The sequence below is a fragment of the Bacillus sp. FMQ74 genome, assembly GCF_001875785.1.
GTDB classification, from domain to species: domain Bacteria; phylum Bacillota; class Bacilli; order Bacillales; family Bacillaceae; genus Bacillus; species Bacillus stercoris.
This window is the reverse complement of the sequence record NZ_MOEO01000006.1, coordinates 1-57671: the sequence shown is the minus strand read 5'-3', so window position 1 is coordinate 57671 and position 57671 is coordinate 1. Positions and strand designations below refer to the sequence as shown.

At 44.3% G+C, this 57671-nt stretch carries 53 protein-coding genes, 2 tRNA genes, 2 rRNA genes, 3 pseudogenes and 2 riboswitches (1 of these 62 running past the window's edge); of the genes and pseudogenes, 12 read left to right on the top strand and 48 right to left on the bottom strand.

The features are described 5' to 3' along the window. The 21 genes from purH to mneS all read right to left on the bottom strand — a co-directional run. On the bottom strand, positions 1 to 977 hold the 5' portion of the coding sequence (purH, locus tag BLL41_RS13060) for a bifunctional phosphoribosylaminoimidazolecarboxamide formyltransferase/IMP cyclohydrolase (RefSeq protein ID WP_071578157.1). The gene continues 562 nt to the left of window position 1, outside the view; only the first 977 of its 1539 coding nucleotides appear in the window; it begins with the start codon at positions 975 to 977; its stop codon lies off the left edge, out of view. Next, complete coding sequence (gene purN / locus BLL41_RS13055; RefSeq protein WP_071578156.1) at positions 974 to 1561, bottom strand: phosphoribosylglycinamide formyltransferase; 588 nt, start codon at positions 1559 to 1561, stop codon at positions 974 to 976. The genes purH and purN overlap by 4 nt, the downstream gene beginning before the upstream one ends. Continuing rightward, positions 1558 to 2598, bottom strand: coding sequence for a phosphoribosylformylglycinamidine cyclo-ligase (purM, locus tag BLL41_RS13050; protein WP_071578155.1), 1041 nt, complete (start codon positions 2596 to 2598; stop codon positions 1558 to 1560). The genes purN and purM overlap by 4 nt, the downstream gene beginning before the upstream one ends. 100 nt (positions 2599 to 2698) lie before the next feature. Continuing rightward, complete coding sequence (gene purF / locus BLL41_RS13045; RefSeq protein ID WP_003233947.1) at positions 2699 to 4129, bottom strand: amidophosphoribosyltransferase; 1431 nt, start codon at positions 4127 to 4129, stop codon at positions 2699 to 2701. Next, positions 4105 to 6333 (bottom strand): phosphoribosylformylglycinamidine synthase subunit PurL, encoded by a 2229-nt coding sequence (gene purL / locus BLL41_RS13040; RefSeq protein ID WP_071578154.1) that lies wholly within the window; start codon positions 6331 to 6333, stop codon positions 4105 to 4107. Before purL ends, purF begins: the two co-directional genes overlap by 25 nt. Continuing rightward, a complete protein-coding gene (purQ, locus tag BLL41_RS13035; RefSeq protein WP_014663062.1) occupies positions 6317 to 7000 on the bottom strand; it encodes a phosphoribosylformylglycinamidine synthase subunit PurQ in 684 nt (227 codons plus the stop codon). The genes purL and purQ overlap by 17 nt, the downstream gene beginning before the upstream one ends. Next, entirely contained in the window at positions 6997 to 7251 is a 255-nt protein-coding gene (gene purS / locus BLL41_RS13030) for a phosphoribosylformylglycinamidine synthase subunit PurS (RefSeq protein WP_003219409.1), read from the bottom strand. The genes purQ and purS overlap by 4 nt, the downstream gene beginning before the upstream one ends. After that, the gene (purC, locus tag BLL41_RS13025) at positions 7244 to 7969 is read right to left on the bottom strand and encodes a phosphoribosylaminoimidazolesuccinocarboxamide synthase (protein WP_014476029.1); all 726 of its coding nucleotides are present in this window, start codon (positions 7967 to 7969) and stop codon (positions 7244 to 7246) included. The genes purS and purC overlap by 8 nt, the downstream gene beginning before the upstream one ends. A gap of 73 nt (positions 7970 to 8042) precedes the next feature. Continuing rightward, positions 8043 to 9338 carry an adenylosuccinate lyase gene (gene purB / locus BLL41_RS13020; protein ID WP_003233955.1) on the bottom strand — a complete coding sequence of 432 codons (1296 nt, stop codon included), beginning with the start codon at positions 9336 to 9338 and terminating at the stop codon, positions 8043 to 8045. Beyond that, complete coding sequence (purK, locus tag BLL41_RS13015; RefSeq protein WP_071578153.1) at positions 9335 to 10477, bottom strand: 5-(carboxyamino)imidazole ribonucleotide synthase; 1143 nt, start codon at positions 10475 to 10477, stop codon at positions 9335 to 9337. The genes purB and purK overlap by 4 nt, the downstream gene beginning before the upstream one ends. Further along, positions 10470 to 10958 carry a 5-(carboxyamino)imidazole ribonucleotide mutase gene (gene purE / locus BLL41_RS13010; protein ID WP_071578152.1) on the bottom strand — a complete coding sequence of 163 codons (489 nt, stop codon included), beginning with the start codon at positions 10956 to 10958 and terminating at the stop codon, positions 10470 to 10472. The genes purK and purE overlap by 8 nt, the downstream gene beginning before the upstream one ends. A gap of 140 nt (positions 10959 to 11098) precedes the next feature. Continuing rightward, positions 11099 to 11200, bottom strand: a riboswitch (purine riboswitch). Between the two features lie 79 nt (positions 11201 to 11279). Continuing rightward, positions 11280 to 11477 carry an NETI motif-containing protein gene (locus tag BLL41_RS13005; protein WP_003219403.1) on the bottom strand — a complete coding sequence of 66 codons (198 nt, stop codon included), beginning with the start codon at positions 11475 to 11477 and terminating at the stop codon, positions 11280 to 11282. Beyond that, positions 11477 to 12031: a DUF2179 domain-containing protein gene (locus BLL41_RS13000; protein WP_009966729.1), complete on the bottom strand. Its 555-nt coding sequence runs from the start codon at positions 12029 to 12031 to the stop codon at positions 11477 to 11479. The genes BLL41_RS13005 and BLL41_RS13000 overlap by 1 nt, the downstream gene beginning before the upstream one ends. Positions 12032 to 12245: 214 nt before the next feature. Further along, entirely contained in the window at positions 12246 to 12413 is a 168-nt protein-coding gene (locus tag BLL41_RS12995; RefSeq protein ID WP_071578151.1) for a Fur-regulated basic protein FbpA, read from the bottom strand. Between the two features lie 158 nt (positions 12414 to 12571). Next, positions 12572 to 13375, bottom strand: coding sequence for a hypothetical protein (locus BLL41_RS12990; protein ID WP_071578150.1), 804 nt, complete (start codon positions 13373 to 13375; stop codon positions 12572 to 12574). A 210-nt stretch (positions 13376 to 13585) separates the two neighbouring features. Beyond that, on the bottom strand, positions 13586 to 14908 hold the full coding sequence (pbuG, locus tag BLL41_RS12985; RefSeq protein ID WP_071578149.1) for a hypoxanthine/guanine permease PbuG: 1323 nt from the start codon (positions 14906 to 14908) through the stop codon (positions 13586 to 13588). 134 nt (positions 14909 to 15042) lie between these two features. Beyond that, a riboswitch (purine riboswitch) is annotated at positions 15043 to 15144 on the bottom strand. 143 nt (positions 15145 to 15287) lie between these two features. Beyond that, the gene (guaA, locus tag BLL41_RS12980; protein WP_003244399.1) at positions 15288 to 16829 is read right to left on the bottom strand and encodes a glutamine-hydrolyzing GMP synthase; all 1542 of its coding nucleotides are present in this window, start codon (positions 16827 to 16829) and stop codon (positions 15288 to 15290) included. Positions 16830 to 16991: 162 nt separating this feature from the next. Further along, positions 16992 to 19205, bottom strand: a complete 2214-nt coding sequence (locus tag BLL41_RS12975; protein WP_071578148.1) for a transglutaminase TgpA family protein — start codon at positions 19203 to 19205, stop codon at positions 16992 to 16994. 21 nt (positions 19206 to 19226) lie between these two features. Next, the gene (locus tag BLL41_RS12970) at positions 19227 to 20423 is read right to left on the bottom strand and encodes a DUF58 domain-containing protein (protein ID WP_071578147.1); all 1197 of its coding nucleotides are present in this window, start codon (positions 20421 to 20423) and stop codon (positions 19227 to 19229) included. Then, positions 20423 to 21385: an AAA family ATPase gene (locus BLL41_RS12965; RefSeq protein ID WP_071578146.1), complete on the bottom strand. Its 963-nt coding sequence runs from the start codon at positions 21383 to 21385 to the stop codon at positions 20423 to 20425. The genes BLL41_RS12970 and BLL41_RS12965 overlap by 1 nt, the downstream gene beginning before the upstream one ends. A gap of 150 nt (positions 21386 to 21535) precedes the next feature. Beyond that, positions 21536 to 22408: a manganese transporter MneS gene (gene mneS, locus BLL41_RS12960; protein ID WP_071578145.1), complete on the bottom strand. Its 873-nt coding sequence runs from the start codon at positions 22406 to 22408 to the stop codon at positions 21536 to 21538. 396 nt (positions 22409 to 22804) lie between these two features. On the opposite strand from mneS, the gene gabP reads away from it, so the two are divergent. The 6 genes and pseudogenes from gabP to BLL41_RS12925 form a co-directional block, all read left to right on the top strand. Continuing rightward, entirely contained in the window at positions 22805 to 24214 is a 1410-nt protein-coding gene (gene gabP / locus BLL41_RS12950) for a GABA permease (protein WP_071578144.1), read from the top strand. A gap of 124 nt (positions 24215 to 24338) precedes the next feature. Next, positions 24339 to 25880: an outer spore coat copper-dependent laccase CotA gene (gene cotA, locus BLL41_RS12945; protein WP_071578143.1), complete on the top strand. Its 1542-nt coding sequence runs from the start codon at positions 24339 to 24341 to the stop codon at positions 25878 to 25880. Positions 25881 to 26016: 136 nt separating this feature from the next. Continuing rightward, positions 26017 to 26413: pseudogene (locus BLL41_RS12940) on the top strand (DUF4003 family protein); the annotation flags it as partial. A gap of 93 nt (positions 26414 to 26506) precedes the next feature. Beyond that, a complete protein-coding gene (locus BLL41_RS12935; RefSeq protein WP_071578142.1) occupies positions 26507 to 27322 on the top strand; it encodes an alpha/beta fold hydrolase in 816 nt (271 codons plus the stop codon). Between the two features lie 82 nt (positions 27323 to 27404). Further along, a complete protein-coding gene (locus BLL41_RS12930) occupies positions 27405 to 27614 on the top strand; it encodes a cold-shock protein (RefSeq protein WP_003234008.1) in 210 nt (69 codons plus the stop codon). Positions 27615 to 27798: 184 nt separating this feature from the next. Continuing rightward, positions 27799 to 27954: pseudogene (locus BLL41_RS12925) on the top strand (hypothetical protein); the annotation flags it as partial. A gap of 35 nt (positions 27955 to 27989) precedes the next feature. Here the strand turns inward: BLL41_RS12925 and BLL41_RS12920 are convergent. After that, positions 27990 to 29036 carry a PD40 domain-containing protein gene (locus tag BLL41_RS12920; protein WP_071578140.1) on the bottom strand — a complete coding sequence of 349 codons (1047 nt, stop codon included), beginning with the start codon at positions 29034 to 29036 and terminating at the stop codon, positions 27990 to 27992. 65 nt (positions 29037 to 29101) lie between these two features. Then, positions 29102 to 29473, bottom strand: a complete 372-nt coding sequence (gene walM / locus BLL41_RS12915) for a cell wall metabolism protein WalM (RefSeq protein ID WP_003234013.1) — start codon at positions 29471 to 29473, stop codon at positions 29102 to 29104. Positions 29474 to 29910: 437 nt separating this feature from the next. Here walM and bdhA point away from each other — a divergent pair, with 437 nt between their 5' ends. Further along, entirely contained in the window at positions 29911 to 30951 is a 1041-nt protein-coding gene (gene bdhA / locus BLL41_RS12910; protein ID WP_071578139.1) for a (R,R)-butanediol dehydrogenase, read from the top strand. Positions 30952 to 30998: 47 nt separating this feature from the next. Here the strand turns inward: bdhA and iolT are convergent, their stop codons facing one another. After that, complete coding sequence (iolT, locus tag BLL41_RS12905; RefSeq protein WP_071578138.1) at positions 30999 to 32420, bottom strand: myo-inositol transporter IolT; 1422 nt, start codon at positions 32418 to 32420, stop codon at positions 30999 to 31001. Between the two features lie 566 nt (positions 32421 to 32986). Between iolT and BLL41_RS12900 the strand changes: the two genes are divergently transcribed. Beyond that, positions 32987 to 34012 carry a potassium channel family protein gene (locus tag BLL41_RS12900; protein ID WP_071578137.1) on the top strand — a complete coding sequence of 342 codons (1026 nt, stop codon included), beginning with the start codon at positions 32987 to 32989 and terminating at the stop codon, positions 34010 to 34012. A gap of 46 nt (positions 34013 to 34058) precedes the next feature. Here BLL41_RS12900 and BLL41_RS12895 read toward each other — a convergent pair whose 3' ends face one another. The 7 genes from BLL41_RS12895 to gutB all read right to left on the bottom strand — a co-directional run bounded on the left by BLL41_RS12895 (position 34059) and on the right by gutB (position 41378). Beyond that, a complete protein-coding gene (locus BLL41_RS12895; protein ID WP_003234032.1) occupies positions 34059 to 35030 on the bottom strand; it encodes an SPFH domain-containing protein in 972 nt (323 codons plus the stop codon). A gap of 30 nt (positions 35031 to 35060) precedes the next feature. Further along, the gene (locus BLL41_RS12890) at positions 35061 to 35825 is read right to left on the bottom strand and encodes a TPM domain-containing protein (protein WP_071578136.1); all 765 of its coding nucleotides are present in this window, start codon (positions 35823 to 35825) and stop codon (positions 35061 to 35063) included. Continuing rightward, a complete protein-coding gene (locus tag BLL41_RS12885) occupies positions 35825 to 36850 on the bottom strand; it encodes a TFIIB-type zinc ribbon-containing protein (protein WP_071578135.1) in 1026 nt (341 codons plus the stop codon). Before BLL41_RS12885 ends, BLL41_RS12890 begins: the two co-directional genes overlap by 1 nt. A 65-nt stretch (positions 36851 to 36915) precedes the next feature. After that, positions 36916 to 37599: a PspA/IM30 family protein gene (locus BLL41_RS12880; protein WP_071578134.1), complete on the bottom strand. Its 684-nt coding sequence runs from the start codon at positions 37597 to 37599 to the stop codon at positions 36916 to 36918. Between the two features lie 195 nt (positions 37600 to 37794). Next, positions 37795 to 38757, bottom strand: coding sequence for a carbohydrate kinase family protein (locus tag BLL41_RS12875; protein WP_071578133.1), 963 nt, complete (start codon positions 38755 to 38757; stop codon positions 37795 to 37797). A gap of 94 nt (positions 38758 to 38851) precedes the next feature. Then, on the bottom strand, positions 38852 to 40243 hold the full coding sequence (locus tag BLL41_RS12870) for an MFS transporter (RefSeq protein ID WP_071578132.1): 1392 nt from the start codon (positions 40241 to 40243) through the stop codon (positions 38852 to 38854). A 73-nt stretch (positions 40244 to 40316) separates the two neighbouring features. After that, positions 40317 to 41378, bottom strand: coding sequence for a sorbitol dehydrogenase (gutB, locus tag BLL41_RS12865; protein WP_071578305.1), 1062 nt, complete (start codon positions 41376 to 41378; stop codon positions 40317 to 40319). A gap of 203 nt (positions 41379 to 41581) precedes the next feature. Between gutB and BLL41_RS12860 the strand changes: the two genes are divergently transcribed. Next, complete coding sequence (locus BLL41_RS12860) at positions 41582 to 44071, top strand: tetratricopeptide repeat protein (protein WP_071578131.1); 2490 nt, start codon at positions 41582 to 41584, stop codon at positions 44069 to 44071. 88 nt (positions 44072 to 44159) lie between these two features. On the opposite strand, the gene BLL41_RS23325 is transcribed toward BLL41_RS12860, so the two are convergent. The 4 genes and pseudogenes from BLL41_RS23325 to groES form a co-directional block, all read right to left on the bottom strand. After that, complete coding sequence (locus BLL41_RS23325) at positions 44160 to 44783, bottom strand: alpha/beta hydrolase (protein ID WP_371261918.1); 624 nt, start codon at positions 44781 to 44783, stop codon at positions 44160 to 44162. 210 nt (positions 44784 to 44993) lie between these two features. Further along, positions 44994 to 45298 (bottom strand): annotated as a pseudogene (locus tag BLL41_RS23320) (abhydrolase domain-containing 18); the annotation flags it as partial. Positions 45299 to 45812: 514 nt separating this feature from the next. Next, positions 45813 to 47444, bottom strand: coding sequence for a chaperonin GroEL (groL, locus tag BLL41_RS12850; RefSeq protein WP_003234067.1), 1632 nt, complete (start codon positions 47442 to 47444; stop codon positions 45813 to 45815). A gap of 46 nt (positions 47445 to 47490) precedes the next feature. Further along, positions 47491 to 47775, bottom strand: a complete 285-nt coding sequence (groES, locus tag BLL41_RS12845; RefSeq protein WP_003155970.1) for a co-chaperone GroES — start codon at positions 47773 to 47775, stop codon at positions 47491 to 47493. 238 nt (positions 47776 to 48013) lie between these two features. Here groES and BLL41_RS12840 point away from each other — a divergent pair, with 238 nt between their 5' ends. Beyond that, entirely contained in the window at positions 48014 to 48748 is a 735-nt protein-coding gene (locus BLL41_RS12840; protein ID WP_071578129.1) for a CPBP family intramembrane glutamic endopeptidase, read from the top strand. Next, positions 48745 to 48936: a YdiK family protein gene (locus BLL41_RS12835; protein WP_003225680.1), complete on the top strand. Its 192-nt coding sequence runs from the start codon at positions 48745 to 48747 to the stop codon at positions 48934 to 48936. The genes BLL41_RS12840 and BLL41_RS12835 overlap by 4 nt, the downstream gene beginning before the upstream one ends. 36 nt (positions 48937 to 48972) lie before the next feature. Here BLL41_RS12835 and tatC read toward each other — a convergent pair whose 3' ends face one another. From tatC to moaC, 4 genes are read right to left on the bottom strand one after another with little or no spacing between them, the layout of a single operon-like run. Further along, complete coding sequence (tatC, locus tag BLL41_RS12830) at positions 48973 to 49737, bottom strand: twin-arginine translocase subunit TatC (RefSeq protein ID WP_083428006.1); 765 nt, start codon at positions 49735 to 49737, stop codon at positions 48973 to 48975. A 6-nt stretch (positions 49738 to 49743) separates the two neighbouring features. After that, positions 49744 to 49917, bottom strand: coding sequence for a sec-independent protein translocase protein TatAY (tatAY, locus tag BLL41_RS12825; protein WP_003234072.1), 174 nt, complete (start codon positions 49915 to 49917; stop codon positions 49744 to 49746). A gap of 21 nt (positions 49918 to 49938) precedes the next feature. After that, positions 49939 to 50586 (bottom strand): redox-sensing transcriptional repressor Rex, encoded by a 648-nt coding sequence (locus BLL41_RS12820; protein WP_003234073.1) that lies wholly within the window; start codon positions 50584 to 50586, stop codon positions 49939 to 49941. Continuing rightward, complete coding sequence (gene moaC / locus BLL41_RS12815; protein ID WP_071578127.1) at positions 50583 to 51095, bottom strand: cyclic pyranopterin monophosphate synthase MoaC; 513 nt, start codon at positions 51093 to 51095, stop codon at positions 50583 to 50585. Before moaC ends, BLL41_RS12820 begins: the two co-directional genes overlap by 4 nt. Positions 51096 to 51220: 125 nt before the next feature. On the opposite strand from moaC, the gene BLL41_RS12810 reads away from it, so the two are divergent. Next, complete coding sequence (locus BLL41_RS12810) at positions 51221 to 53149, top strand: ABC-F family ATP-binding cassette domain-containing protein (RefSeq protein ID WP_071578126.1); 1929 nt, start codon at positions 51221 to 51223, stop codon at positions 53147 to 53149. A 225-nt stretch (positions 53150 to 53374) separates the two neighbouring features. On the opposite strand, the gene tsaD is transcribed toward BLL41_RS12810, so the two are convergent. The 9 genes from tsaD to BLL41_RS12765 all read right to left on the bottom strand — a co-directional run. Further along, the gene (tsaD, locus tag BLL41_RS12805) at positions 53375 to 54415 is read right to left on the bottom strand and encodes a tRNA (adenosine(37)-N6)-threonylcarbamoyltransferase complex transferase subunit TsaD (protein ID WP_069840093.1); all 1041 of its coding nucleotides are present in this window, start codon (positions 54413 to 54415) and stop codon (positions 53375 to 53377) included. Next, a complete protein-coding gene (gene rimI / locus BLL41_RS12800; protein ID WP_071578125.1) occupies positions 54408 to 54863 on the bottom strand; it encodes a ribosomal protein S18-alanine N-acetyltransferase in 456 nt (151 codons plus the stop codon). The genes tsaD and rimI overlap by 8 nt, the downstream gene beginning before the upstream one ends. 9 nt (positions 54864 to 54872) lie before the next feature. Beyond that, positions 54873 to 55562, bottom strand: a complete 690-nt coding sequence (gene tsaB, locus BLL41_RS12795; RefSeq protein WP_071578124.1) for a tRNA (adenosine(37)-N6)-threonylcarbamoyltransferase complex dimerization subunit type 1 TsaB — start codon at positions 55560 to 55562, stop codon at positions 54873 to 54875. Next, positions 55543 to 56019, bottom strand: coding sequence for a tRNA (adenosine(37)-N6)-threonylcarbamoyltransferase complex ATPase subunit type 1 TsaE (gene tsaE, locus BLL41_RS12790; protein WP_071578123.1), 477 nt, complete (start codon positions 56017 to 56019; stop codon positions 55543 to 55545). The genes tsaB and tsaE overlap by 20 nt, the downstream gene beginning before the upstream one ends. A 14-nt stretch (positions 56020 to 56033) precedes the next feature. Then, positions 56034 to 57011, bottom strand: a complete 978-nt coding sequence (gene thiL / locus BLL41_RS12785) for a thiamine-phosphate kinase (protein ID WP_071578122.1) — start codon at positions 57009 to 57011, stop codon at positions 56034 to 56036. 180 nt (positions 57012 to 57191) lie between these two features. Then, a tRNA-Asp gene (locus BLL41_RS12780) sits at positions 57192 to 57268 on the bottom strand. Positions 57269 to 57279: 11 nt separating this feature from the next. After that, positions 57280 to 57356, bottom strand: a tRNA-Met gene (locus BLL41_RS12775). Positions 57357 to 57378: 22 nt separating this feature from the next. Then, positions 57379 to 57494, bottom strand: a 5S ribosomal RNA gene (gene rrf / locus BLL41_RS12770). Between the two features lie 55 nt (positions 57495 to 57549). Next, positions 57550 to 57671, bottom strand: a 23S ribosomal RNA gene (locus BLL41_RS12765); the annotation flags it as partial.

Sequence of the window (57671 nt, the reverse complement as noted above, 5' to 3'; positions counted from 1 at the left end):
AAGAAAATGTTGTGAAGCGCTTCGGCAGTTGTCTTGTCCACTTCACGGTTCAATGCGATAATGCCGCCGAAGATAGATGTTTTATCCGCTTCAAACGCTCTGTCGAAGGCTTCTGCGATCGTTTTTCCTGTTCCTACGCCGCAAGGATTCATATGCTTTACAGCAACCGCAGCCGGCTCAGTGAATTCACGAACGATTTGAACTGCTGCATCCGCGTCTTTAATGTTGTTGTAAGAAAGCTCTTTTCCGTGGAGCTGTTCTGCTTGCGCAATAGATCCTTTAACAGGAAGAGCTGTTTGATAGAATGTCGCTTCCTGATGCGGGTTTTCTCCGTAGCGAAGCGATTGTTTTTTCTCAAATGTCACAGTAAATTGCTCTGGTTCTTTTTCACCGACAACGTCTGTCAGATAGTCAGCGATCAATGCATCATATGCCGCAGTATGACGGAATACTTTTGCCGCCAGTTCGCGTTTTTTCTGAAGTGATACGCCGCCTTCTTCTTTGATTTGCTTCAGCACTGGGCTGTAATCGGCCGGATCGACGATAACCGTGACATCCTGATGGTTCTTTGATGCCGCACGCAGCATGCCGGGTCCGCCGATGTCGATGTTTTCAATCGCTTCTTCATATGTGACATCTTCTTTAGAAATCGTTTCTTTAAATGGATAGAGGTTGACGACAACGAGGTCAATCGGCTGTATCCCGTGTTCATTGATCTGCGCCATATGCTCTTCATTGCCGCGAACCGCCAGAAGGCCGCCGTGAATATTCGGGTGAAGGGTTTTTAACCGGCCGTCCATAATTTCAGGAAATCCTGTCACTTCAGAAATTCCGATCACATCCACACCGTTTTCTTGAAGAAGCTTTTTCGTTCCCCCTGTTGAGATGACTTCAACGCCAAGCTCTGTCAGTTCTTTTACGAAAGGAACGAGATTTGTTTTATCTGAAACACTGATTAATGCACGTTTAATGGTCATGCCTTTTCACCTCTGTTATTTAATCCTAATAGCTGTTTAATCACACTCGGATACCATTTATGCTCAAGCTTGTGAATCCGCTGTTCGATGGCTTCCAATGTATCATGTTCATCAATTTCGATTGCCTTTTGAGCAATAATCGGACCTGTGTCCATTCCTTCATCGACATAATGCACGGTGATTCCGGCCACCTTCACACCCGCGCGATACGCCTGTCCGACTGCGTCGATCCCAGGAAACGCCGGAAGAAGCGACGGGTGAATGTTAATGATTTTCCCTCCATATGCTTGAAGGAGCGTATCACCAATCAGCCTCATATAGCCGGCAAGAACAATCAATTCAACCTCGTGAAGACGAAGCTGTTCAATGATGGCTTTTTCAAATGCTGCCTTGTTTTCATAAGACTTCGGTTCAAATGCAAAGGATGGAATGTGGAATGCTTCTGCCCGTTCGATGACTTTCGCCTGCGGTTTGTCGCAAATGAGGAGCGCTACTGACGCATCCCAGTTCTCCTCCTTCAAACGCGTGACGATGGCTTCGAAGTTTGAACCGTTTCCTGATGCAAATACCGCAAACTTTTTCATGAAAGTGCCGCACCGCCAAATGTGACGCCTTGGCCTTTTTTCACACGCCCGATCAAATAGGCTTTTTCGCCATGGCTTTCAAGAGTTCCGATCACATCTGTCAAATGCTCTTCTTTGACTGCCAAAACAAAACCGATACCCATATTAAAGACGTTGAACATGTCTTCTTCCTTCAGCTTGCCGTACTCTTGCAAGAAAGAAAAAATTGGCGGGATCGGCCATGACCCGTGATCGATTTCCGCACTTAAGCCTTCTGGAAGCATGCGCGGGATATTTTCGATAAATCCTCCGCCTGTGACGTGTGCCATGCCGTCGATTTTTCCGCTTTTGACTGCGGCAAGCACAGGCTTCACGTAAATTCTTGTCGGTTCAAGCAACTCCTCGCCAAGGGGGCGGTCAAACGGTTCGTATGTTGTATCAAGATCCAGCTCTGCATCATCCAGAAGCACTTTTCTGACAAGGGAAAATCCGTTGCTGTGAAGGCCGCTGGAACTGAGGCCGATCAAAAGATGGCCCTCTTTGATGTTTTCTCCAGTCACGATTTCATCCTTTTCTGCCACTCCGACTGAGAAACCGGCAATATCGTATTCATCAGCTGTATAGAGCCCCGGCATTTCAGCTGTTTCACCGCCGACTAAGGCTGAGCCTGACTGCTCACAGCCGTCTGCCACACCTTGTACGATCTGCTCAATTTTCACAGGGTCCGCTTTGCCGACCGCTAAATAATCGAGGAAAAACAGCGGCTCTGCACCTTGTGCCAGCACATCATTGACACACATTGCAACAGCGTCCACGCCAATCGTGTCATGCTTATCCATGGAAAAAGCGAGCTTTAATTTTGTGCCGACACCGTCCGTTCCCGAAATGAGAACTGGCTTTTGATAAGAAAGCTCAGACAGGTCAAACATGCCGCCAAAACCGCCAAGGCTGCCCATAACGCCAAGCCGTTTCGTGCGCTCCACGTGTTTTTTCATTCGTTTTACAGCTTCATATCCGGCTTCGATGTCAACTCCTGCGTTTTTATATGCTTCAGACATCCTATTCACTCCTTTAAGGCGCTTTTCAAAATATCTCCCCTAAAGAGGGCAGAAAGAGAAAGGCAGCCGAACTGCGCTGCCTTTATGTCATTTTCAAGTTTTATTTGGTTAATACTGCTTCTTTTACATGAGGAAGCACTGTATCCTGGTAAATTTCAGTCGGATATTTTCCTGTAAAGCAAGCGAGACACTGTCCGCAATTCGAGTCATCGTATTTTCTGCCGATGCCTTTCAGCAGCCCTTCCACACTCAAAAATGAGAGGGTATCGGCTCCGATTTCCTGACGGATTTCTTCAACAGAATGCGAAGACGCGATCAGTTCTTCATGTGTGGAAGTGTCAATGCCATAAAAGCACGGATGGGCGATCGGCGGTGAACTGATTTTTACATGCACCTCTGTCGCACCCGCTTCTCTCAGCATCGTGACAATCCGGCGGCTAGTTGTCCCGCGTACGATCGAATCATCCACCATAACGACGCGTTTGCCTTCTACAACCCCGCGCACCGCAGACAGCTTCATTCTAACGCCTTGCTCACGCAGAGCCTGAGACGGCTGAATAAACGTTCTGCCGACATAGCGGTTTTTGATTAAGCCGAGCTCATACGGAATGCCTGTTGCCTCTGCATAGCCGATTGCCGCTGAAATACTGGAATCCGGAACCCCGGTTACGACGTCAGCTTCAACTGCGGATTCCTGAGCCAGCATTTTTCCAAGGTTTTTACGGGCACTGTGCACATTAATACCGTCAATATTGCTGTCTGGCCTTGAGAAATAAATGTACTCCATGCTGCAAATGGAACGGTTAATATTCATGGAAAAACGTTCTGATTTCATGCCTTCATCATTGATGATCAGCATTTCGCCCGGTTCTACCTCACGAAGGTACGTTGCGCCGACGACGTCAAATGCGCATGTTTCTGATGCGACCACATAAGCGTCGCCCATCATACCGATGGACAGCGGTCTCAGCCCGTTCGGGTCAAGCGCGACAATCATTTCGGTTTCGGTCATGATCAGGAACGCGTAGGCGCCTTTCAGCATGGAAAGCGAGTTTTTAATTTGGTCCTTCAGCGTGAAGTGTCCGCTTCTTTTGATCAGGTGAGCCAAAACCTCTGTATCCGAAGAGGTTTGAAAGATGCTCCCTTGATTTTCGAGCTGCTGCTTCAGCTGAGTAGCGTTAACAAGGTTCCCGTTATGAGCAAGCGCCAGGCTGCCGTTGTTTTGGGAACGGAAGAGGAGCGGCTGAACATTTTCGTAGCCGCCGCCTCCAGCCGTTGCGTACCGAACGTGCCCGATAGCGCCTTTTCCCTTTACTTTGCTGAGCTCGCCATTTTGAAATACTTCAGTGATCAGCCCTTGGCCTTTGTGCGCTGTCAGTTTTTCACCATCAGTCGCTACGATGCCCGCACCCTCCTGTCCTCGGTGCTGAAGGCTATGGAGACCGTAATACGTGATCTGCGGGGCTTCTTCATGTCCCCAAATCCCAAATACGCCGCATTCTTCATTTAAGCCTTTGATTTCAGCAAGCATGGGATAGCTCCTTTCCATGCGCGTTCAAGCTCTTTCGTTTGCGCATGAATCATTTGTTGTCCGTCTTGGTTTTGAATCGCCAGAATTCCGTCAGCCGTTACCTCACCAATATGAACCGCATCTTTCACAGCTGCTTCAAACGCTGCTTGATGTTCTTTTTTCACTGAGACGACGAAACGGGATTGAGATTCAGAGAATAATAATGCCGCTTCCCCTTCTACAGTCACGTTGGCGCCAAGGTTTTCCGTCGTCATGACACTTTCCGCAATCGCTACGCCTAAGCCGCCTTCAGACACATCATGCGCAGATTGAACGAGGCCTTTTTTAATCGCGTCAAGCAGTGCTCTTTGGCGTGACAGCTCTACATCAAGATCGATTTGCGGCGCTTTGCCGTAAATGCGGCCTTCTGTCATTTTTTGCAGCTCGCTTCCGGCAAACTCTGGTTTTGTTTCGCCGATCACGTACACAAGATCGCCCGCTTGTTTGAAATGCTGTGTTGTAATGTGTGCTGTATCTTCAATTAAGCCGACCATGCCGATAACAGGTGTCGGATAGATCGCCGTGCCGTTTGATTCGTTATAAAGCGATACGTTACCGCCGATAACCGGTGTGCTGAGAACATTGCACGCCTCACTGATGCCGTCTGCCGCTTTTTCGATCTGCCAGAAGATTTCCGGCTTCTCCGGATTTCCGAAGTTAAGGTTATCCGTGACTGCAAGCGGCTCTGCACCTGAGCAGATGATATTTCGTGCCGCTTCAGCAACAGCAATTTTCCCGCCGACTTCAGGATCAAGATAGAGATAACGCGCGTTACAGTCTGTCGTCATCGCCAGCGCCTTTTTCGTTCCGCGGATTCTGAGAACACCGGCATCAGACCCAGGAGCGACAACTGTATTCGTGCGCACCATGTAGTCATACTGGTCGTAAACCCACTCTTTGCTCGCAATCGTCGGCTGCTGAAGAAGCGCCTTCAGCGTTTCATTCGCATTTTCAATTTGCGGGGCAGGAACGTCCGTTTCCAAAAACTCGCGATAGTAAGCAGGCTCTTGAGAAGGCTTATGGTAAACCGGTGCTTCTTCTGCCAAGGCATCAACAGGCAGCTCGCACACAACCTCTCCTTTGTGTGTCAGGCGAAGCATTTTATCATCTGTCACACGTCCGACAGAAACCGCTTCAAGATCGTACTTGTCAAAAATATCTATGATTTCCTGCTCACGTCCGCGCTCAATAACCAAAAGCATCCGTTCCTGTGATTCAGAAAGCATCATTTCATACGCGCTCATGCCTGTTTCGCGCTGAGGAATCAGGTCAAGGTTCATTTCAATACCAGAACCGGCTTTACTTGCCATTTCTGCACTTGAGCTTGTTAAACCGGCAGCTCCCATATCCTGAATGCCGACTAAGGCGTCGCATTGGATGACTTCCAGACATGCTTCAAGCAAAAGCTTCTCCATAAACGGGTCGCCGACTTGGACAGCAGAACGCTTTTCTTCAGATGAGTCTGACATCTCTTCAGAAGCAAACGTAGCGCCGTGGATTCCGTCACGCCCTGTTTTCGCTCCTACGTACATTACGGTATTACCGACACCCTTCGCCTGGCCTTTTTTGATGTCTTCATGATTGATTAAACCGACGCACATGGCGTTGACAAGCGGATTTCCTTCATAGCTGCTGTCAAACTGCACCTCTCCGCCGACTGTCGGGATGCCGATACAGTTGCCGTATCCGGCGATACCCGCTACTACTTCTTCAAACAAGTACTTCACGCGGGGTGAAGTCAGTTCACCAAATCGAAGAGAGTTCAATACAGCGATTGGACGGGCACCCATTGAGAATACGTCACGGATAATTCCGCCTACGCCAGTCGCAGCGCCTTGGTAAGGCTCGAGAGCTGATGGGTGGTTATGTGATTCAATTTTGAAGACAACCGCTTGGTTATCACCGATATCAACGATTCCGGCGCCTTCCCCCGGCCCCTGCAGCACACGCTCGCCGATTGTCGGGAATTTACGCAAAATCGGCTTTGAGTTTTTATAGCTGCAATGCTCAGACCACATGACAGAAAAAATTCCGATTTCTGTGTAGTTCGGCAATCTTCCAAGAATGGATTCTATCAATGCAAACTCATCATCACTGACACCCATTTGCTGATACAGTTTCTCTTCTTTTATTTGTTCTTTACTTGGTTCAAGCAGTAGTGACATGAGTTTCCCTCCAATTTTTCACGATAGACTGGAACAATTTAAGACCGTCGGCGCTTCCAAGCAGTTCATCGACCGCGCGCTCAGGGTGAGGCATCATGCCTAATACATTGCCTTTCTCATTCACGACACCGGCAATGTCGCTGACACTTCCATTAATATTAGAGCCGTATGTGAAAGCAATTTGATTGTTTTCCTTTAATGAAGCAAGCGTCTCGTCATCACAGTAGAAATTCCCTTCACCATGGGCAACCGGGATTGTAATCGATTGTCCCTTTTCGTAGGAAGCTGTGAATAATGTTTCGTCGTTCTGCACAATCAATTCAACCGGACGGCAAATGAACTTCAAATCTTTGTTGCGTCTCATTGCGCCTGGCAGAAGCCCAAGCTCCTGTAAAATCTGGAATCCGTTGCAGACGCCAAGAACAGGTTTTCCTTCAGCCGCCGCCTGTTTAACAGCTGGCATAATATTCGCAAATCGGGCGATAGCACCGCATCTTAAGTAATCGCCGTAAGAAAATCCTCCCGGAATTAACACGCCGTCGAAGCCGTCAAGACTTGTTTCCTCATGCCAGACGTATTCCACTTCATGGCCGAGCTCATCCTTTACAGCATGATACATATCGATATCACAGTTGGAGCCGGGTAACACAATCACCGCAAATTTCACTGTGCGACTACCTCCTCAACCTCGTATCTGTAATCTTCAATCACTGTGTTCGCAAGAAGTTTTTCGCACATTTCTTTCACTAGAACATCAAGATCCCGGTCAGATTTTTCAATGGTAAGCTCCATGTATTTCCCGATGCGCACATCTTGAACTTCGTTGTAAGTCATACTGTGCAAGGCATGCTGGACAGCGCTCCCTTGTGGATCTAGTACACTTTCTTTTAAGCTGACATAAACTTTTACTTTATACATGATGAATGCCTCCCAGTCTTTTGAAAATCTCTTCGTATGCGTCGGTTAAGCTTCCCAGATTGCGTCTGAATAAATCTTTGTCCAGCTTTTCGTTCGTTTCTTTATCCCACAAGCGGCATGTGTCAGGAGAAATTTCATCCGCCAAAAGCACTTGCCCTTCTGCATCTAAACCGAATTCAAGCTTGAAATCTATTAATCTGACATGACAATCGTCGAAAATGCTTTGAAGCTCTTCATTTACTGTTTTTGTAATGGACTTAATGGTCTCTACCTGCTCAGGAGTCGCCGCCTTCAAAAGCCAAATATGATCTTCTGTGATGAGCGGATCACCCAGCGCGTCATCCTTGTAGTAAAACTCGATAATCGGCTGTTCAAGTTCCGTGCCTTCTGGAATGCCGAGACGTTTGGACATGCTTCCTGCCACAACATTTCTGACGACGACTTCAAGCGGCACAATCGTTACCTTTTGAATGAGCTGCTCCGTTTCCGAAATGCGCTCGATAAAGTGATTGTTAATGCCCTTTGCATGAAGATGTTTGAAAATCAAGCTTGAAATCTCGTTATTTAAGCGCCCTTTCCCGCTGATTTCTGCTTTTTTCTCGCCGTTAAAGGCAGTGGCGGAGTCTTTATACACGACATACAGCGTGTTTTCGTCATCGGTTTTGTAGATCTTTTTTGCTTTTCCTTCATATAAAAGTTCATTCTTCACAATATTCACGGAAGGCCTCCTAACCCGAATGTTGGGAATTTTCAAACTTCAGCGGCTTAGAAGAAGCCGCTAAAAGCTTCTTCTATGCTAAACCTAAACGTTCAAAGATCAGATCAACATTTTTCAGATGGTAGTTGTAATCAAAGCAGTCAGCAATTTTTTCCGGAGAAAGACGTGACGTGATTTTCTCTTCCGCTTCCACAAGCTCACGGAACGGCACTTGTTTTTCCCACGCTTCCATTGCTTTTGGCTGAACAGTATCATAGGCTTCTTCACGTGTAAGGCCTGTGTCAATCAAAGCAAGCAGCACACGCTGAGAATAGATAAGGCCTAGAGTGCGGTCCATGTTGCGCTTCATGTTTTCCGGGAAGACCGTTAAGTTTTTCACGATATTGGAGAAGCGGTTCAGCATATAGTTCAGCGCAATTGTCGCATCCGGAAGAATAATCCGTTCTGCTGAAGAATGAGAAATATCGCGCTCATGCCATAATGGAACATTTTCGTAAGCTGTCATCATGTAGCCGCGGATCACGCGCGCCATGCCTGTCATGTTTTCAGAACCGATCGGATTTCGTTTATGCGGCATTGCAGATGAACCCTTTTGCCCTTTCGCGAAAAATTCCTCAACTTCACGTGTTTCACTCTTTTGCAATCCGCGGATTTCCACAGCGAATTTCTCGATGCTTGTCGCGATCAAAGCGAGTGTTGCCATATAGTCAGCATGACGGTCACGCTGAAGGGTTTGAGTTGAAATTGGTGCTGCTTTCAATCCGAGCTTCTCACAGACATATTGCTCAACAAATGGATCAATGTTCGCATATGTGCCGACAGCGCCGGAAATCTTTCCAACCTCGATGCCTGCTTTCGCTTGTTTGAAACGCTCAAGATTACGTTTCATTTCTTCATGCCAAAGCGCAAGTTTTAAGCCGAATGTTGTAGGCTCAGCGTGTACGCCGTGTGTGCGCCCCATCATAACTGTGTATTTATGTTCTTTTGCTTTTTCTTTAATAATGTCAACAAATCTCTCAAGATCCTTGAGCAGAATATCGTTTGCCTGTTTTAATAAGTAGGAAAGAGCCGTATCAACAACATCAGTTGACGTTAAGCCGTAGTGCACCCATTTTCTTTCTTCACCCAGTGATTCGGAAACGGCGCGTGTAAAAGCGACAACGTCATGGCGCGTGTCCTTTTCGATTTCTAAAATACGGTTGATGTCAAATGACGCGTTCTCGCGCATAACTTTTACATCTTCTTTCGGAATGACACCAAGCTCCGCCCACGCTTCACAGGCAAGAATCTCTACCTCCAGCCATGCTTGAAATCTGTTTTCATCCGTCCAAATCGCAGACATTTCAGGTCTTGAATAACGTTCGATCATTCTGCTTGTCCTCCGTCTCTATTCATCCATTTATTTGTGATCTCCTGAATCCATTCGTCTTCAGGCTGCTTCATAAATGTAATATGCCCCATTTTGCGGCCTTTTTTAATTTCATGTTTTCCGTATATATATAGCTTTGCCTCTTTTAAAAGCTCCGGGTCTTCCTCAACAAGCTTTACTTCATCGCCGAGAAGATTCACCATCATGCCCGGCTTCAGCAAATCTGTCTTCCCAAGCGGAAGCCCGCATACCGCTCTGATATGCTGTTCAAACTGGCTCGTCTCGCAAAGATCCAGTGTATAATGCCCAGAATTGTGCGGTCTTGGCGCCAGTTCATTGACCAAAAGCTCTCCGTCCTCTGTCAGGAACATCTCAACAGCAAGCGGCCCGACAAGGTTAAGCTCATCTGCAAGCTTAACGGCCAGCTCAGCAGCCTTCTGCTGAATCCCTTCCCCGACCCGTGCAGGCACGATGCTTTGGAAAAGAATATTGTTGTGGTGAATGTTTTCAGCTGCCGGAAATGTTGAAACTTCTCCGTTTACTGATCTGACGACAATCACCGACATTTCCATTTTAAAAGAAACCCAGCTTTCAAGAATGCAGGTTCCGTGTGCTAACAGAGCGGCTGCCTGCTCCATTTGCGCCTCTTCTTTTATCACAAATTGGCCTTTGCCGTCGTACCCGCCGCGGCATGTTTTCAGCACTGCCGGAAGCCCAAGCTCCTGTACCGCCTTTTTCAATTCATTCTTTGTTTTGACGATGCTGTACGGTGCGACTTCACAGCCCGCGGCTTGAATTGCTTTTTTCTCTGTTTCACGGTTTTGGGTAATGAGCAGCAGCTCACTTCCTTGCGGGAGATACGCATGGTCTTTCAGCCAATGCAGCGCATCATAGTCGATGTTTTCAAACTCATATGTGATGATATCGCTGATTTCAGCCAATTTTCGAATCGCTTCACGGTCATTATAATGAGCGGTAATTTCGACATCCGCAACCTGCCCGCACGGCGAATCTTTCACAGGATCAACGACCGCGACTTTATACCCCATTTGTTTGGCGGACACAGCCATCATTTTCCCAAGCTGGCCGCCGCCGATTATGCCGATTACAGCTCCCGGGTAGATGATTTGTTTAGACAAGCTGATCACTGCTTTCTAACACCGTCTGTTTTGTATTTTCTCTTCTCTCATCCAGCTTACGGGCAAGACCTTCGTCAAAAGCTGACAAAATTTGCGCCGCTAACAGGCCTGCGTTCACAGCGCCCGCTTTGCCTATGGCTGTCGTCGCAACAGGCACGCCTCCAGGCATTTGGACGATGGATAGAAGTGAATCCATCCCGTTCAGCGCCTTGGACTGGACCGGCACTCCAATGACCGGAAGTGTTGTTTTCGCCGCCGTCATCCCCGGCAGATGCGCCGCTCCACCGGCACCGGCGATGATCACCTTGATGCCTCTTTCTCTGGCGGTTTCAGCGTATTCAAACATGAAATCAGGCGTCCGGTGAGCGGAAACGACCTTTTTTTCGTACGGAACATTAAGTTCGTCAAGTATGTCGCATGCGTGTTTCATTGTCTCCCAATCGGAAGTGCTTCCCATGATGATTCCTACTAGCGGCTGCATTCTGTTTCCACCTTCTCATGCTTTAGTTTTCAGAAAATAAAAAATACCCGCTCTGCATTGCACTTATGAGGAAGCAATACAAACCGGGCATGGTACATGTATCGTCAGTCGTTCGCTTCTGCGATATATCCATGTCAGTTTTATCGATCACTTTCCTGCATAGTCCGGCAATTTACGGTTGCCGGGTAGAAACTTATGGGCCATATTCCCAAGATTATATGAGGTCGTGTTTTGATTTCATGTTTATCTTAACAACGGTCATGGATAATGTCAACGATATTATCGAACGATACAAAAATTCATTCTACTAATGTTCGTGTTTTAGATCAATTTCCCTTCAAATACGATTTTTTTCCCGCACGGAACGATCTGAATTGACCCATTTTCCTTTTTTTCCATAAAAATAGGCTCTTCCATTCGCCTTACAGGCAGATATCCTTCTTCTTTCATTTGCTGAAGCACCGCATCAATCGTTTGCTGCTCTGTCACTTCAAACTTTTTCTTCTTCGGCTTTGCCATTATTCTTTAATTCTCCTCTTCTTCACCGCTTTGACCCAGAAGCCCCCGTGGATTGTTTTTGGTTCGTACGCAATAATAAAGGCCTTTGAATCAAGTGTTTTAATCGTATCATATAGCTGGAGTTCATATCTTCTCGGCGTCAGAATCTGAAGGGCTGTACGGTCACCTTCAAGTCCGCCCGCCACCCAGTTTGTCACGCCGTAGCCTTTTTCACGGAGCTGCTTCGGAAGATCAAGATCAAGCTCCTTCGTAATGACATTGACCATAATATAGCCAAGCGCCAATTTTTCTTCTATTTTCATGCCGACAATCACGCCAAGACCGTAACCGAGTGCGTATGCGATCACGTTTTGAATCTGGTCTAGGTTGTCAAGCACAAGACTCAGCCCTGTCACATAAACCAGTATTTCAATCGTGCTGATGCCGGCAGCTAAATAACGCTGTCCTTTCAGCGTTAATATCATTCTTATCGTAAAAAATGACACATAGACAATATTAATAATGAGAATTATGAGAACCATGGCTATCCCATTTGATAAGATGGTTTGCATCATTTTATTTCATCCCCCTACTCTTCAGCTTGCATAAAGCATTCATATTCTACTAGAGAAATGAGTCGTTTACAATGAGCCGAGGCCCAAAGCCTAAGGAAAATATTTCGACACGCTTTATGAGGTTAAACAGTAGTAGTTTACCCTCTTTCTCGCCTTTTCAAAATCAAAACAAAAAAGCCCGCTTTTCAGCAGACTCACCTCTTTATATCTATTGTCAGATCTCTTTTTTCATTTTCTGAAGGGACTTGTATTCTTTCTCAAGCTCACTTAGCGTGTAGTGAGCCAGCTGTTCCCCTCTTCCCTGATAAAATTCCGAGAGCAGTAATTTGGTTTTTAAAAATTGCTTCTTTTGATTAATTGCGCGGCGAAGTACATCAGCCATGTCCATCATCCTCCTTCAATATAAAGGTTTTTGCGCTGGACGTTTACAGCATTTTCCCCATCATACACGGGTTATTCCTACAAATCAACTATGTTTTTTAGATATATTTGTAAAAAGTGTGACATGAAAAAACCGGCTGCTTTGAGCCGGTTTTTTTATTAAAGCGGAATCAGCGATGCCGTAAAATATTCAGAAATAAACGGCCAAGTCACTGCCGTAAACAGCAGCGCTACCGCCACCACAGCCAATACACAATAGATATAATCAATCGGTGCATCTTCTGCCGCCTGGTACACCCGCTGCACATACAGCGCGATGATAAAAAAGATTGAAAACAAGATCAGCACTGTAAACAGAACTGTCAGCATCGGAATATTCACGATCGCAAAGATCAGCCAAATGATTGAAACAGCAATCACCGGTACAAGTAATGAACCCAATACGGCAGCCGCTTCTCTGAACGTCACCTTCTGCTTCATCATGTAGCGGGAGACAGCCCATATAGCAAAGACCATTACCGCGAAAAAGATCAGCAAATACACAAGAACAACTAAAAACCCGTCATAGAAAGCATGATGGCGTTCTCCGAAACCGAGCGGCCGATTCCAGCTTGCCTTTAACTGAAACCAATTCCCAATTGAAAAAATGATACTGAATATAAGCATTGAAATCAGACCGTACTTATAATGAGAAAAACCATCCGTTACGACAGTTTTCGCCGGTGATTTTAAAATCGAGAACGCAAAACCGCAATATCTGTTGATGGCTGCCCAAACAGACGCAAGCTTGTCTCTAACAGTTGATTCACCGCGTTCCTGGCGCGGTTTCTGCTTTTGTTTTTGCTTCTGCTTGCTTTGCCGGCTCGCCTTTCTGGACATTCTCGATAGCGGTTCTTCGTCTGCATCTATTCTTTCACTCTGGTTAACTTCTTCTTCAAACGTTTCTTTTCTTTCTTCCGTCATGTCAGCAACTCCTATCAAAAAAATACGGCGGAATACCATTCAGTAAGAAAATAAAACACTTATATAAGGTACCGAAGCCTTCCTGAACAGTCAAGTCATTTCAATTTAAGTAAAGCATGGCGGCACATCTACATGACGGTATATCGTATGAAATGGTTTTATCTTTTGCAACAAAAAAACCAGCTGCCGGTGCAGCTGGTTTTTCATTCCTTATTTTAAGAAGATAAAGTACAGAATAAATACGACAAACAGCCCGTACATGATTGGATGAACCTCTTTGGCTTTTCCTTTGCACACCATTGTAATCGGATAGAAAATAAATCCGATGGCAATACCAGTCGCAATGCTGTACGTTAACGGCATCATGATCATGGTAAGGAAAGCAGGAACGGCCACCTCGAACTTATCCCAAGCAATTTTGCCAAGCGGCGCCACCATCAATGCACCAACAATAATAAGCGCCGGCGCTGTTACATTTGACGTAACGACTGATAAGAGCGGCGAGAAAAACGTAGCCAGTAAAAAGAGAAGCCCTGTTACAATTGCGGCAAATCCTGAACGGGCACCCGCAGCGACACCTGAGCTTGATTCCACGTAAGAAGTTGTGGTAGACGTACCAAGCACGGCACCGATCACAATCGAAGATGAATCAGCTAAAAGCGCACGGCCCGCACGCGGCAATTTGTTTTCCTTCATTAAACCAGCTTGTGTTGCCACAGCAACAAGTGTACCAGCTGTATCAAAAAATCCGACAAACAAGAATGTTAAAATAACGATCAGCATTTGTACGGAGAAAATATCCGGGAGGTGAATCCACGCTTGTCCGAAAGTCGGCGCAAGGCTCGGTACACTGCCGATAATCTGAGTCGGAACCGGAACCAAACCGAAAATCATGCCGGCAACCGCTGTTAATAACATCCCGATAAACACGCCTGCGTTGACGCGAAGCACCATTAAAATAACCGTGACAATCACACCGAAAATTGTTAACAGCACAGGACCGCTGTGAATGTTTCCGATCGTGACGAGCGTAGAAGGATTTGCAGTAATGATTCCTGATCCTTGTAAGCCAACGAATGTAATAAACAGGCCGATCCCCGCACCGACTGCCAATTTCAGCTCAGGCGGAATGGCGTTGATGATTTTTTCACGAAAACCTGTTAAAGAAAGAGCAACGAAAATAAGACCTGAAATGAAAACACCTGACAAAGCTGCCTGCCATGAAATACCCATACCAAGGACAACAGAAAACGCAAAAAACGCGTTCAGCCCCATACCCGGCGCGATGGCAATCGGATATCTCGCTATTAATCCCATTAAGATACAGCCTGCTGCAGACGCCAGTGCTGTCGCCGTAAAGACCGCACCCTGGTCAATTCTCAGCGCCTCCGGAAAATCTTTCACGCTGTCCAAAGCAAGCGTAATCGGATTGACGAACAAAATATATGCCATAGACAAAAAAGTCGTTAATCCGCCAATGATTTCATTGCGATAGCTGGTGCCCAGCTCATCAAACTGAAAATACCTTTTCAAGCTATTTGACTCCCTTCAGTCTTTGCTATTTATCCTGCCCTGAAATCGCCAAATAAAAAACGCCCCAATCATTTTGGGACGCTTGACTACAGACGGATTTCAGTTCGAATAAATAAACGTGTTTTATTTATATCAAACGAAAGAAATGTTTACGTAGTCAAGCCATTTACGGTAGCTTGGTAGAGACTTGCGAGCCATATTCCCGCGATTATACGAATTCATCTTATTTGATTTCTGTGTCTATTGTACCAACTTCATTTTGAAAAAACAATACAAAAAGCGAACAATAGTCACACAAAATCCAATTTTGTTCGTAATAAACAAATAAAACCATCTTCCCGGCAAAATTGCCAAAAAGATGGTTTCCATTCATTGTTTCTTATTCCCACTCAATCGTCGCAGGCGGCTTACTTGTAATATCGTACACCACGCGGTTAATGTGCTTCACTTCATTCACGATACGTGTCGAAATGACTTCAAGCACATCCCACGGGATACGCGCCCAGTCAGATGTCATGCCGTCGATTGATGTAACGGCGCGGATTCCGATTGTGTAATCATATGTTCTTGCGTCACCCATAACACCAACGCTGCGGATGTCAGGAAGAACAGTGAAGTATTGCCAGATATCACGCTCTAAGCCGTGATTTGCAATTTCTTCACGCAAGATTGCATCTGATTCACGAACGATTTCTAGTTTTTCTTCTGTTACTTCGCCAAGAACACGGATTCCGAGTCCCGGTCCTGGGAACGGCTGGCGCCATACGATTTCATCCGGAATGCCGAGCTCTGTGCCAAGCGCGCGCACTTCGTCTTTGAAGAGCGTGTTTAACGGCTCGATCAGCTCAAACTGCATGTCTTCAGGAAGCCCGCCGACATTGTGGTGAGATTTGATCGTTTGCGCCGTTGCAGTACCGCTCTCGATGATATCTGTGTAAAGCGTACCTTGTGCAAGGTAGTCGATGCCTTTGAGCTTGTCCGCTTCATCATCGAATACGTAAATGAATTCATTACCGATGATTTTGCGTTTTTGCTCAGGATCAGAAACGCCTTTTAGTTTATTTAAGAATCGATCTTTTGCGTCTACTTTAATCACGTTCATGTTAAAGCCTTCGCTGAATGTTTTCATAACACCTTCAGCTTCGCCTTTACGGAGAAGACCATGGTCTACAAAGATACAAGTCAGCTGGTCGCCGATGGCTTTATGAATCAAAACAGCAACAACAGAGGAATCAACGCCGCCGCTTAGCGCGCAAAGAACCTGTTTGTCTCCGACCGTTTCACGGATTTTTTGCATTTCGATTTCGATAAAGTTCTCCATTGACCATTCGCCTTCGCATTCGCAAACACCGAATACAAAGTTTTTCAGAAGATCATTGCCGTATTCAGAGTGGCGCACTTCCGGGTGGAACTGAACGCCGTACCATTTTTTGTCCGCTTTGCTCATTGCTGAGTTCGGGCAGTGATGGCTTGTCGCGTCAACAGTGAAGCCTTCAGGAACTTCTACAACCAAATCGCCGTGGCTCATCCAAACCACTTGTTCATTCGGAAGATCTCTGAACAAATCAGGTGTGCCTTCGATACGGATGTTTGCTTTTCCGTATTCACGCTGGCTTGCCGCTTCAACTTTACCGCCAAGGTAATGAGTCATCAGCTGCATGCCGTAGCAAATTCCCAAAACAGGAATATCAAGCTCAAAGATTTTCTCGTCACAGCGGAAAGAGTTTTCATCATACACACTGTTTGGACCGCCGGATAAAATAATTCCTTTCGGATTCATTTTTTTAATTTCTTCAGCCGTCAATGTATGTGGATGCAGCTCGCTGTATACACCGAATTCACGGATACGGCGTGTAATCAGCTGGTTATACTGACTGCCGAAATCAAGGACAAGAATCATTTCATTCACTAACTTTGTCATGGTTGTCACCTAATCTCCTCTAAGTTTTTTGACACAGAAAAAAACGAGGACAGATATGAAGCTCGTTCCGCCCTCTTTGGCAAGGCCGTTTGCCGGAGTCAGGCCAACTCGCTCCCAGACTCCGATAATATTCACTAATTCTAACAACACGTTGATAAGTGGTCAAGACCATCTTCTTTTAATTAAATTTTCCCATAACTCTCTCGAATCATTCCATAGCGCCGAAGAATCTTCATTTCTGTAAAGCGCCCTTTCATAGCTTAATGTCAGCTTTGACATGTCTTCTATGTCGTATTTTTCATCGATTCGTTTTGCATAATCACGCAGCGTTTCACTGTCTCGTTTCGGCAGTCCTTTTCTCTTCAGTTGTTTCAGCAGCGCGCCATATGCCTCAAAAAACGCGTGCTGATCGCTGCGCCGCTTCAATTTCCTCACTGCGAAAACAGGAATCCATAACGAACGGAAAGCATACAGCAATACCGCTGCCACCAGGAGGGCTGCAAGAGCCACAAGCGCTGCATACCAGCCTGCACCGGCATTTGTATGCGAAGCGGACGGCTTTTTAGAAACAGCTGGCTCCCGCTTTTCCTTTTGTTTTGCCTCTTTTTGCGGCTGTTTTTTCTCTTCTTTCTGTTTCTCTTTTGCTTTCTTCGGCGAGCTGCTGTTAGCGCTGCCGGAGTCCTTTGTTTCAGAAGAAGTAAATTGAGCCGGATTTGTAAACCCTTTAGTCGGCTCAAATGTAACCCAGCCCTGTTCCGGGAAATACACCTCTACCCAGGAATGGGCATTGTTATTTGTCACTTCGTAGATGCTGCCATTTTTGTTTCCTGCTTCTTTGTATTCGCCGGACGTATAACCCTTTACCCAGCGGGCCGGAATGCCGGCCGAGCGCAAGAGCACCACCATGGCGGAAGAAAAGTTATCACAATAACCCATTTTCGTTTCAAACAGAAATTGATCGACATAATCCTCATCATTCTTAGGAATGGTCACGTTTTCTGTTTCATATGTGAACGCATTTGATCCTAAATAGTCCTCAACCGCTTTCACCTTATCAAACATATTGTCGTGATCCTGAGTCAGTTTGATCGCAAGGGTTCTCACCCGCTCCGGCAGTGAATCTGGAAGCTGCATGTAGCGATCGCTGAATGTGTACTCCTCACTGTTTTTTCTCACTTTTACCTTTCTCAGTTCATCCAGCTTATAGACCGGGGAATTGTACGCTACTGTATAATTCCCCATATTTCTGATTTCACCGGCTTGTTCACTGATCGGAGAAATTTGCTCCGTATTGCCGTTCATTTCAAGTGAGACAGCCTGCTTTGGCTGAATGGTTTCCGCACCAATCGGATACATCACATGGTTGTACCCATAGTGCTTATCAACTTTTACACGGACTGTGCGGCGCTCTGTTGCAACTTTATGGTCAAACCACAGATTTTCCACTTTTCCTCCGCTAAGCTGATATGACATGCCTGTGTCTGTTTCAATCCAGCCTTTCCCGGTATACGTATCCTTCGTTTCCACACGGAAATACGTCCGCTCTTTTCCCTGCCATGTAAAAACAGGAGTAGCATCCTGCTGGAACGGGCCGCCGAGTGATTCATCATGATTCCCGTATCCAATTTTGCTTTCCCCTGCAGACACGCGGTCTTGATGAGTGATTTTTTTAAGAAAAGGCACCGGATCAGGCCAGGCTGGATCTGATTTGGGAGCGGCGAGTCCGAAGCCCACTGCAGCCAAAACCAATACAGATAAAGGAAGAAACCATTTCAGGACAGATGTTTTTGGCAGTGTGATTCTTTCCATCAGCTTAATGCGTTCTAAGTACAAAAGGCCCAGCATAAAGAAGCCGATCAGCACGATACGGATGACGGCAAATGTGGCATCATATGGCGTAAAGGTATCAAGAATCGTAATATACGCTACTGTCATCATAAAGAAAAACAATATTCTTCTCTGGTAAATCACCCAATAATGCAGGAGATAGACCAGCAGCCACAGCAGCACAAAAAACAGCAGGGTCCGAAAAGAAGGAATCATGTCATTCCATTGCCCTGATTGAATCAGCGTGATATTCAGATAGACATCCTGCAAAAAAGAGCTGATCCAGCTCAAGTCGAATATAGATCCTTGATAAAACAGGATGTGTATCGAGAGCAATGTAAATAAGATACAAAAAGGAACGGTGACAAACCACCTCATCCGGAAAAAAGTCAGCAGAAACGTCAAGCCGATAAAGACAATAAAAAACCCCGTATGTTTCGTTTCAGTAAAACTGTCAAGCGGCCTGAGCCACTCCCACAGCAATAAAAAAGCCAGAAAATAAAATAACAGCAAGCTCAAACGGCTTCCCTTCTGATCATCGTGCGGCATGTGAACCCGTCACCTCTCTTTCTAAACAACACGCGAAACTCGTCCGCCCCTCATGACCTGAACTCTGATTTGGCGTTTCATCATGCGTTCAATCACGATATTTTCAGCTTGAGAAAGCTCAGCATCTTTCTCTTTTGCCAGTATCACCGTAACCCGGCCGCCTCCGGTTTCTGCGAGGTGCAGCAGATCTTCCGTTAACTGTCCCGTGACGACCACTTGATCAGCCTGGCGAACAGATGGCTTTCCCAGCTCCTCCCGTACATATCGGCTTATCGGGTCAGCCGCATCACAATGAACCACTGCTAAATGCCGAAGCATGTGCTTAAAATGCTGATCCCCTTCCTGAATAGGGAAAATGTTTTTTTCCTTTCCGACGGAAGCCAATCCCGCGCCCGCTCCGTTTTTTAAAACAGAATAAAGGATCGAAGCAGTCGCTGCAACGACCTCTTCGAATGCTTCAGAGGGAAAACGGTCCATCAGAAGAAACAGATTTTTGCTTCGGGACGGTTCAAATTCCTTCGTCATCAGCTGGCTCCGCCGTGCAGAAGTCTTCCAATCTAATGCAGCAAACCGGTCTCCCGGCTGATAATTCCGCACACTTGCTGCAACTGAGGAATGGTGCTGATGAATAGGAGAAGAACCGCTTACACCGTCTTCCTGATGCCTTTCATTCACCTGATAGGAAAAACGCTGAAAGGATGGATAAACAAACAGGATATCTTCCAGCTCAAAAAATGCTGTTTTTTCAATCAATCCAAGAACATCTCCGGTTCGCACCCTGACAGCATGGAAGTGATGCTCTCCGCGCGGTACCCGAGCTAATTCATACGACATCGTCATACTCCGTTTAAACCAAGGAAAAACGAGCCGTTTGGCCGCAGCTTCGTCTCGCTTCAATGACTCAATTCCTTCTGGCAGGCAATCTTCAATCACCATATACATCAGGGGAAACGGCAGCTTCCGTCTCAGCGTAACCGTCACGCCCAGCCTGTCCCCCGCATGCAATTGTGTTTTATCCATTTGCCGTGAAGCCTGAAATGAGCGGAGCGGATACAATGCCAGCAGCCCGGCATACAAGACAAAAGGGAGTAACGCGTAAAACAAAAACCAGCTGACAAAGCCGCCCTGAAACATCGCATAAGAAAAAACAGCAGCCGTCAATAAAGTTAATATCATCAGCTTCCAACCATATACAAGCCATTGCCATTTCTTATTCATCAGCGGACCGACGACCTTTGAACAGGCACCTTCACAGCTGACATGATCTCCCCTACGATCGCTTCTGCCTGAATCCCTTCAAATTTCGCCTCAGGATGAAGCATCATCCGGTGCGGCAGCGTGAAAGGAGCTAAATATTGAATATCATCCGGGATGACATAGTCGCGATGATGCAGCAGTGCGTATGCCTGTGCCCCTTTCATAAGAGCGATTGAGCCGCGCGGACTGACGCCTAATTGAACAGAGGGATGCTGTCTCGTTTTCTGCACGATTTCAACGATATATTCTTTAATACTGTCATCAGCACGGACATTTTGCACTTCCCGCTGCAAACGGATAAAATCTTCTCTAGTAATAACCGGCTCAAGCGTCTCAATCGGATGGCTTTTTTCCTGAAGAGATAAGACGTCAAGCTCTTCATTAAAAGACGGATAACCCATCCGAAGTTTGAATAAAAAACGGTCAAGCTGGGCTTCCGGCAAAGGATAGGTCCCTTCATATTCGACCGGGTTTTGCGTTGCCATCACAAAAAACGGAGCGGCAAGCGGCATCGTATGGCCATCTACCGTTACGCTTCCCTCTTCCATCGCTTCAAGCAAAGCTGACTGTGTCTTCGGAGAGGTACGGTTGATTTCATCGGCCAGCACGATATTTCCCATAATGGGACCGGGACGATATTCAAATTCCATCGTTTTCGCATTATAGATAGATACCCCTGTTACATCAGATGGCAGCAAATCCGGAGTGAATTGGATTCTTTTAAAATCGGCGCTGATTGACTTCGCCAGCGCGCGGACCATCATCGTTTTTCCGACTCCGGGTACATCCTCAAGCAGCACATGCCCTTTGGCAAGAAGGGCTGCTAAGCTGAGTATGGCGATGTCTCGTTTTCCAACCATTACTCTATTAATATGTTCGACTGCTTTCCCCAGCAAAGGATGCAGGTCTTCTTGATATGCCATTCTTTTCCTCCTATTTATCTGCAAAATTCATCGTATCGTAACCTAACTTTACCACAAAAAGAGATTTGTATAAAAAAACGATTCTAGCAAATTGTTTCCAACCAAGCAGGATAAATCACACAAAAAAGCTTCCTGTGACAGGAAGCTCCATTATTTTTGTTCCAAAGGCTCCATATGAACATGTGAATAGTCAATCGCATGCTCCTCCTTCATCCTCCGCTCAATTTCATTAGCTATATCGTGGCTTTCCGTAATATTTAAATCTGCCGATACCTCAACCACCACATCAACATGAACCGTACTGCCCAAGTATCTTGCTTTTATGTCTTTTAAACGGCTCACACCGGAGATTTTTTCGATCGTCTGTTTATAAGCTGAAATGTCCTTTGTGTCGAATCCATCTGTCAAAGAGTGAGATGACTCTTTAAAAATATCCCATGCGGTCTTGCAAATGAGAACACCGATCACAAACGCAGTGACCGTATCAATCCAAGCAAGATGGAATTGAGCAGCCACAATGCCGATAAAAGTGCCGATACTGACGAACGCATCTGATTTATTATCAGCAGCCGCAGCAAGGAGCGCCTGGCTCTTTACCTTTTTGGCCAGCCTTTTATTGTACTGGTAAACGATCAGCATCAGTGCTGCCCCGCCTGCTGCCGTCCAAGCCGCGATCATATCCGGCGTCTCTTGCTTAGCAGAAAAAATAGATTCGCCAGCGCTGAACAGCACTTGCAGGCCGACAACCATCATAATAAAGGATGCGATAAGCGATGCTATCGTTTCCGCCCGAAAGTGGCCGTATGGATGATCTTCGTCAGGAGGTTTTTGAGAGATGCGCAGGCCGATCAGAACAGCGACAGAAGCAATAATGTCAGTTGTGTTATTTAACCCGTCTGCCGTAAGTGCTTCCGAGTGAAAAAAATAACCGATGATCAGTTTAATCGCGGAAAGGACAAGATACGCGCCAATGCTGACCAGCGCCCCAGATTCGCCTTTTTTCAATTCATCATATCTCTCCATACAAAACCTCCTCTCCGCTCACGTTTTCCTATGATTATCATACAAAGCTGAACCGCAGTGGGTCTACAGAAACATGATTCACCCGCCACAGAAAAATAGTGATGGTGGAACACTTTTTCTCTAATCCAATTTATTTTCACTCTAAAAAGGCCTTTAATCCCAATGAAATCAACTCATTAGCGTTCTTTAGAATTGGAAATATCAAACAAACCCGTAAAAGTGAATAATAAACGAAATATTCTTTTCTATATTTTATGAAAGCGCAAACAAAACACTGCAAATTCGAAATAAAACGTTATATTTTCTCACATGAATTTTCGACAAACTGTATATTTATGATAGAGTTTCAATTATCATAATATTCAGTAATGATTTCATTCTTAAAGGAGGTAACTTATGAACCAGTCTCAACCAGAATTAAAAAAAGAATTAAAGACCCGCCATATGACAATGATTTCGATCGCCGGCGTAATCGGAGCCGGGCTATTTGTAGGCAGCGGTTCAGTGATTCACTCGACCGGTCCCGGTGCGATTGTTTCTTACGCGTTGGCCGGATTATTGGTGATTTTTATTATGAGAATGCTCGGTGAGATGTCTGCCGTAAACCCGACAAGCGGATCGTTTTCTCAATACGCTCACGACTCCATCGGACCGTGGGCAGGATTTACAATCGGCTGGCTGTATTGGTTTTTCTGGGTGATCGTTATCGCGATCGAAGCCATTGCCGGTGCTGGCATTATTCAATACTGGTTCCATGATATTCCGCTCTGGCTGACAAGTTTGATTTTGACGATTGTGCTCACCCTGACAAACGTCTACTCCGTTAAGTCTTTCGGTGAGTTTGAATATTGGTTCTCCCTCATTAAAGTTGTGACCATCATTGCTTTTCTAATCGTTGGTTTTGCCTTTATTTTTGGCTTTGCCCCGGGCAGTGAGCCAGTCGGTTTTGCGAATATTACAGGCAAAGGCGGATTTTTCCCGGAAGGCATCAGCTCTGTATTGCTCGGCATTGTCGTTGTCATCTTCTCTTTTATGGGAACTGAAATCGTTGCCATTGCAGCAGGAGAAACATCCAACCCGATCGAATCTGTGACAAAAGCAACCAGATCCGTTGTATGGCGCATCATCGTCTTTTACGTGGGCTCTATCGCCGTTGTCGTGGCGCTCTTGCCATGGAATTCAGCAAATATTTTAGAAAGCCCTTTCGTCGCTGTACTTGAGCATATAGGAGTGCCGGCAGCCGCACAGATCATGAACTTTATCGTCCTCACAGCCGTGCTCTCTTGCCTGAATTCAGGTTTGTACACCACATCCAGAATGCTATATTCACTTGCAGAAAGAAATGAGGCGCCGCGCCGTTTTATGAAATTGAGCAAAAAAGGCGTTCCCGTACAAGCTATTGTAGCCGGAACATTTTTCTCTTATATCGCGGTCGTAATGAACTATTTTTCACCGGATACTGTCTTTCTATTCTTAGTCAACTCATCAGGCGCAATCGCTTTACTCGTCTACCTTGTCATCGCTGTTTCCCAGCTGAGAATGCGGAAAAAACTCGAAAAAACAAACCCGGAAGCTTTGAAGATCAAAATGTGGCTTTTCCCTTTCCTAACTTACTTGACCATCATCGCTATCTGCGGAATTTTAGTGTCCATGGCGTTTATTGATTCCATGCGAGATGAGCTGCTGCTGACAGGTGTCATCACGGGAATCGTTCTGATTTCTTACCTTGTGTTCAGAAAACGCAAGGTGGGCGAGAAAGCAGCTGCAAAGCCAGTCACACATCAGCAGCCCGATATCCTGCCTTAATGCTGATCAAATCCTAAACGGCCTGCCGTTTAGGATTTTGTTATTAGATTTTTTGTAACCATCACGTCCTTATTGTCATTAACTATAGTACCAATTTGGAAAATTTAAATAAGGACAGATGAAAATGACACTTGAAAAATTTGTGGATGCTCTCCCAATCCCAGATACACTAAAGCCAGTGCAGCAATCAAAAGAAAAAACATACTACGAAGTCACCATGGAGGAATGCACTCATCAGCTTCACCGCGATCTCCCTCCGACCCGCCTGTGGGGTTACAACGGCTTATTCCCGGGGCCTACCATTGAGGTTAAAAGAAATGAAAACGTATATGTGAAATGGATGAATAACCTTCCTTCCACGCATTTCCTTCCGGTTGATCACACTATTCATCACAGTGACAGCCAGCATGAGGAACCCGAAGTAAAGACTGTTGTTCATTTACACGGCGGCGTCACGCCAGATGATAGTGACGGATATCCGGAGGCTTGGTTTTCCAAAGACTTTGAACAAACAGGACCTTATTTCAAAAGAGAGGTTTATCATTACCCTAATCAGCAGCGCGGGGCTATATTGTGGTATCACGATCACGCCATGGCGCTCACCAGGCTAAATGTCTATGCCGGACTTGTCGGCGCTTATATCATTCATGATCCAAAGGAAAAACGCTTAAAACTGCCTTCAGGCGAATACGATGTGCCGCTTCTTATCACAGACCGCACAATCAATGAGGACGGTTCTTTGTTTTATCCGAGCGCACCGGAAAACCCTTCTCCGTCACTGCCTAATCCTTCAATCGTTCCGGCTTTTTGCGGAGAAACCATACTCGTCAACGGGAAGGTATGGCCATACTTGGAAGTCGAGCCGAGGAAATACCGATTCCGCGTCATCAACGCCTCCAACACAAGAACCTATAATCTGTCACTCGATAATGGCGGAGAGTTTATTCAGGTCGGTTCAGATGGAGGACTCCTGCCGCGATCTGTTAAACTGAATTCTTTCAGCCTTGCGCCTGCTGAACGTTACGATATCATCATTGACTTCACAGCGCATGAAGGAGAATCGATCATTTTGGCAAACAGCGCGGGCTGCGGCGGTGACGTCAATCCTGAAACAGATGCGAATATCATGCAATTCAGAGTCACAAAACCATTGGCGCAAAAAGACGAAAGCAGAAAGCCGAAGTACCTCGCCTCATACCCTTCAGTACAGCATGAAAGAATACAAAACATCAGAACACTAAAACTGGCAGGAACCCAAGACGAATACGGCAGACCCGTCCTTCTGCTTAATAACAAACGCTGGCACGATCCTGTCACAGAAGCACCAAAAGCCGGCACAACTGAAATATGGTCCATTATCAACCCGACACGCGGAACACATCCGATTCACCTGCATCTGGTCTCCTTCCGTGTATTAGACCGGCGTCCGTTTGATATCGCCCGTTATCAAGAAAGCGGGGAATTGTCCTATACGGGTCCGGCTATCCCGCCGCCGCCAAGTGAAAAGGGATGGAAAGACACCATTCAAGCGCATGCAGGTGAAGTCCTGAGAATCGCGGCGACATTCGGACCGTACAGCGGACGATACGTATGGCACTGCCATATTCTTGAACATGAAGACTATGACATGATGAGACCGATGGATATAACTGATCCCAACAAATAACCCGACAAACTTGCCTTCTAGCAGGCAAGTTTTTCTTTATGAAACCTTTACCCTTTTTTTCCGTATTACGTAAAAACAGCGAAAAGGAGATGCTTTTTATGCTGACACCGATCTACATGAAAAAACAAAGCAATACATTTCTCTTTATGCTGAATGAAAATCAAAATTAAAATGAAAAGTTTCACACGATCAGATATTAATACTCATTTCTTCTGCATATATTGTGAATAAAAGAGAGTTTGATTTTCAGCGCTTTTATGATTTGAGCAGCGATATTAAATCAAACATCGGCAGCTTCTCAACACTCAATTCACACCACCGCTTTACTGTTGCTTCTATTCTGGACATTCATTTTCAGCATGAGGCAAAACAAACATGTCATACTTTCATTGATGTATACAATGAAATGGTGAGCTAGGATATAAACGGGATATGTTTACATACCTTTCTGCTCTGATCTTGCTCACCGGCACATCTGAAACGGCAAACCAAAAAGAACAGCTGAAAAAATGGGGCCAGCTGTTTATCAGCGATGAAGAAAAATCTGCTGATGGGAATCAGGACTATACACCGCTACCGCAACAGCAGCCAGTCATACTCATGACGGAAACTAAGGGAGGAGAAATATGCCATACATCACATTAGAAGATCAGACACGCCTTTACTATGAAACACATGGGAGCGGGACACCGATCCTGTTTATACATGGGGTGCTGATGAGCGGACAATTTTTCCACAAACAATTTTCGGCGCTTTCTGCCAATTATCAATGTATTCGACTTGATCTTAGAGGGCACGGCGAATCTGACAAAGTGCTTCACGGGCACACCATTTCCCAATACGCCCGTGACGTAAGGGAATTTCTAAACGCAATGGAGCTTGATCATGTCGTTCTTGCCGGCTGGTCAATGGGAGCCTTTGTCGTATGGGATTATCTCAATCAATTTGGGAATGATAACATACAAGCTGCTGTAATTATCGATCAATCTGCTTCCGACTATCAATGGGAGGGCTGGGAACACGGTCCGTTTGATTTTGACGGTTTAAAAACAGCGATGCACGCCATTCAGGCTGACCCGCTGCCATTCTACGAAAGCTTCATCCAGAATATGTTCGCAGAACCGCCTGCCGAAACAGAAACAGAATGGATGCTGGCAGAAATCCTCAAACAGCCTGCCGCCATTTCAAGCACGATTTTATTTAACCAAACGGCTGCTGATTACCGCGGCACTCTTCAAAATATTAGTGTGCCGACATTGCTGTGCTTCGGGGAAGACCGGAAATTTTTCTCTACCGCAGCTGGGGAACACTTGCGCAGCAACATTCCAAACTCGACACTCGTCACCTTTTCTAATAGCAGCCATTGCCCGTTTTTAGAAGAGCCAGATGCTTTTAACAGCACACTCCTCTCCTTTTTAGATGGGCTGACTGGAAAGTCATAAAGAAAAAGGAATTAGGAGATTAGGGAAAAGTATGAGACAATAAGAAATGTGCAGTAAAATACATGAGGGAAGAAGTGACTTTATGTCTTACTATAACAAACGTAATCAAGAACCGCTGCCAAAAGAAGATGTGAGTACTTGGGAATGCACAAAAGAAGACTGTAACGGCTGGACCAGAAAGAACTTTGCCAGCAGTGATACGCCATTGTGCCCTTTGTGCGGAAGTAAAATGGTCGACGGCATCCGTTCATTAGTGAACCTCCAAAACAACAGCCAAACGAAAACAAGCTAGTTCTTCCCTATAACAAACGCAGTCTCCTTCAAGCAAACAAACCCCGAACGGAGACAAAATTCTATATTTCAGAATAAAGCCTCTCATTGCAAGAGGCCAAAAGGAAAGAAGCCCAAAACTCTAAACGTTTAGGGCTTTTTTGTTTGTTTCGATGGTATAATATGGATACAAAAGGAGTGATAACGTGATCTCAAACCAGCAGCAAAAAGACCTGCAAAAAAGAGCCGCGTTCAAAAAGCTGAACCTTGCAATGAACTCTTATGTTGAACTTCTGTTTTTGTCGATACCTCTAATCCATTTTTTAAAATGGCTCGGATCATTAGCCCTGCACCTCGTCAATTTAAAAACCACTCAGCCTAAGCCGAGTGGTTTTCATTAGTTGATCACAGAAAAGCTGTTGATGATGCCGTTCGGATTTTCCCATACTTTTTTGAAGGTCTTATTTTCAAGGTTATAGGAATAAATCGTCCGCACCTTAGCTTCACGCCCTGTTTCGTCCTTCAGCTTTTTAGCCCCCTTGGCTTCAGCAAGAAAATAAATGTTCTTTCCATCCTTAGAGAACTGGGGCTGCGCGTCAATTAACAGCTTAAATGATTTTTGATTTGAGATGATGCTTTCATACTTTTTCGTATCCGCATTGAGCATCTGAATAGCAGCGGTTTGCTCCGTCCCTTTTTGTGTATATGATGTAAATAAAATACGTTTATCATCATCAGAAACAGCAATATCGCTGATAAATTGGTTCAGGCTTTTCAGCTCATTAAATTTATTTTGACGGCCTTCCGCAAAATGAATCGTTGTCGGTTCAGGGTCGATGCCCTTTTCGTTTGCTTCATCTGTTTTCTTGTAGTCTTCTTCTACAGAATAATGAAGCAATGAAAATGAATCGTTTTTTTGGTTATAAAAGAAGCTGCTGACGGTGTCATCCTGGTCATTAGCGGCAGGATAAAGATTTTTGTACTTTTTCGTTTTCAGATCAAAAGCGGCGATCCGAAAATTGCTTTCGTCCGCTTTCCCTAAGCGGAAATAGATGGTTGAACGGTCCTTTGATAAAAACAAACTGTCCGCACTCTCCGCGCCTTTATAAAGCATCGTCTTTTTATTAGACTTTAGATCCAGTTTAAAAAGCCTCATTTCATTCTGTTCATTATTGCCCGTATAATAGAGCACCTGCTGTTTTTGATCCAAGGCAAATGCCGGATAGCTGGTCAGCTTCTCCTCATGGATCACCTTGTCATTTTCATAATACTTTGTCAGCAGATCCGTATCTGTAATTGAAACCAGCAGCTCATCACCGCTTTCGGTATTGACTGAAACATCAGCAGCCTTCTCATGGCCTTTATCCTTTGTAACATAAAACGCAATCCCCACGGCAACTGCCGCTATTATCACTGCTAACAATAATATGATTCTTTTTTTCATCTTTTATCTCCACCAATAGAAAAAGCAAGAATGTGACTTCTTGCTTTCCAGATTATATATGTACATTAATAGCTGTAATGCCCCGCTACTTTACCTTTGCTTAATGGATATCCAAGCGCTTTAAACGCTTTAGGGCTAACATCCAGCACTGCATTAGGCATTCTGCCAACATCATTTTTATAAACCGTAATCACCTTTTTAGGCTTCGCTTTTGCATAAGCTCTGATTTTTGTCCCGTTTCTAGGAACATCAAATCCGATTTTGGTCGCACAATCCCAATGTCCAAGTTTCTTACCTGAAGAGCCTTTTTTCCCGACTCCATTATACCAAGTAATATTTCCGTTCACATGTTTCGCACTGGCATCTGATGAAAAACTAAAAGCTCCCAAAGTACTTCCTACTAAGATAAAAGCGGCTAAAATGACTTTCTTCAACATTTCGTCCCCCTGTTTGTTAACATCTAGGAAGATTATACACGATCAACCAGCTATTTTTCATTTCAATATCCTTACAGTAATGTTACAAAGTCAAAAACGTTGCCTCTGCTAAAATAAACCATGGAAGATTATCCTATTATAATAGCGGTATTAGCGTTATAATTATTGATAGAGTAGTTGTCGCATTCAATATGAACGAACCATTACCGTATTGTTCAAACCAAATTCATAGCTATGTAAACGATTGATACTCTCATATAAAGAAAAAAAAGTGTGCGAGACTCTTTTTTCTTCAAAGTTTCTTTTTTCAAAAAAACGTAGATTATATTATATAAAAATTTCATTTCTTTTTTGGTTTTAAAAATGGCGATTTTGTGAACAGTTCATATTGACCGGTGCGGAATTACTCACATCAAAAGTTATAGGAGTGGTAATCCATGAAGGCAGCAAGATGGCATAACCAAAAGGATATCCGTATTGAACATATTGAAGAGCCGAAAACGGAGCCGGGAAAAGTAAAGATCAAAGTCAAATGGTGCGGCATCTGCGGGAGTGATTTACACGAATATCTGGGCGGCCCGATCTTTATTCCGGTTGACAAACCGCACCCGTTAACAAATGAAACAGCACCTGTCACAATGGGGCATGAATTCTCCGGTGAAGTTGTCGAAGTCGGAGAAGGCGTTGAAAATTATAAAGTTGGAGACCGCGTCGTAGTAGAACCGATTTTTGCTACACACGGTCACCAAGGCGCTTACAACCTTGATGAACAAATGGGATTCCTCGGCTTAGCCGGCGGAGGCGGCGGTTTCTCTGAATACGTCTCTGTAGATGAAGAGCTTTTGTTCAAACTCCCTGATGAATTATCATACGAACAAGGTGCGCTCGTTGAACCTTCAGCAGTCGCTCTATATGCTGTCCGCTCAAGCAAACTCAAAGCCGGCGACAAAGCGGCTGTATTCGGCTGCGGCCCGATCGGACTTCTGGTGATTGAAGCGCTGAAGGCTGCCGGTGCTACTGATATTTATGCTGTTGAGCTTTCACCTGAACGCCAGCAAAAGGCTGAGGAGCTTGGCGCGATCATCGTTGATCCGTCTAAAACAGACGATGTAGTCGCTGAGATTGCAGAACGTACAGGAGGCGGAGTTGACGTAGCATTTGAAGTCACTGGTGTTCCAGTGGTGTTACGACAAGCCATCCAGTCCACTACAATTGCCGGTGAAACAGTCATCGTCAGCATTTGGGAAAAAGGTGCTGAAATCCATCCGAACGATATCGTCATCAAAGAACGAACAGTAAAAGGAATTATCGGATACCGCGACATCTTCCCGGCTGTATTGTCATTAATGAAAGAAGGCTATTTCTCAGCCGAAAAACTCGTAACGAAAAAAATCGTGCTAGATGATTTGATCGAGGAAGGCTTCGGGGCTCTTATTAAAGAGAAAAACCAAGTCAAAATCCTTGTCAGACCTAACTAATAGGTTATAAAAAAGAATCCGCGCTCGTATGCGGATTCTTTTTTATTTTATCCAATCACTTCAGCGCCAGAATCTTTCTTGGCCCCGCCGTGATCATAAGCGCGGAAGTTTTCCTCCAGCTGCTCAAGCGAAAGTCCTTTCGTTTCCGGTAAAAACTTCTTCACAAACAGGACAGAGCAAATTCCTAATCCAACGAAGATAAAGAACGTTGTGGACAGCCCAATGGCGGCCAGCAATATCGGAAACGTGAAACTGACTGCAAAATTCACCATCCACAGACAGAATACCGTGACACCCATTCCCAGTCCGCGAAGACGAAGCGGGAAAATCTCAGAAAGCATCAGCCACGTCACTGGTGAAATGGCCCCTTGCTGAAAAGCAAGGAATGTAACCGTTAGTGACAGAACCACATATGGAAGTGCCGGTGATCCTTGAAGTACAAGCGAAAAAATCCCAATCAGCAATAATGCTGTTGTCGTACCGATCAAGCCCGTCATCAGCATCGGCCGGCGCCCCACTCTTCCCAGCAGCCAGATTCCGACGAATGTTGCCAATACTGAAATCACGCCATTCGCAATGTTTCCGATTAAAGCGGCTTCCGTTTGGAAACCAGAATTTCTTAGAATTTCAGTCCCATAATACATAATCGAATTAACACCTGTAATTTGCTGTACAATCGCAATCCCTAATCCAATAAACACAATACGGCGCACCCATGGGACTGAAAGATCTTTAAACGTTGCTTTTTCAAGCTGATCTTCTTTTTTGAAAGCGAATTCAATTTCTTGCAGCTCAGCTGCTGCCCGCTTTTCATCCCTGATTTTTTTCAATACACGCAAAGCATCTTCTTTTCTGCCTTTCGAAACAAGCCAGCGGGGACTCTCGGGCATTCTGATCATTCCGAAAAACAGGAACACGGCTGGAAGTGACGCAATGACCAGCATGAACCTCCACACATGGGAGTTGTCTCCCATTGTTGTTCCAAGGATTGCATTAAAAACAAAGGCCAAAAGCTGCCCTGATACAATCATTAATTCATTCTGTGTCACCATCCGTCCCCTGCTTTCCACAGGAGACATCTCTGCTAAATAGGCAGGCACCGTTACTGATGCACCCCCTACCGCAATACCAAGCACAAAACGGGAAATGATCATGACCGTAACATTCGGAGCAAACGTACACCCGATCGTAGAAATAAAAAATATAACAGCGAGGAATAAAATATTTTTGCGGCGGCCGTTAAAATCAGACATCCTGCCGCCAAACACAGCACCCAGCGCGGCTCCAAAAAGAAGTGAACTGGTGACAAGGCCCTCTGTGAAGGCATTGAGATTAAGCTGATCCGGCTCTCCCATATAAGGCAAAGCTCCATTGAGCACACCGGTATCATAGCCAAAAAGAAGCCCGCCGAAAGTAGAGACTAAAATAATCGTGCGTAAAAATGACATTTGATTGCCTTGTTTATTCATACTGTTTCCCCCAGTCTTTTTCAAAATCGATCAATGTGTATTTCAAAAAACTTATTCCAGGGCTGCTGCCTTCCTCACATTTCGTCATCAGGCTGCAGAAAAAAGTTCTTCATGTTTTTATCCAATAGCCTTATAACCTACCCTTCTTCTTAGCATGCTGTCTCCTTGGAAGCGATTTCATTTAGATGGTCATTTCTTGAACATAACCTTGTTCATTTGGTAATTTGTAGTCACCTCATAGTTCTATTGTAGTGATATGATAGTGACATTTTTGTTATATCTGATATTATCATAATTATAAAAACGCTTTCAGTCAATATAAATTTCTGAAAATTTTTTACTCTATAAAAGGAAAATTACCAATTCAAGGGGAAAATGAGCGTTTTTCTTTATGAAAATGTGTGAATCAAGTCAAAATTCCTGTGATTTTCTGTTCATATCGATAAATGGGTAAGTTTTGGTTAACTTCATCTAAAATCAAACATTCGTTCAATTGTTTCAGAACTCAGGATAAAAGGAAATAGAGAAGAAAATAAAAGAAGGCTGACTTAAGGGAGGCAATTAAAATGAATGAGGGTTATATCATTGCAGGCCTTTTATTATTGACAGCGGGGATGATTGATTTTCTATGGACCACGTTATGGTTAGAAAGCGGTGCCGGCCCGATCACAAGATGCCTATCTGCCTGGCTGTGGAAGGGCTGCCGCAAAATCAGCGGTGACCACGCAAAGGTTCTGAGTATGGCAGGTCCACTGCTGTTATGCCTGACGTTAGTGATATGGATCAGCCTGTTTTGGAGCGGATGGGTGCTGATTTTCTCGAGCGACCCTCATTCACTTGTGGAAGTTCAATCGAAAGAACCGGCTTCCTGGCCAGACCGAATTTATTTTTCCGGCTATGTCATGTTTACATTAGGAAATGGCGATCTCGCACCAAACGGAGGCCTATGGAAGCTTGTCACAGTTATTGAAACAGCGCAAGGACTGCTTACTATCACTTTTTCCGTCACGTATTTGATTTCCGTCTTGAGTGCGGTGAATCAAAAGCGTTCCTTTGCCCAAAGTGTATTAAGTCTAGGGCATGACGGAACAGAAATCGTCCATAATGCATGGAATGGCAAAGACTTTCACGACATTGATTTTCTTCTTGTCGCCGCCTCATCAGAGCTGGGAAAGCTGACCGCTCAGCATAACGCCTTCCCCATCCTTCATTTTTACCACAGCACGCAGCATCAGGAATCCTCCATTATAGCTGTTGCTGTATTGGATGAGGCTCTAACCATTTTCAAATACGGTATTCCTGAACAATATCAGCCAAATCAGCTTCACATTAAAGAAGCACGCTCGAGTATCAAAAACTACCTGGATACCGTTCATACTGCCTATATCCATCCTGCAGAACAAGCGCCGCCGGAACCAGACATCTCAAAGCTTCAACAATCAGGCATACCGGCTTTATCAAAGCAAACATTTCAAATTGCGGTCAATTCAATAAAGGAACGTCGTCAATTGCTGCTGGGAATTGTCCAAGCGGGTGCTCGAAAGTGGCCTGTTCAGGAGCAAGCAATAGGTAACGCTTATTCTCCTAAATAAAAAAGTCCCGAGCGCTGATCACTCCGGACTTTTCGCTGTATGATTCTTATACAAGCTTCTGGCCGCAATTCGGACAAAAATTGGCTTCGCCCGTTTTTGTTCCGCAGTTTGGACAGAAATTCGGTTTGCTTCCGCTGCCAGTTGACTGTGGGCCTGATGACTGTGCCTGCTGATTCTGATTCATTTGGTTCATCATCTGATTGGCCATATTCATTCCCATCATCATTCCAGCCATATCCGAAGCCGCTCCGCCTCCGCTCATCTTTCCGGATGCCATTCCATCCGTCATTGATATTTGCTGGTATCTGTTCACATCCCCAACCATACCGTAGGAAGCGTTCTTTGTAATCATATCTTGAACCTCTTGAGGATAATTAAAGCTCATGATTTGAAAACCAGTGACCGTCATTCCGTCGCTTATTAATTGCATATCTAAGTCCTCTTGAATTCCCTTGGCAATATCAAAAGCGTTTGCTTGAAGATTAAACATATCTTTCCCTTCTCTTGTGATCCACTTCATGAGAAGCTGATCCAGAATAGAAATGATACGGGTTTTAATATCCTCTACAAAATATTGATCTTTCACGCCAGCGATTTTATCAATCAGGCTGATATAGTCCTGCACCTTGAAATTAAATGTGCCGTTTGCGCGAATGGGCATCCCGCCTGGCATTCCCGCTGCCGGAATATTTATCGCCTGTTTTGTTCCCCATCTTACGGTAAATTCCTTCGTATTGACAAACAGCACCTCAGCTCGCATGCCGCTGTTAAAGCCAAACTTAAAGCCCTTTAACGTTGAAAGGAATGGAATAATTTCTGATTCAATATCATAATCGCCATCATCTTGAAAGACTCCTTCAACCCGCCCATTGTTCAAAAAGACAGCATCCTGTCCGGGACGAATGATTAAACGGCTCCCTTTTTTGATTTCACGATTGTTCCATTTATAAAAAATCATATCATCTCTAAATTCTTCCCACTCTACTACATTCGCTAATTGATTTCTGAAAAACGACATTATGCCTCTCCCTTTCTCTATTTCTTACTTTTAAAAACTGCCCCGGCTCCCACTGTATGACGTGCCGCCTTTCGTAACACCGCCATCACTGCCGCTGTCTTTATCTGATGGTTTTCTTTCTCTTGTTACAGTCGTTCTAATATAAGTGTCGTATTGATCAATCACATCAGACGTACGCTGATCCATATATGTATTTCCATTAACCGTTACTTTGCCGCCTGCATGATAAAGCATGATTGAAACCGCAATTCCCCCGACTGCGATGGCAGCAATCAGCTGAAACCACCATGTAAAGAATATGTTGTCAGGGTTTACTCCCGGTTTTATGCCCATATCTTTATAGGAAAGCTGAATATATGTCTCAAAAGCTTTAAAATAATTTTCATTAGATAAATCAGATGAAATCGTATTTCTGATGCTATTGAGCCTGCTGTTGTCCAAATACTGTTCGGCTTTTTTGAAGCCTGCGATAAACACTTCTCTGTTTGTCATATCAATCGTCAGAATGGCTGTACTGCCTTTTCCGTAACGATCATAAAAATCGCCGGTATAGTCTGCAATATCTTCACCGTTTGTGCTTTTGGTCGTAATAATGATGAAATCAGTGTCCCTCTTTGCACCCAGCTCTGCCGAGAGAGATTCAAGTTTTCCGATCTCCACTTTTGACAATAGATGAGCACGATCGTACACATGCTGCTGCGATTCAGAGGCTCTTGCCGCTTCGATACCCAGCAAAGGCATCATGATGAAGACAGCCAGCACACCAAAGATCGCTTTCCCTAAAAATCCCCGCATCAAAATCCGCCTCCCATCATCAATGAGACGAGCTTCAACGCAAGAAATGTCCCGCCTGCTATTCCGCTAAACCATGCCGCCACTTTTCCTCGACTGATCGGCGGCTTTCCAACAACCTTTCCTGTTTGCCCGTTCATCGCAAAGATATGCTCCGCTCTTTCATAATCGTAACTGACCATCCAAACGGGAAGCAAAACGTAAAAGCTGTTCACGTTTTGCGTGTGAATATGTTTGTCCCTCACATTGACTGACGTATATCCGGAAAAAGTAGAATGGATGTATGAATCTATATAACTGCTTATTTTCTCTTTTGCCCTTGGAAAAAGCTCCTCATCGGTATAATTGTACTTTTCGGCAATATAACCGGCCAAATATGCCGTTTGAAAGTCCTTCAGCTCTTCGTATGAATAAGGCTCCAATTTGTCCATTAATTCGTCTTTCATTTTTTCAGAGGCATCGACAGGGATTTTCACATAATCGAGATTGATATCACGAAACGCTTCAAAGTGCTCTGTTTCCGTGCAAATATAATCCCCTTCTTCATACCGGTGAACCCTGGTACAGTCTGCTCTCACCTGTACTTTACTATTTAAATCAAACATCCAAAATGGAATATACATGCCTGTGATGCTTTTAATGCGATCGGCAGACATGAAACCTCTTGGTGTCAGAAGGCCTTTTTTGCACCACTTTCGAAATGCCTGCTCGGCTTCTTGCTTGCTGATTGTAAATGGGATGACTTTCGCCGGTGCCAAATGACCTGATAATCGATCGGCAAGTATTGCAGCACCCCCGCAGAAGCTGCACGTCGTTGCTGTCGTTTCAGCTTCCGTGATCAAAACGGCGCCGCAGTTTTCACATTGATATTCTTTTGCCTCGTCTTCAGAAAACCGCGCCGCAATGTTTTCTTTCGGAAGGCTTTCAATATTGTCCTGTCTTCCGCAGTTGCCGCAGGATAACGAGCCGGTTTCACTGTCAAATGCCATATCACTGCCGCAGTTCGGACACTTATAAGATATTATCATTACCGTTCCCTCTCACATCTTATGATAAAATGGCGCCGCAGCCGAAAGCTGCGGCCTCCTATGTATTACTTATCGAGCATCATTTTCGCTTTTAACGCCGCAAGTTCATCATCAACCTGGCTTGAACCGCCAGTGTCATACTTTGCAGTCAGATCAGCCATATCATCCTGCGGAGCGCTGTTCAGTTCAGCCATTGCATTGGCCTGATCAAGTGCCTTATTTACTTTGTCCTCCATACGGCCGAATGCAGACATTGATTGGCTTGTACTTGAAACAGAAGCGCCCAGTTTGTTCATTCTTTCTTGCGTTTTCGCTACTGCCCACTTCGCCTTGATCATATTTTTGCGTGCTTCCAGCTCTCCAATGTCAGATACCAATTTGTCATGCATCTTTCTCATCTGTGCGGCATTGGTTGCAGCAATTTGATTCGCCGCCTGCAGCTCAGAAAGCTTTGACTCCAAAGATGTTTTTCTTTCAAGAAATTTTCTCGCATCGCTCTCATTCCCGGCTTGCAGCGCCTTCATTGCATAGCTTTCCATCTTTTCCATATCCGCCTGGCATTCGTGACATTCTCTTTTCGCCCTCTGCTCCTCAGCCATAACAGCTGCTGTTTCTGCCTTAACCTTAGACAAATCGCTATTCATGTTTCTCAAATATTGATCTACCATTTTCTCCGGATTTTCAGCCTTGTCCAATAAAGCATTGATATTTGCAGACATAATATCTTTAAATCTTCCAATTATACTCATTATATCGTTCCTCCTAAAGCTATTCGGTAACCCTCGTTACACATATACTATTTATTATCGTTAAAAGTTTCACTTTTTTAATAAAAAATGACATTTCAAACGAAAAATATACAACTTTTTACCCGAACAAAAATGTAAACAATAAAAAAAGATGCCCCAAAAGTCCAAAGACTTTCAAGAAACATCTTCAATGATTTACAAAGAAACTTCAATCTCATCCATGCTTGGCAGTGCATCAATCGCTCCAATTTTAGTGCACACAAGAGCTCCGACCTTATTGGCAAACGCCACAATCTCACGCAGTTTCACAAAATCAGCATCTACAGATTGAATCTGATCCGTGTTTGCCAATTGATATAAAGCCGCACCGACAAAAGCATCTCCCGCTCCTGTTGAGTCGATTGATGTCACCGGAATGCTTGGAATGATTTCACGGTCTTTTCCATTGGAAAGAAGCGTTCCGCTTTTCCCAAGTGTCACAGCGACAATCTTGGATCCAATCTCATGAAGGATCGCAACTCCCTTTTCATGATCCTTCACACCGCTTATAATCTCAAGCTCCTCGTCACTGACTTTCACAAAATCACTTACAGCGATCGCTTTTTTCGCAACACTTACAAACTCTGAGACTCTTCCCCTCCATAAATCTTCACGGTAGTTAGGGTCAAACGAAATAAACTGTCCATTGTCTTTCGCAATCGACATCAGCCGTAAATAGGCTGAGCAAAACGGATCCGATAACAGTGCCGTCGCAGAACCGAAATGAAGAATTTTCGCTTCGTTTAGTTTTTCCTGGTCAATATCCTCCAGCGTAAACAAAGCGTCCGCGCCTCTATTAAAAACAAAGTCGCGCTCTCCATTTTGTTTTAATGAAACAAAAGCAAGCGTTGTAGGCGCTTTCTCATCCATGACCAGCATAGAGGTATCGACATGTACAGCGTCCAATGTTTGCTTCAGAAAATACCCAAACGGATCCTTTCCTACTTTTCCGCTGAAAACGGCGTCTCCGCCCAGCTTGGCAATCGCTGCTGACACATTCGCCGGTGCTCCGCCGGCACTTTTCAGGAATTGGCGCCCTTCCATTAAATTAACATCAACATCGGTACAAAAGAAATCAATTAACAATTCTCCAATACAAACTACAGAATGACTACGCATATTATCACACTCATTTATAAAGTCTAGATTACAGTCTCAGTATATTACTTTCTGCCATAAATACAACATTGAATATTAAAAATTTTACATATATTTATCTCGCAGACCTTTGCTCCAGCTCAGAGATGATGTGTTTATATCTTTTTTCCGTTAAAGGATAGAAGGCGATAAGAATAATAGAAAGCAAAATGAAAAATCCCGGAATCAAAGCATTCATATTTTTAATCGCATTCAATGACGTAACTGTCTGGTCTGCATTCGCCACATACCCGGCGATTCCTAAATAAATGGCCGAAAATGACCCGGCTAACGCCACACCCAGCTTATTAATAAAACTCATGCTGGAAATCACAACACCATCTGCGCGAATTCCGGTTTTCCATTCCGCATAATCGACACAATCCGCAACCATTCCCCAAGCAAGCGTATTTAAAGGCGTTGTGAAAAATCCCGAAGCGAAAAGCCAAATGAAGATGAGTGTAATAGAAGAATACGGCGTAAAATGCAGGCCGGCATAAGAAATAAGCGATAGAGCCGCCGTGATGATCATGACTTGTTTTCTGCCCCACTTCTCAGAAAAGTAAGGGATAAACAGATTGCTGATCAGAGCTGCTCCGAAAAATAAAACGGTTCCCATAAACACAAATTCTTTATGGTTTACGTTATATGTAAAATAATACACCATCGTGCTGAGCTTAATATTAAACCCGATCGCAAAAGCTAAAAATGATGAAATTAGCATAAGCAAAGGTCTGTTTCGGAATAAAACGGATAACGTCTTTTTGATCCCTTGTTTTTTTCTCTTTTTAGGCTGAATCCGCTCCCGCACAGTAAAGAAACTAAATAGATTCAAAACAATGCTGACCGCCGCATAGATGAGCGCAGTCATTTGAAATCCAAACGCCTGATCCTCCCCTCCGATAGCAGTTGCAAGCGGTGTCGCACAGGAAATGGATAAAAGAATTCCGATATACACCAAAATCATCCGGGTTGTGGTCAGAACCGTCCGTTCCTCCACAGAATTCGTCATCCGCCCCGTTAAGCTGTTCACCGGGATTGTTTGCATACTAAAGGACATCCCAAGCAGAATATAGGTGACGTATGCATATACCATATTCCCCGTCTCACCGAAATGAGGCGTTGTGAAACATAAGAATGTAAATAACGCAAAAGGAAATGCCACCCACAGCAAATATGGTCTTGCTTTTCCCCACCTTGTATTCGTTTTATCTAAAATCAATCCCATGATCGGGTCAAAAATAGCATCCAGCACACGCACAACAAGAAACAAAGTTGCGATTACCGCAGGCTGAATGCCGCCGACGTCTGTATAATAAAATAATAAGTATGCGTTTACAAACTGAAAGATAATATTATACGACATATCGCCGAATCCATAGCCGATTCGTTCAAACCAGGACAGTCCGGTGCTGGATTTTGACTGATGCTTCACTTTCATTGCCGTTACTTTTTCTGTTTCAATCATCATTTCCCACCCCAAGAATCCGTTTTCATTCCCAGTAAATAAGAGGGAGAATACGAAGATCCTCCCTGTTCACTCAGCGATTTGGATACACCATCACTTTTAAACATTCATTCTTAAATTGAAGCGCCCGTTCCATCGCCTCTTGTGTCTGCTCCAGTGAATATTGGTCCGTTATAAGATGCTTCGTGTCCACAATGCCGGAAGCGAGAAATTCGATTCCCTTCGGATACGTATTGGCATAACGGAAGATCCCGTAAATATCAATCTCGTTATCCGCAATAAACGGGACATTGAGCGGAATCTCGTTTTGTGAAGGCAAACCGACAATCGCTAATTTTCCGCCGCGGCGCACAGAAGCCAGTGCGGTTTGCAGTGCCGCTGGATTCCCTGCTGTTTCCCAAGCAACATCAACGCCTCTTTCATTCGTGATCGTTTTAATCTCTTCAAGCACATCCTGTTCACGAATATTAATGACATGAGTCGCTCCCATTTTTTTCGCAGCCTCTAACCGCAGCGGCTCTAAGTCAGTGACGATAATTGTGCCTGCCCCAAATGCCTTAGCTGCGGCAACTGCCATTAACCCAACAGGGCCCATCCCCATAATCGTAATTGTTGATCCAGGCTGAAGCTTCGTTCTCGCCGCCGCATGAATGCCGACAGAAAACGGCTCGATCAAAGCAGCATCTTCATAGGAAAGTGAGTCTGGAATCAAAAAAACAAAGTCCTGACGCATTTTGATATATTGGACAAACGCGCCGTCTACCGGCGGTGTAGCCAAAAACTGTACATCTGGGCAAAGATTATAGCGCCCTTCCTTGCACGCCTCACAGCGTCCGCACGTAACACCCGGCTCTATTGCGACGCGGTCTCCCACTTTAAATTGATCGACAGCTGATCCGACAGCGGCAATTTCTCCCGCACATTCATGGCCAAGGATAAATGGTTTTTCCACAATATAGTTGCCGATTCGGCCATTTGTATAGTAATGCAGATCTGATCCGCAAATTCCGACAGCCATCACCTTGATCAACACTTCATCATGATTGATGTCAGGCACAGGCACTGTTTCGATTTTGATTTCTCTTGTGTTGTGCATAACAGCCGCTTTCATGTTCTGAGGTACTGTGTGAGTCATTTGGCAAATTCCTTTCTTCAGAAAATAAAATGTAAGTGCATACATTTTTGTTTTCTCTGTTACTGCCCCTATTTTATCTGCTTTTCAACACGTTCAACAGCCTTTCCTGCTGTATAAAAGGACAGCCGCACTGTACTTTACTATTTTCTCATATACAAAAAACGCTGAATTGATAAAATAGTACTAATAGGAGGTGCAGGCTTATGGCTGAACTTGAAAACCGAAAACAATTTGCACAACTGCTGGCACCTGGCGTCAAAACGCTAAAACTTCATCCTGATTATAAAGTAAGAAGGAAAAAGAACGAAAAAACAGGACAGTCTTATATAGATAAAATCGCGCTCCAGCTGGGGGTTTCCTCTAACACGATCAAAAGCTGGATCGGACAGATGGGGGTAAACTATATTCCCGGGAGAATTGAAGACGGAAAACTGTTCGGGATGATCTGGATCATTCTCGAAAAGACCGACTTCGATATCGAGTGGTTGACCAACCTGTTGGAAACCACCACCATCCCAGTCATCAAACCCGCATTGCCTGTATGGGCAGCATCTTGTTTGAAAAAAGCAAAAACGCTGCGAAAGGACGGGTCATTCGGGGCTCCGAGTGAAGATGAAATTGGAAGTGTAGTAAAACGGCTGTTTTATGATATACCCGTCCAAGAAACGAATGCGCTTACAGAACAGCCTATCACGCATAACCTACCGTCACGCTGGTCAGGACACTTTATCGGGCGCAGCTTTGATATGGAAGCGATACGGCAATGGATGCTTTCTCCGTCACCAGTCTGTTTAATCACCGGCTGGGCCGGTATGGGTAAAACCACAATCGCTCTTGAAGCCGCCTATTCCTGTGTCGACGATACTTCAGATTGGCCCGCATTCAACAGCATCATCTGGGTCAGCGCTGATTGGAAAGGATTGAGCTTTAGCGATTTTTTAAATACGATCGCCTATCAGCTCGGACGCACAGAACAAATCGATAAATCAATCAATGAAAAACGATTCGTCGTCCGCAATGCGTTAGCCAATTACACTAGAGAAAAACCGATCCTGCTGATCGTTGACAGCATCGATACCGCAGAACGAGATATTCACGAATTTATCACAAGCCTTCCGCAAGGCGTAAAAGTTCTCCTCACTGCACGGGAAAACGTAAAGCAAACCTATCGGGAAAGCTTCGGAGAAATGACAGCTATTCAGCTGAGCGGCCTTGATCGAATAGATGCCTTGAATTTTTTCCAGCAAGAAGTGCACCGCTGCTTACAAACATGCAACCTCCCTCATAAACGGGAAAAGCTGGAGCAGCTGTTACATCTATCGTCTGGTCTGAAAAACGAATTCATTTCAGCGACTGCCGGAAACCCGAAAGCCATGGCACTCAGCATCGCCTATATGTCAGACGATGACATACCAGCTCAGCAGCTGATTCATGAGCTTGGAAAAGCGGGCTACTCACTGCTGGAATTGTTTGAATTCCTCTTTGGCCGCACATGGGACAGATGCAACGAAGATACACGAAAGCTATGGCAGGCGCTTTGCTTTTTCAGCAAGCCGCCGGATGAAAAAAGCCTGGCGGCAGCAGCCGGATTAGACACCCGCCGTTTTCATTACGCGATTGAACAAATGCGATCTTTTGCTCTGATTCAGCCGGAACGAAGCGAAGGAAGGACACAGTACTTAGCGCATCAAACCGTTGTCGCTTACGGAGAACAGCACTTGTCCGACAATCATGAATATGAAAAAGAAGCCCGCAGCCGCTGGGCGCACTATTATGTTGATTATGCCGAAACCCATTTAAAGCGGGAACAGCCCAACTCTATCTATTGGAGCTATCTGCTGGGACGGAACTTAGATCAAATGAAACAAGAATGGCCAAACATCTTAAAGGTCATCCAATGGGCAAGCGACACCGATCAAAAAGAAATCCTAATCGAACTCATCACCCGCATCAGCCATTTTCTAAGCAGAATCAACCTGCCCTTGCGAATCGAATACGGGCGCAAAGCCGCCGACGCCGCCCATCACTTAGGCCAACACACACGAGAAGCGTACTTCCGAATCGACACAGCAGGCTGGGCACTGATGGAAGTCAATGATTTAGACGGAGCGCTTCAGCAAATAGAAGCCGGACTGAAGATTCTGGAACAATCAGACGCTCACGATGCCCACGATCTAAAGGTTTGGGGACACGCACTTAAAGCAAGGCTGTTTTTAAAAACCGGGCAACAGGAAAAAGCAGAGACCATTTTAAACAAAATCGAAGATCAACCGATTTCCCCTACGATTCAACATAGAGTTCTGCTGGTTCGCGGTGACTTAAGCTTTGCGAGAGGTCATGAGGAAGAAGCCATTCAATTATACGAAGCGGCAAATGAAATCAGCTCCACGTACGGCGGCGAAAAAACGATAGAAGCCTATTTCAATCTGGGTGTCGCTTACGTGAAATGTGGTCAATTTGAGAAAGCGGAAGAAGTCTTTGTGCAAATGCTCTATGACAAACATCACGCTAATCAGGTAGAGTTGATCTATTATTTTTACGGGATGGCGCAGCTGTTGTACCGTAAAGGAAAGAAAACGAAAGCGATAGAATCTAATCAAAAGGCGATTCGTTTGATTGATTCTTGGGAGCCTGCAATTGGGATTCGGGGAGAGGTGGAAGAACTGGCAATGGTGATTAAAGAAAACGACTAGTACGCATAGTAGTTCTGTCAGCAATCTCACTCAATAAATAGGAAAGGCCAACTGAAGTCGCAGTTGGCCTTTCGTTTCTTATTAAGGTCTACAAATGTACAAAACCAGTTTTTCCTGTATGTATTCTTTCTCGTATAAAGGAAAGCGTATCATTTGCCAGCTTTTTGCGGCAAAGAACAATGCCGGAATGACCACAATTGTAGACATATCTTGCGGGTCTCCCCCAACTTTCCCATAAGTAATCTGCATCTTTTAAGTCAATATATTGATCATGTTTAGCTGAGATCAGCAGAATGTTATCTTTATTAACTTTCGGCAAGGCTTGACTAGGATCTGTGATATTCCAATATTTTGTTAAATCTTCATAGGTCACACCATTTTGTTCTAATTCTTCTCTTATAAATTTACCTGGGATCGTGTTCCATATTGAATAAGAAAGGCGATTGGCATAAAAGATTGATACCACTACATCAATTTGAGATTCTAGGGTAGCAATTAGATTAGTAACCCATCCCCCTAAGCTGACTCCCACTATGATAACAGGACCTTTTTTATTTGCTTTTATCCAATGAATTAACGCTCGTAAATCTACAACCGCCTGCCTTGTCGACTCAATTGTACGATCAATATTTGCACTAATCATCAACTTGCCACTATACAATGAATTTTCCGGTTCTCTTTCAAAATGGTACGGAAGAGAATAATAATACATGTTCCATCCTAAATCGTTCATTATGCGATTATGAAATATTTTTTTGATCCTATTGTACGAATTCATGCGCCAGCCGTGTACAAAGATGACATTGGGTGGCTCTAGATCATTTTCATTTAAAAAAACCTCCCCTTTTAAAGTATCATTAACAGGATTCCCAGTTTGAATTAAGGATTCATAACGAAATGTTCCAACCCTATAATTTTTTTTAGATTCATTCAAGTCAATTGAAACATCAGCTATATTTGCACTGTAAAATTCCTCTCTATCATCGATATCGGCTGTAATAGCAGCAGAAAAATGTTTATCTTTGCTTCTTTTTCTGTGTAAATCATATAAAGCCAAACGATCTATCATTTCTGAAAAATGCACTATGAAGTCCTCCTTGGTAATCATAAAAAACTAATATTAGATTTAATAATTGGAATGTCGGTCTCCATAGAGTAGGGATGAATATTATCAAGATGTTGGTGGAAGAACCTAACTACATCGCCAGTGAATTTTTGAGAATCAGATTATTCTGCCGTTCTATATATTTAACATACATCGTCTTAGTAGCTAAAAGCAGCACAAATAGACTTTTTAAAAGGATTTCTCTTTGACAGTGTTTTCCTTGGGTAAACGTCTAAGAGTGTTGGTGACACTATTTATTTAGATAACTGGGGCTTTTTTGTCTTATGAGAGGATACCATCTCCTGTCTGCAATAGGGAGAGAAGTAACAGAGGTTTGAACGAATAATTTTTAAACCCTTTTTATAATCATAACAGAAATGCAGTTTACTGAAGTTACAGTAAGCCTTTTGTCAAAGAAGACGTAAACAGGAATCTAAGCCGGTAGATCAAAACTATTGAAAATCGATATAGAACAGTGGTGAAAAAATCAAACTACGAAAAACAGAAAAAAAGAAGCTTCTCACAAGTTCGGTGAACTCATGAGAAGCCTCGAAAATTCATAAATGGAACAATAGGGCATCAAAAATGACGTCCGTTGCCGACAACCCCTTGTAAATCAAGGGTTTTTTGTCGGTTTTACATCATGCCGCCCATACCGCCCATGCCGCCCATGTCAGGCATTCCGCCGCCAGCGTTTTCTTCTGGCTTGTCAGCGACAACGGCTTCAGTTGTTAAGAACATTGCAGCTACAGACGCAGCGTTTTGAAGAGCTGAGCGTGTAACTTTTGTTGGGTCAACGATACCTTTTTCGATCATGTTTACCCATTCGCCAGTTGCAGCGTTGAAGCCTACGCCGATTTCTTCGTTTTTGAGGCGTTCAACGATGACGGATCCTTCAAGTCCAGCGTTGTGTGCGATTTGACGGATTGGCTCTTCAAGCGCGCGAAGCACGATGTTGATACCTGTTTGAGCATCGCCTTCAGCTTCAACTGCAGCGACTTTGTTATATACGTTGACAAGCGCTGTACCACCACCGGATACGATGCCTTCTTCAACAGCTGCGCGAGTTGAGTTCAGGGCGTCTTCGATGCGAAGTTTACGCTCTTTCAGCTCAGTTTCAGTCGCAGCGCCGACTTTGATGACAGCTACGCCGCCAGCAAGCTTCGCAAGACGCTCTTGTAATTTTTCTCTGTCGAACTCAGAAGTTGTTTCTTCCACTTGAGCGCGGATTTGAGTCACGCGGGCAGAAATTTTGTCTGTTTCGCCAGCGCCTTCAACGATTGTTGTGTTTTCTTTAGTAACGACAACTTTAGAAGCGCGTCCCAATTGAGCGATTTGAGTAGATTTCAGGTCAAGGCCAAGATCTTCTGTGATGACTTCTCCGCCAGTAAGGACAGCGATGTCTTCAAGCATTGCTTTACGGCGGTCACCGAAGCCAGGAGCTTTAACAGCAACTGCGTTGAATGTGCCGCGAAGTTTGTTCACAACAAGTGTTGCAAGCGCTTCGCCTTCAACATCCTCAGCGATCAGAAGCAATGGTTTGCCTTGCTGAACAACCTGCTCAAGCACAGGAAGGATTTCTTGGATGTTTGTGATTTTTTTGTCTGTGATTAAGATGTAAGGATTGTCAAGAACCGCTTCCATCTTATCAGAGTCAGTTACCATGTAAGGAGACGCATATCCGCGGTCGAATTGCATACCTTCAACAACTTCAAGCTCAGTTGTGAAGCCTTTAGACTCTTCGATTGTGATAACGCCGTCGTTTCCTACGCGCTCCATTGCTTCAGCGATAAGGCTTCCGACTTCTTCATCAGCAGCAGAGATCGCAGCAACCTGAGCGATAGACTCTTTGCCTTCGATTGGCTTAGAAATTTCTTTTAAGTTTTCGATCGCAACCGCTACAGCTTGTTCCATACCTTTACGCACGCCTACAGGGTTAGCGCCTGCTGTTACGTTTTTAAGGCCTTCACGGATCATTGCTTGTGCAAGAACTGTTGCAGTTGTTGTACCGTCACCGGCAACGTCGTTTGTTTTGCTGGCTACTTCAGCAACAAGCTTCGCACCCATGTTTTCAAACGCATCTTCAAGCTCGATTTCTTTAGCGATTGTTACACCGTCATTTGTGATTAACGGAGAACCGAATTTTTTCTCTAGAACCACGTTGCGTCCTTTTGGTCCTAAAGTTACTTTAACAGCATCAGCAAGTGCATCGACACCGCGAAGCATTGCGCGGCGAGCTTCTTCACTAAACTTAATTTCTTTTGCCATGTTTACAAGACCTCCTCAAATGTTTTAAATATTGTTTATTTAAGAATTAGCCGATAACAGCTAAAATGTCGCTTTCACGTAAGATTAAGTATTCAGTACCTTCGTATTTCACTTCAGTACCTGCGTATTTTGAGAAGATAATGCGGTCGCCCTCTTTTACTTCTAAAGCAACGCGCTCTCCGCTTTCTAACACGCGACCTGAACCAGCTGCCACGATTTTGCCTTCTTGCGGTTTTTCTTTTGCAGAATCCGGCAACACAATTCCGCTGGCAGTTTTTTCTTCAGATTCTACGAGTTCAATGACAACGCGATCACCTAATGGCTTTAACAATGTAATAACCTCCTCAATAGTATGAATATGTAATTTTAGCACTCAGCACTAAAGAGTGCTAACACAATTCTTATAATAAAGAATCTCCCTTCCAATTTCAAGTGATAAGATAAAAAATTTTTCACGCTTACATCATTCTTTTCCGCTCCCTTTTCCGTTAGCTTTTTCACCCCCGTACCGATTATGTTACAATAGCTGTAGATGAACGAAACCCACTTAACAAAGGAGTACATACCATTTGAGAAAACAGTATTGGTTTATTATTTTGACATATATCATCATGCAGTTTTCCGCATTAATCGCGATTCCCTTGTTATTTAAATTCGGTTATGCCGGAGGACAGCCTACAAATGAAAATATGCTGCATGCACAAGGATTATGGTCCGTCATCAGCTTTATCGCCTGTCTCGTTGTTGTTCTGCTGATTCTGAGAACCGTTCCGAAAGAAACGCTGCGAAACGGACAGAAGGACTCAATCGGACTTTCTATCCTTTGGGCGATAGCCGGTTTTTTCATTGCCCTTTTCTCTCAAGGAATAGCAGGCTCTATTGAATATTATGTTTTTGGCATCGGAAGAGAATCAGAAAATACACAAGCGATTCTGGATGTCATTCAGGCAGTCCCGCTCATGATTATCGTTTCTTCCATCGTCGGGCCTATATTAGAAGAAATCATCTTCAGAAAAATCATTTTTGGGACGCTGTACGAAAAAACGAATTTCTTTTTCGCAGGACTGATCAGCTCGGTTATTTTCGGTATTGTTCACGCTGATTTGAAGCATCTTCTTCTATATACAGCAATGGGCTTTACCTTTGCATTTTTATATGCGAGAACAAAACGGATATGGGTGCCGATTTTCGCCCATTTAATGATGAATACATTCGTCGTCATCATGCAGCTTGAGCCTGTTCGGAATTACCTTGAACAGCAGAGCACACAAATGCAACTGATTATTGGAGGATTATTTTTATGAGAAACCCGGTAGTTTGGGGAATGATCTACTTTGCCGTAGGGTGCATCTTTACTTATCTTGCCGCAAGCTCGCCAGGCAGCATGTGGTCATTTTACTCCATCCTGCTGATGGTGTTCGCCGCTTACAACATCAGCATTTCTTTTAAGATGTTCGCCTTTTCATTTAAAATCAAAAAGAACCAGAAATAAAAAAGTCCATTTCTCACATGAGAAATGGATTTTTTATTATTGACCGGAAGACACATCCTGATCGGCTGCACTGCTTTTCTGTGCTTTCCGATAAGCGGCCTTTGATATAAGGATACTGATTTCATATAAAACCAAAAGCGGGACCGTCACCATCATATGAGACAGTAGCTCAGGCGGTGTAATCAGGGCAGCGATCACCAGCAGCGTAAAATACGCATACTTTCTGATTTTTGCTAAGAACATCGGGGTCACAATTCCAAGCCTGGTCAAAAACATGAGGATGACCGGCATTTGGAACAGCAGTCCAAACGGAATCGTCAGCTGCAGAAGAAAATGAAAATATTCATTAATTCCGATCACCTGATTGACATTCAAGTCCTGAGAGATCCGCTTCATAAAATCAACAACAAAAGGAAATAAAATATAATATGAAAAAGATAAGCCCGCTAAAAACAGCAAAATAGAGATCGGAATGTAGCTGAGCGTTACTTTGCGCTCTTTCTCATAGAGGCCCGGGCTCACAAAAGCCCAAAGCTGATAAAGAATAACCGGCGAGGTCAGGACAATGCCGATGATAAACGCAAATTGCATAAACACATAAAGCGGGTCTGTCAGGTTAAACGCGTTAAGCGTAAGCTGCTTTGCTTCATCTGTTTCTTGCAGATACACAATAATCGGCTTCGCTAAAAAAAATCCCGCGATAAAGAAAACGACAAACGCCAGCGCTACAATCAGCAACCGTTTTCGAAGCTCAGCAATATGCTCCAGCAGCGACATTTGATTCACTTTCATTCGTGTCATCCTAACTTACTGATCTTCTTTCTTTTTTTCCTCTTCATCACTCGTTAATCCTTTTGTAGCGTTTTTGAATTCACGAAGTGTGTCTCCCGCTGCTTTGCCCAATTCAGGCAGCTTTTTGGGACCGAAGATAATCAGAGCAACGATTGCAATAACAGCAAGGCTTCCAGGACCGATCGGCATATTTGGGCTCCTCCTTTCCCTCTATTCGATTTCCTCTAAAACTGAATAATGCTTCAAGAAATAAACTAGTGACTGAAGCTCAACTGCTAAATCTATATGATGAATTCGAATGTGTTCCGGCACATTCAAACGGGCCGGCGTAAAATTAAGGATTCCCTTGATTCCTAACGCAACCAATCTGTCTGTAATGGATTGAGCGGCAACTGCTGGCACTGTAAGAATGGCAACTGATTCATCTTTTACGTGTTGTTCAAGGTCATCAAGGTTATAGACGGGCACGCCGCCTACCTCAGTTCCTATTTTACTCTCATTTATATCAAAAGCCATAGAAATTTTTGTGTTATTATTTTTTGTGAAATTATAGTGAAGAAATGCCGTTCCCAAGTTCCCGACACCAATCAAAATGACATCAGTCATCTCATCCTGATCAAGCGTTTTTCGGAAAAAAGACAGCAAATAATCCACATTATATCCGTATCCTTTTTTGCCAAGAGCTCCAAAATAGGAAAAATCCCTCCGAATCGTGGCAGAATCAACCTTTACGGCATCACTAAGTTCAGCGGATGATACACGCTGTTTTCCTGACGCATGCAGATTCTTTAAAAAGCGATAGTAAAGCGGCAGCCGTTTCGCCGTCGCCTGCGGAATTTTTGATTGATCCTTATTCATTTTTGGTCCTCCAAATTATACTCGGATAGTTCTCTTTTAAAGTCACCGTTTTTCCCGCCTGTCTTCTCCAGCAAGAAAGTAGGGCCGATGACCATTCCCTTATCAAGGGCCTTGCACATATCGTAAACGGTAAGAGCGCACACCGATGCAGAAGTGAGCGCTTCCATTTCCACACCTGTACTCCCTTTCGTTTTGACCTGTGCTTTTATATGAAGTATAACTTCTGCTTCTTTTATTTTCCAGTCAAATGATATATCTACCCCGCTCAGTGAAAGCGGATGGCACATCGGAATGATATTCGACGTTTGCTTTGCGGCCATAATGCCTGCCACCTGTGCGACAGCCAGTACATCTCCTTTGCCGATATCGTGACTCTGTATTTTATCGTACACCTCATTCTTCATGTGTACGCTTGAAACAGCCGCCGCAGTACGGACAGTCGAAGATTTTTCGCTGATATCCACCATCTGGGCTCTGCCTTGTTCATTAAAATGAGAAAATCCATTCATATTAAAACGCTCCTTAAACAGATCATACACTATTTTCATCTCTATGTCTTATATGGCCAATGTATTGTTTGCTGACTTCTGGTTCATAAGCTACACTTAACTTATTATAGCAGAGGTGAAATAATATGATGATCTTACAAGTTAATCAGCTGTCCAAATCGTTTGGTGCTGATACTATTTTAAACAATATAAAGCTGGAAGTCAGAAATCGTGATCGCATCGCCATTGTAGGAAGAAATGGCGCCGGAAAATCCACGCTCCTTAAAATTATCGCAGGTCAGCTTTCGTATGAAAAGGGCGAAATTATTAAACCGAAAGATATTACAATGGGATATCTCGCCCAGCATACTGGCTTGGATTCTAAGCTTACCATAAAAGAAGAGCTGCTGACTGTTTTTGACCACTTAAAAGCAATGGAAAAGGAAATGCGGGCTATGGAAGAAAAAATGGCGGCAGCTGATCCGGGTGAATTAGAAAGCATCATGAAAACCTACGACCGCCTTCAGCAGGAATTCAAAGATAAAGGCGGCTATCAATATGAAGCGGATGTCAGATCTGTGCTGCATGGCCTCGGCTTCAGCCATTTTGACGATTCTACACAGGTTCAAAGCCTCAGCGGAGGCCAAAAAACAAGACTGGCTTTAGGTAAGCTTCTGTTAACACAGCCTGATTTGCTCATTCTCGATGAGCCGACAAACCATCTGGATATTGATACGCTTACCTGGCTTGAGCATTATTTACAAGGCTATTCAGGCGCCATTCTCATCGTTTCGCATGACCGCTACTTTTTGGACAAAGTGGTAAACCAGGTATACGAGGTATCAAGAGCCGAAAGCAAAAAGTATCACGGCAACTACAGCGCTTATCTCGACCAAAAAGCCGCGCAGTATGAAAAAGATCTTAAAATGTATGAAAAGCAGCAGGACGAAATCGCAAAGCTGCAAGACTTCGTAGACCGGAATCTGGCGAGAGCCTCTACCACCAAAAGGGCGCAAAGCCGCAGAAAGCAGCTTGAGCGAATGGAAGTCATGTCAAAACCGCTTGGCGATGAAAAATCCGCAAACTTTCATTTTGATATTACAAAACAGAGCGGAAATGAAGTCCTCCGTGTTCAGGATCTCACAATCAGCTATGAAAACCAGCCGCCGCTTTTAACAGAAGTGTCATTCATGCTGACAAGAGGAGAAAGCGCCGCGCTTGTCGGTCCTAACGGAATTGGTAAATCGACACTGCTGAAAACATTAATAGACACCCTAAAACCAGATCAAGGAACGATCTCATTCGGCTCAAATGTCAGTGTCGGCTATTATGATCAGGAACAGGCTGAACTGACTTCCTCTAAACGTGTCCTTGATGAGCTGTGGGACGAGTACCCCGGGCTCCCAGAAAAAGAAATCAGAACGTGTCTCGGAAATTTCTTATTCTCCGGAGATGACGTGCTGAAACCCGTCCATTCACTGAGCGGGGGCGAAAAAGCAAGATTGGCTCTAGCTAAGCTGATGCTTCAAAAAGCCAACTTTCTCATCCTTGATGAACCGACGAACCATCTGGACTTAGACAGCAAAGAAGTTCTCGAAAACGCGCTGATTGATTATCCAGGCACACTGTTATTTGTCTCACATGACAGATATTTTATTAACAGAATTGCCACGAGAGTGTTAGAGCTTTCTTCAAGCCATATAGAGGAGTATCTGGGAGATTACGATTATTATACAGAGAAAAAAACAGAGCAGCTTGAATTGGAGAAAATGAATCAGCAAGAGGAAACTGAAACAACGCCAGCTACAGTGAAGTCTGACTCCAAACGTTCCTACGAGGAAGAAAAAGAATGGAAAAAGAAAGAGCGCCAACGGCTTCGTCGGATTGAAGAAATTGAAGCCACTGTTCAGACCATTGAAGAAAACATCAGCCGCAATGATGAATTGCTATGTGACCCTGAAGTCTATCAAGACCATGAAAAAGTACAAGCTATCCATGCAGACAATGAGAAACTCAATCAGGAGCTGGAATCTCTTTTGTCCGAATGGGAAGAACTATCCACAGAAGAAGATTAAAAAAGTCAAGCACCTCTTTTTAGAGGTGCTTTTTATACACAGAACATATCCTAATAAGCAAACAAAGTAAGCGCTTTATACACAATATCCACAAAATATTCTGAATTTATCCACTTTATTAACAGTGACTTCAGCCCTTTATCCATCTATATCTCTATAATTACTCACAGACATGTGGATAAATTGTGAATTATCTGTTAATAACACATAAAAAGTCTCACGCTATTATCTCGTGAGACTTTGATAAGAAGTCAATTCAAGGCCGGGCTGCCCATTCATATCATATGCACCGCGAATGCCCTTTTCAAAAGCAATTGTGCCAGCGGCAGCAATCATCGCAGCATTATCTGTGCATAACGCTAACGGAGGAATGACAAGCGAAACCCCTTCATGCTGGGCAAATTCCTTTTCTAATGCAGCTCTGAGACCTCTATTTGCAGCTACTCCTCCGGCTAAAAGGACCTGTTTGACATCATATTCCTTTGCTGCGCGCGCCGTTTTGGTCACCAAGACATCGATCACACTATTTTGGAAACTGGCAGATAAATCTTCCGGAGCAATCTCTTGCCCTTTTTGAGACGCATTATGAAGCGTATTGATCACCGCAGACTTCAACCCGCTGAAGCTGAAGTTGTAAGAGCCTTCTTCAAGCCATGCGCGAGGAAGTGGAATATTGTCATTCCCTTTTTCAGCTAGCTTGTCAATTTGCGGTCCACCTGGATATGGCAGTCCCATCGTCCGCGCCACTTTATCGTAAGCTTCTCCTGCCGCATCATCAAGGGTTTCCCCAATGACTTCAAATGATCCATGTTCCTTCATATAAACCAGTTCTGTATGGCCTCCTGAAACGACCAATGCCAGTGCCGGGAACACGATGTCTTCTACAAGACGGTTCGCGTATATATGACCGGCTATATGATGAACGCCTACTAACGGAATGTTATGTGCAAAGCTCAATGCTTTAGCAGCGTTCACTCCGATAAGAAGAGCTCCCACCAGTCCCGGACCTTCCGTTACTGCAATCGCATCAATATCCCTATACGTCATGCCAGCTTTACGAAAAGCCTCTTCTATGACCAATGTAATTTGTTCAACATGATGTCTTGAAGCTATTTCCGGAACGACGCCTCCAAAGCGCTTATGGCTTTCAATTTGAGACGCTACTACGTTTGAAATGATCTCTTTCCCGTTTTTCACAATAGCCGCCGCAGTCTCGTCACAGCTTGTTTCAATTCCTAATACGTACATGTCTTTTTGCTCACTCATTTATCGTCACCCACATAATTAACGCATCTTCCCCGTTATCAGTATAATAGTTCTTTCTTATTCCGCCAGGCTGCATCCCGAATTTCTTATATAAGCCTTGAGCAGGATGATTCGAAACCCTCACTTCAAGCGAAAGCCGCCTTGCGTCTTTTTCTTTACACAGTTCAACAGCTGAGCGAAAAAGCGTTTCTCCTAAAGACTGGCCGCGATACTCTGGTTTTATCGCTATATTTGTAATTTGGGCATCGTCCATCACAATCCAAATCCCGCAATACCCAGCAAGATGGCCGTCCTTTTCAATCACGAGATAATGAGCATACGGATTTTCCAGCATCTCATGATAAAACGAATCCTTCGTCCAAGGAGACGTAAAGGAGGATGCTTCGATTTCGTATACGTGGTCTATATCTTCAAGCCGCATATTTCTGACCGCTGCTTTTGTTTTCATCCTATCACCCTACTTTTGACTTTCAATCCATTTCGCTTCAGCTTCTGCCAGCCGCAAGTAATCAGGGACAAGTCCGTGAACATCAGCTGCTTCCTTTTCAGCCCCTAAAAAAGCCAATTCTGAAGGACGCGGGTTATGCTGAGCAGCAGCTCCAATGAACCCTTTTGTCCCAAGCACACCCTCGATCATCTGCTTGTGAATAGAAGTATCGTGACCTAAAAACAAAACAGGACGATCCTTTTCTTTTAGCATCTCCAGCCATTCGGCCAGCATCACATTTTGATCAGGAACAACTTGCTCAAAAAGCCCGTTTTTATTTTCATAAAGACCTGTATAAACCTGTCCCCGTCTTGCATCAAAGATAGGACTGATCAGACCGTCGAAATGCCGGCCATTTGCTGCAAGCGCCTCAAGGCTTGATACAGCAGAAATCGGAATGTGTAAAGACCAGGCAAGCGTTTTGGCGAGCGTCACACCTATTCTTACTCCTGTATATGAACCAGGGCCTTTTGCAACGACAATTTTAGAAAGGTCCTGCGGTACCATATCACAATCATTCAGCAATGAATGAACGGCAGGCATCGCTCTTACAGAATGGTTCTTTTTCAAGTATGTAATGTATTCTGCTATAACGGTGTCTCCTCGAAGCAGCGCAATGCCCAATGTATAATTTGATGTATCAATTGCTAATATTGTCATGTCTACTTATCTCCTCACAAAGCATTTCATACCGATTCCCGACAGCAGTAAAGGTGATTTCCCGCTCATTATCACCAGCTCTTTTGATGACAATTTGCAGACGCTCCTGCGGCAGCTGTTCTTCAATTAAATGGGCCCATTCAACGAGACAGACACCTTGTCCGTGAAAATATTCATCGAGTCCCAAATCTTCACTTTCATCTTCCATTCTATATACATCCATATGATAAAGAGGAAGCGAGCCATCGTTATATTCTTTTATAATTGTAAAAGTCGGACTGTTTACAACACGTGTAATTCCCAGCCCTTCCGCAAAACCTTTCGTAAAAGTCGTTTTACCTGCACCTAAATCGCCCTCTAATGTTAGGACGTCTCCTGGTTTAGCAAACGATGCAGCCAGCTTGGCAATTGCTTTTGTTTCTTCAGGATTTACGGTTCTCCACTTTAATTGCTTCACACGAGTCACCTGTCTTATTTAAAATGATTATATCCTTTTTTCTCTAAAATCATTGATGTTCTATCTACTTTTAGGATCACATTGGATTTTGTTCTTTCCCTAACATGTCCAATCTTTGTAATGGGTAGTTGCCGTGTTTCACACTCCTGCTTCAACACTTCCCACTCGTCATTTGAAACCGTCCCTGTCAGCTCAAAATCCTCACCGCCAAACAAAGCCCATTCTTTCCAGTTACGATGAAGCTTAGGCAAATCAGGATGAATTGGAAGCATGCTTTCATCAATTTCAATTGAAACACAGCTGGCTTCTGCAATCTCGTTCAATTCACTAGCCAATCCGTCACTAATATCATTTAAAGCCGCACGCTTCATACTTGAGCACAATCTGCCGACGCTTACTCTTGGCTGAGGCCGTTTATGTCTGTGGATAAAGTAATCCGTTTCCACAGATGAGTTTTGAAGATTAGTCTCTTCCAGCAGTAAAGAAAGTCCTGCTGCAGAAGAACCGATTTCACCGGTTACAAACACAATATCATTCGGTTTTGCCAAGCTCCGCAAACAGGCATGCCCCTTTTCAATTTCACCGATCACAGTGACTGTAACGACTAATTTGTCAGCGGTAGAAACTGTATCGCCGCCAATCAGATCCATATGATATAGTTTCGCCAGTTCATTCATTCCTTCATACATCGCCTTGATTTCAGATTCAGTCCATTTTGAAGGTACAGCAAGTGATACCAGATAAAACTTAGGAATGCCTCCCATCGCGGCAATATCACTTATATTAACGGCTAACGCCTTATACCCGATATCTTCAGGTGAGGAATAGTGTAATTTGAAGTGCACGTCTTCTACCATAGTATCAACACAAACAATTTCCTGAACGCCGTGTTTCGCAGTGTAGAGCGCTGCATCATCACCTATTCCTACATCAACGGAAGAATGGTGAATGGTCCGCGGAATAATGCTATGTATCAAATTAAATTCATCCATGAACCAAAACCTCCTTTCAACCTTGGTTATGCCTATATGTGCTCTCCCTAGTTTATCGAATTTTGCTGGAATATCCAAGATGTTGCCGATATAAAGAAAGCTTGGCTAAGACACCAAGCAGAAGATACAGTAAAAGAAAACACAAAAAAAACGAAAACATGATCGTTTCGTTTACATTAATGGCGGTCCGGACGGGACTCGAACCCGCGACCTCCTGCGTGACAGGCAGGCATTCTAACCAACTGAACTACCGGACCATTTTGAAATTTGGTTGCGGGGGCAGGATTTGAACCTGCGACCTTCGGGTTATGAGCCCGACGAGCTACCGAACTGCTCCACCCCGCGATGATAATAATTTAAGATTAAAGCTTGGCGGCGTCCTACTCTCACAGGGGGAAACCCCCGACTACCATCGGCGCTGAAGAGCTTAACTTCCGTGTTCGGTATGGGAACGGGTGTGACCTCTTCGCTATCGCCACCAAACAAATTGAGAGTGTTCTCTCAAAACTAGATAACAGGTGTGACATCAATCAAAAATGTGGTTAAGTCCTCGATCGATTAGTATCTGTCAGCTCCATGTGTCGCCACACTTCCACCTCAGACCTATCAACCTGATCATCTTTCAGGGATCTTACTTCCTTGCGGAATGGGAAATCTCAT

Excerpts from the sequence above, each read along its gene's own strand:
- BLL41_RS12990 (WP_071578150.1), bottom strand. The coding sequence starts at position 13,375 with ATGACGGAAGAAAGAAAAGAAACGTTTGAAGAAGAAGTTAACCAGAGT.
- BLL41_RS13000 (WP_009966729.1), bottom strand. The coding sequence starts at position 12,031 with ATGATGCAAACCATCTTATCAAATGGGATAGCCATGGTTCTCATAATT.
- BLL41_RS13005 (WP_003219403.1), bottom strand. The coding sequence starts at position 11,477 with ATGGCAAAGCCGAAGAAGAAAAAGTTTGAAGTGACAGAGCAGCAAACG.
- BLL41_RS23325 (WP_371261918.1), bottom strand. The coding sequence starts at position 44,783 with ATGTATTATTATTCTCTTCCGTACCATTTTGAAAGAGAACCGGAAAAT.
- BLL41_RS12930 (WP_003234008.1), top strand. The coding sequence starts at position 27,405 with ATGTCTTACTATAACAAACGTAATCAAGAACCGCTGCCAAAAGAAGAT.
- purS (WP_003219409.1), bottom strand. The coding sequence starts at position 7,251 with ATGTATAAAGTAAAAGTTTATGTCAGCTTAAAAGAAAGTGTACTAGAT.
- tsaD (WP_069840093.1), bottom strand. The coding sequence starts at position 54,415 with ATGAGTGAGCAAAAAGACATGTACGTATTAGGAATTGAAACAAGCTGT.
- guaA (WP_003244399.1), bottom strand. The coding sequence starts at position 16,829 with ATGACAAAGTTAGTGAATGAAATGATTCTTGTCCTTGATTTCGGCAGT.
- BLL41_RS12935 (WP_071578142.1), top strand. The coding sequence starts at position 26,507 with ATGCCATACATCACATTAGAAGATCAGACACGCCTTTACTATGAAACA.
- BLL41_RS12835 (WP_003225680.1), top strand. The coding sequence starts at position 48,745 with ATGAGAAACCCGGTAGTTTGGGGAATGATCTACTTTGCCGTAGGGTGC.
- BLL41_RS12995 (WP_071578151.1), bottom strand. The coding sequence starts at position 12,413 with ATGGCTGATGTACTTCGCCGCGCAATTAATCAAAAGAAGCAATTTTTA.
- walM (WP_003234013.1), bottom strand. The coding sequence starts at position 29,473 with ATGTTGAAGAAAGTCATTTTAGCCGCTTTTATCTTAGTAGGAAGTACT.
- BLL41_RS12860 (WP_071578131.1), top strand. The coding sequence starts at position 41,582 with ATGGCTGAACTTGAAAACCGAAAACAATTTGCACAACTGCTGGCACCT.
- cotA (WP_071578143.1), top strand. The coding sequence starts at position 24,339 with ATGACACTTGAAAAATTTGTGGATGCTCTCCCAATCCCAGATACACTA.
- BLL41_RS12920 (WP_071578140.1), bottom strand. The coding sequence starts at position 29,036 with ATGAAAAAAAGAATCATATTATTGTTAGCAGTGATAATAGCGGCAGTT.
- BLL41_RS12880 (WP_071578134.1), bottom strand. The coding sequence starts at position 37,599 with ATGAGTATAATTGGAAGATTTAAAGATATTATGTCTGCAAATATCAAT.
- purB (WP_003233955.1), bottom strand. The coding sequence starts at position 9,338 with ATGATCGAACGTTATTCAAGACCTGAAATGTCTGCGATTTGGACGGAT.
- purL (WP_071578154.1), bottom strand. The coding sequence starts at position 6,333 with ATGTCACTACTGCTTGAACCAAGTAAAGAACAAATAAAAGAAGAGAAA.
- BLL41_RS12895 (WP_003234032.1), bottom strand. The coding sequence starts at position 35,030 with ATGTCGTTTTTCAGAAATCAATTAGCGAATGTAGTAGAGTGGGAAGAA.
- BLL41_RS12965 (WP_071578146.1), bottom strand. The coding sequence starts at position 21,385 with ATGGCATATCAAGAAGACCTGCATCCTTTGCTGGGGAAAGCAGTCGAA.
- purF (WP_003233947.1), bottom strand. The coding sequence starts at position 4,129 with ATGCTTGCTGAAATCAAAGGCTTAAATGAAGAATGCGGCGTATTTGGG.
- purM (WP_071578155.1), bottom strand. The coding sequence starts at position 2,598 with ATGTCTGAAGCATATAAAAACGCAGGAGTTGACATCGAAGCCGGATAT.
- mneS (WP_071578145.1), bottom strand. The coding sequence starts at position 22,408 with ATGGAGAGATATGATGAATTGAAAAAAGGCGAATCTGGGGCGCTGGTC.
- BLL41_RS12810 (WP_071578126.1), top strand. The coding sequence starts at position 51,221 with ATGATGATCTTACAAGTTAATCAGCTGTCCAAATCGTTTGGTGCTGAT.
- BLL41_RS12970 (WP_071578147.1), bottom strand. The coding sequence starts at position 20,423 with ATGAATAAGAAATGGCAATGGCTTGTATATGGTTGGAAGCTGATGATA.
- BLL41_RS12885 (WP_071578135.1), bottom strand. The coding sequence starts at position 36,850 with ATGATAATATCTTATAAGTGTCCGAACTGCGGCAGTGATATGGCATTT.
- BLL41_RS12900 (WP_071578137.1), top strand. The coding sequence starts at position 32,987 with ATGAATGAGGGTTATATCATTGCAGGCCTTTTATTATTGACAGCGGGG.
- BLL41_RS12890 (WP_071578136.1), bottom strand. The coding sequence starts at position 35,825 with ATGCGGGGATTTTTAGGGAAAGCGATCTTTGGTGTGCTGGCTGTCTTC.
- gutB (WP_071578305.1), bottom strand. The coding sequence starts at position 41,378 with ATGACTCACACAGTACCTCAGAACATGAAAGCGGCTGTTATGCACAAC.
- thiL (WP_071578122.1), bottom strand. The coding sequence starts at position 57,011 with ATGGATGAATTTAATTTGATACATAGCATTATTCCGCGGACCATTCAC.
- groL (WP_003234067.1), bottom strand. The coding sequence starts at position 47,444 with ATGGCAAAAGAAATTAAGTTTAGTGAAGAAGCTCGCCGCGCAATGCTT.
- rimI (WP_071578125.1), bottom strand. The coding sequence starts at position 54,863 with ATGAAAACAAAAGCAGCGGTCAGAAATATGCGGCTTGAAGATATAGAC.
- BLL41_RS12875 (WP_071578133.1), bottom strand. The coding sequence starts at position 38,757 with ATGCGTAGTCATTCTGTAGTTTGTATTGGAGAATTGTTAATTGATTTC.
- tatC (WP_083428006.1), bottom strand. The coding sequence starts at position 49,737 with ATGACACGAATGAAAGTGAATCAAATGTCGCTGCTGGAGCATATTGCT.
- BLL41_RS12820 (WP_003234073.1), bottom strand. The coding sequence starts at position 50,586 with ATGAATAAGGATCAATCAAAAATTCCGCAGGCGACGGCGAAACGGCTG.
- moaC (WP_071578127.1), bottom strand. The coding sequence starts at position 51,095 with ATGAATGGATTTTCTCATTTTAATGAACAAGGCAGAGCCCAGATGGTG.
- gabP (WP_071578144.1), top strand. The coding sequence starts at position 22,805 with ATGAACCAGTCTCAACCAGAATTAAAAAAAGAATTAAAGACCCGCCAT.
- BLL41_RS12870 (WP_071578132.1), bottom strand. The coding sequence starts at position 40,243 with ATGATTGAAACAGAAAAAGTAACGGCAATGAAAGTGAAGCATCAGTCA.
- iolT (WP_071578138.1), bottom strand. The coding sequence starts at position 32,420 with ATGAATAAACAAGGCAATCAAATGTCATTTTTACGCACGATTATTTTA.
- purN (WP_071578156.1), bottom strand. The coding sequence starts at position 1,561 with ATGAAAAAGTTTGCGGTATTTGCATCAGGAAACGGTTCAAACTTCGAA.
- BLL41_RS12975 (WP_071578148.1), bottom strand. The coding sequence starts at position 19,205 with ATGCCGCACGATGATCAGAAGGGAAGCCGTTTGAGCTTGCTGTTATTT.
- tsaB (WP_071578124.1), bottom strand. The coding sequence starts at position 55,562 with ATGACAATATTAGCAATTGATACATCAAATTATACATTGGGCATTGCG.
- purE (WP_071578152.1), bottom strand. The coding sequence starts at position 10,958 with ATGCAGCCGCTAGTAGGAATCATCATGGGAAGCACTTCCGATTGGGAG.
- tatAY (WP_003234072.1), bottom strand. The coding sequence starts at position 49,917 with ATGCCGATCGGTCCTGGAAGCCTTGCTGTTATTGCAATCGTTGCTCTG.
- bdhA (WP_071578139.1), top strand. The coding sequence starts at position 29,911 with ATGAAGGCAGCAAGATGGCATAACCAAAAGGATATCCGTATTGAACAT.